The 45,713-nt window shown below is 64.2% G+C and carries 44 protein-coding genes and 2 pseudogenes; 24 read left to right on the forward strand and 22 right to left on the reverse strand.

The features are described from left to right. On the forward strand, positions 1 to 235 hold a 235-nt coding region (locus AC4D1W_RS16060; RefSeq protein ID WP_490899413.1), incomplete at its 5' end, for a hypothetical protein. Between the two features lie 52 nt (positions 236 to 287). Here the strand turns inward: AC4D1W_RS16060 and AC4D1W_RS16065 are convergent. Then, on the reverse strand, positions 288 to 785 hold the full coding sequence (locus tag AC4D1W_RS16065) for a DUF6326 family protein (RefSeq protein WP_490892733.1): 498 nt from the start codon (positions 783 to 785) through the stop codon (positions 288 to 290). A gap of 96 nt (positions 786 to 881) precedes the next feature. Next, positions 882 to 1,922 carry an NAD(P)-dependent alcohol dehydrogenase gene (locus tag AC4D1W_RS16070; protein ID WP_490899414.1) on the reverse strand — a complete coding sequence of 347 codons (1,041 nt, stop codon included), beginning with the start codon at positions 1,920 to 1,922 and terminating at the stop codon, positions 882 to 884. Positions 1,923 to 2,021: 99 nt separating this feature from the next. On the opposite strand from AC4D1W_RS16070, the gene AC4D1W_RS16075 reads away from it, so the two are divergent. From AC4D1W_RS16075 to AC4D1W_RS16100, 6 genes are all read left to right on the forward strand, one after another. Continuing rightward, on the forward strand, positions 2,022 to 2,726 hold the full coding sequence (locus tag AC4D1W_RS16075; protein ID WP_490899415.1) for a TetR/AcrR family transcriptional regulator: 705 nt from the start codon (positions 2,022 to 2,024) through the stop codon (positions 2,724 to 2,726). A gap of 125 nt (positions 2,727 to 2,851) precedes the next feature. Continuing rightward, the gene (locus AC4D1W_RS16080) at positions 2,852 to 3,967 is read left to right on the forward strand and encodes an AI-2E family transporter (RefSeq protein WP_490892730.1); all 1,116 of its coding nucleotides are present in this window, start codon (positions 2,852 to 2,854) and stop codon (positions 3,965 to 3,967) included. 51 nt (positions 3,968 to 4,018) lie between these two features. Beyond that, the gene (locus AC4D1W_RS16085; RefSeq protein WP_490892729.1) at positions 4,019 to 4,768 is read left to right on the forward strand and encodes a hypothetical protein; all 750 of its coding nucleotides are present in this window, start codon (positions 4,019 to 4,021) and stop codon (positions 4,766 to 4,768) included. Beyond that, positions 4,765 to 6,396 carry a RecQ family ATP-dependent DNA helicase gene (locus AC4D1W_RS16090; protein WP_490899416.1) on the forward strand — a complete coding sequence of 544 codons (1,632 nt, stop codon included), beginning with the start codon at positions 4,765 to 4,767 and terminating at the stop codon, positions 6,394 to 6,396. Before AC4D1W_RS16085 ends, AC4D1W_RS16090 begins: the two co-directional genes overlap by 4 nt. Then, the gene (locus AC4D1W_RS16095) at positions 6,393 to 7,085 is read left to right on the forward strand and encodes a hypothetical protein (RefSeq protein ID WP_490892727.1); all 693 of its coding nucleotides are present in this window, start codon (positions 6,393 to 6,395) and stop codon (positions 7,083 to 7,085) included. The genes AC4D1W_RS16090 and AC4D1W_RS16095 overlap by 4 nt, the downstream gene beginning before the upstream one ends. A 15-nt stretch (positions 7,086 to 7,100) precedes the next feature. Next, a complete protein-coding gene (locus AC4D1W_RS16100) occupies positions 7,101 to 7,304 on the forward strand; it encodes a hypothetical protein (protein WP_490892726.1) in 204 nt (67 codons plus the stop codon). Positions 7,305 to 7,314: 10 nt separating this feature from the next. On the opposite strand, the gene AC4D1W_RS16105 is transcribed toward AC4D1W_RS16100, so the two are convergent. Then, positions 7,315 to 8,385, reverse strand: a complete 1,071-nt coding sequence (locus AC4D1W_RS16105; RefSeq protein ID WP_490892725.1) for a winged helix DNA-binding domain-containing protein — start codon at positions 8,383 to 8,385, stop codon at positions 7,315 to 7,317. Between the two features lie 49 nt (positions 8,386 to 8,434). On the opposite strand from AC4D1W_RS16105, the gene AC4D1W_RS16110 reads away from it, so the two are divergent. The 3 genes from AC4D1W_RS16110 to AC4D1W_RS16120 all read left to right on the forward strand — a co-directional run bounded on the left by AC4D1W_RS16110 (position 8,435) and on the right by AC4D1W_RS16120 (position 10,183). Beyond that, positions 8,435 to 9,097, forward strand: a complete 663-nt coding sequence (locus AC4D1W_RS16110) for an alpha/beta hydrolase family protein (RefSeq protein WP_490899437.1) — start codon at positions 8,435 to 8,437, stop codon at positions 9,095 to 9,097. Between the two features lie 29 nt (positions 9,098 to 9,126). Next, complete coding sequence (locus AC4D1W_RS16115) at positions 9,127 to 9,870, forward strand: alpha/beta hydrolase (protein ID WP_490899417.1); 744 nt, start codon at positions 9,127 to 9,129, stop codon at positions 9,868 to 9,870. A gap of 127 nt (positions 9,871 to 9,997) precedes the next feature. Further along, the gene (locus AC4D1W_RS16120) at positions 9,998 to 10,183 is read left to right on the forward strand and encodes a YegP family protein (RefSeq protein WP_490892723.1); all 186 of its coding nucleotides are present in this window, start codon (positions 9,998 to 10,000) and stop codon (positions 10,181 to 10,183) included. A gap of 18 nt (positions 10,184 to 10,201) precedes the next feature. On the opposite strand, the gene AC4D1W_RS16125 is transcribed toward AC4D1W_RS16120, so the two are convergent. The 3 genes from AC4D1W_RS16125 to AC4D1W_RS16135 all read right to left on the reverse strand — a co-directional run bounded on the left by AC4D1W_RS16125 (position 10,202) and on the right by AC4D1W_RS16135 (position 11,541). After that, a complete protein-coding gene (locus AC4D1W_RS16125) occupies positions 10,202 to 10,600 on the reverse strand; it encodes an ArsR/SmtB family transcription factor (protein ID WP_490892722.1) in 399 nt (132 codons plus the stop codon). Positions 10,601 to 10,857: 257 nt separating this feature from the next. Continuing rightward, on the reverse strand, positions 10,858 to 11,073 hold the full coding sequence (locus AC4D1W_RS16130) for an Rv3202a family protein (RefSeq protein ID WP_490892721.1): 216 nt from the start codon (positions 11,071 to 11,073) through the stop codon (positions 10,858 to 10,860). 54 nt (positions 11,074 to 11,127) lie between these two features. Continuing rightward, on the reverse strand, positions 11,128 to 11,541 hold the full coding sequence (locus tag AC4D1W_RS16135; protein WP_490899418.1) for a CBS domain-containing protein: 414 nt from the start codon (positions 11,539 to 11,541) through the stop codon (positions 11,128 to 11,130). 173 nt (positions 11,542 to 11,714) lie between these two features. On the opposite strand from AC4D1W_RS16135, the gene AC4D1W_RS16140 reads away from it, so the two are divergent. From AC4D1W_RS16140 to AC4D1W_RS16150, 3 genes are read left to right on the forward strand one after another with little or no spacing between them, the layout of a single operon-like run. Further along, complete coding sequence (locus AC4D1W_RS16140) at positions 11,715 to 12,260, forward strand: GNAT family N-acetyltransferase (RefSeq protein WP_490892719.1); 546 nt, start codon at positions 11,715 to 11,717, stop codon at positions 12,258 to 12,260. Positions 12,261 to 12,319: 59 nt separating this feature from the next. Then, positions 12,320 to 13,591 carry a 6-phospho-beta-glucosidase gene (locus AC4D1W_RS16145; RefSeq protein ID WP_490899419.1) on the forward strand — a complete coding sequence of 424 codons (1,272 nt, stop codon included), beginning with the start codon at positions 12,320 to 12,322 and terminating at the stop codon, positions 13,589 to 13,591. Next, a complete protein-coding gene (locus tag AC4D1W_RS16150; RefSeq protein ID WP_490892717.1) occupies positions 13,588 to 14,610 on the forward strand; it encodes an N-acetylglucosamine kinase in 1,023 nt (340 codons plus the stop codon). The genes AC4D1W_RS16145 and AC4D1W_RS16150 overlap by 4 nt, the downstream gene beginning before the upstream one ends. Before the next feature lie 7 nt (positions 14,611 to 14,617). Here AC4D1W_RS16150 and AC4D1W_RS16155 read toward each other — a convergent pair whose 3' ends face one another. The 8 genes from AC4D1W_RS16155 to AC4D1W_RS16190 all read right to left on the reverse strand — a co-directional run bounded on the left by AC4D1W_RS16155 (position 14,618) and on the right by AC4D1W_RS16190 (position 24,975). Beyond that, on the reverse strand, positions 14,618 to 15,694 hold the full coding sequence (locus AC4D1W_RS16155) for a Gfo/Idh/MocA family protein (protein ID WP_490899420.1): 1,077 nt from the start codon (positions 15,692 to 15,694) through the stop codon (positions 14,618 to 14,620). 16 nt (positions 15,695 to 15,710) lie between these two features. Continuing rightward, a complete protein-coding gene (locus tag AC4D1W_RS16160; protein ID WP_490892715.1) occupies positions 15,711 to 16,730 on the reverse strand; it encodes a LacI family DNA-binding transcriptional regulator in 1,020 nt (339 codons plus the stop codon). A gap of 50 nt (positions 16,731 to 16,780) precedes the next feature. Next, on the reverse strand, positions 16,781 to 18,268 hold the full coding sequence (locus AC4D1W_RS16165) for a GH1 family beta-glucosidase (RefSeq protein WP_490899421.1): 1,488 nt from the start codon (positions 18,266 to 18,268) through the stop codon (positions 16,781 to 16,783). Then, positions 18,268 to 19,170, reverse strand: a complete 903-nt coding sequence (locus tag AC4D1W_RS16170) for a carbohydrate ABC transporter permease (protein ID WP_490899422.1) — start codon at positions 19,168 to 19,170, stop codon at positions 18,268 to 18,270. Before AC4D1W_RS16170 ends, AC4D1W_RS16165 begins: the two co-directional genes overlap by 1 nt. Continuing rightward, positions 19,167 to 20,291, reverse strand: coding sequence for a carbohydrate ABC transporter permease (locus tag AC4D1W_RS16175; protein ID WP_490892712.1), 1,125 nt, complete (start codon positions 20,289 to 20,291; stop codon positions 19,167 to 19,169). Before AC4D1W_RS16175 ends, AC4D1W_RS16170 begins: the two co-directional genes overlap by 4 nt. A gap of 59 nt (positions 20,292 to 20,350) precedes the next feature. Continuing rightward, a complete protein-coding gene (locus AC4D1W_RS16180; protein ID WP_490899438.1) occupies positions 20,351 to 21,646 on the reverse strand; it encodes an ABC transporter substrate-binding protein in 1,296 nt (431 codons plus the stop codon). A gap of 289 nt (positions 21,647 to 21,935) precedes the next feature. Further along, on the reverse strand, positions 21,936 to 24,230 hold the full coding sequence (locus tag AC4D1W_RS16185) for a beta-galactosidase (protein WP_490899423.1): 2,295 nt from the start codon (positions 24,228 to 24,230) through the stop codon (positions 21,936 to 21,938). Between the two features lie 43 nt (positions 24,231 to 24,273). After that, a complete protein-coding gene (locus AC4D1W_RS16190) occupies positions 24,274 to 24,975 on the reverse strand; it encodes a FadR/GntR family transcriptional regulator (protein WP_490899424.1) in 702 nt (233 codons plus the stop codon). A 120-nt stretch (positions 24,976 to 25,095) separates the two neighbouring features. Between AC4D1W_RS16190 and AC4D1W_RS16195 the strand changes: the two genes are divergently transcribed. From AC4D1W_RS16195 to AC4D1W_RS16205, 3 genes are all read left to right on the forward strand, one after another. Next, the gene (locus AC4D1W_RS16195; protein ID WP_490899425.1) at positions 25,096 to 26,562 is read left to right on the forward strand and encodes a four-carbon acid sugar kinase family protein; all 1,467 of its coding nucleotides are present in this window, start codon (positions 25,096 to 25,098) and stop codon (positions 26,560 to 26,562) included. A 26-nt stretch (positions 26,563 to 26,588) separates the two neighbouring features. Beyond that, entirely contained in the window at positions 26,589 to 27,491 is a 903-nt protein-coding gene (locus AC4D1W_RS16200; RefSeq protein ID WP_490892708.1) for an NAD(P)-dependent oxidoreductase, read from the forward strand. Positions 27,492 to 27,584: 93 nt separating this feature from the next. Beyond that, entirely contained in the window at positions 27,585 to 29,009 is a 1,425-nt protein-coding gene (locus AC4D1W_RS16205) for a GntP family transporter (protein ID WP_490892707.1), read from the forward strand. A 101-nt stretch (positions 29,010 to 29,110) separates the two neighbouring features. Here AC4D1W_RS16205 and AC4D1W_RS16210 read toward each other — a convergent pair whose 3' ends face one another. Together AC4D1W_RS16210 and AC4D1W_RS16215 are read right to left on the reverse strand one after the other, a co-directional pair. Continuing rightward, entirely contained in the window at positions 29,111 to 29,617 is a 507-nt protein-coding gene (locus AC4D1W_RS16210; RefSeq protein ID WP_490899439.1) for a MarR family transcriptional regulator, read from the reverse strand. A gap of 105 nt (positions 29,618 to 29,722) precedes the next feature. Beyond that, on the reverse strand, positions 29,723 to 29,974 hold the full coding sequence (locus AC4D1W_RS16215) for a hypothetical protein (protein WP_490892705.1): 252 nt from the start codon (positions 29,972 to 29,974) through the stop codon (positions 29,723 to 29,725). Between the two features lie 429 nt (positions 29,975 to 30,403). Here AC4D1W_RS16215 and AC4D1W_RS16220 point away from each other — a divergent pair, with 429 nt between their 5' ends. The 3 genes and pseudogenes from AC4D1W_RS16220 to AC4D1W_RS16230 form a co-directional block, all read left to right on the forward strand. Further along, entirely contained in the window at positions 30,404 to 30,772 is a 369-nt protein-coding gene (locus tag AC4D1W_RS16220; protein ID WP_490899426.1) for a DUF2306 domain-containing protein, read from the forward strand. A gap of 62 nt (positions 30,773 to 30,834) precedes the next feature. Further along, positions 30,835 to 31,875 (forward strand): zinc-dependent alcohol dehydrogenase family protein, encoded by a 1,041-nt coding sequence (locus AC4D1W_RS16225; RefSeq protein WP_490899427.1) that lies wholly within the window; start codon positions 30,835 to 30,837, stop codon positions 31,873 to 31,875. Between the two features lie 331 nt (positions 31,876 to 32,206). Beyond that, a pseudogene (locus AC4D1W_RS16230) lies at positions 32,207 to 32,467 on the forward strand (aldehyde dehydrogenase family protein); the annotation flags it as partial. 25 nt (positions 32,468 to 32,492) lie between these two features. Here AC4D1W_RS16230 and AC4D1W_RS16235 read toward each other — a convergent pair. Continuing rightward, positions 32,493 to 33,356, reverse strand: coding sequence for a LysR family transcriptional regulator (locus AC4D1W_RS16235; protein WP_490892703.1), 864 nt, complete (start codon positions 33,354 to 33,356; stop codon positions 32,493 to 32,495). An 86-nt stretch (positions 33,357 to 33,442) separates the two neighbouring features. Between AC4D1W_RS16235 and AC4D1W_RS16240 the strand changes: the two genes are divergently transcribed. After that, entirely contained in the window at positions 33,443 to 34,402 is a 960-nt protein-coding gene (locus tag AC4D1W_RS16240) for an EamA family transporter (protein WP_490899428.1), read from the forward strand. 64 nt (positions 34,403 to 34,466) lie between these two features. On the opposite strand, the pseudogene AC4D1W_RS16245 reads toward AC4D1W_RS16240, so the two are convergent. The 5 genes and pseudogenes from AC4D1W_RS16245 to AC4D1W_RS16265 form a co-directional block, all read right to left on the reverse strand. Next, a pseudogene (locus tag AC4D1W_RS16245) lies at positions 34,467 to 35,720 on the reverse strand (ABC transporter ATP-binding protein); the annotation flags it as partial. After that, positions 35,717 to 36,607: an ABC transporter permease gene (locus AC4D1W_RS16250; RefSeq protein WP_490899429.1), complete on the reverse strand. Its 891-nt coding sequence runs from the start codon at positions 36,605 to 36,607 to the stop codon at positions 35,717 to 35,719. The pseudogene AC4D1W_RS16245 and the gene AC4D1W_RS16250, both read right to left, overlap by 4 nt. Further along, positions 36,604 to 37,620 carry an ABC transporter permease gene (locus tag AC4D1W_RS16255; protein WP_490899430.1) on the reverse strand — a complete coding sequence of 339 codons (1,017 nt, stop codon included), beginning with the start codon at positions 37,618 to 37,620 and terminating at the stop codon, positions 36,604 to 36,606. The genes AC4D1W_RS16250 and AC4D1W_RS16255 overlap by 4 nt, the downstream gene beginning before the upstream one ends. Before the next feature lie 2 nt (positions 37,621 to 37,622). Further along, positions 37,623 to 39,203 carry an ABC transporter substrate-binding protein gene (locus tag AC4D1W_RS16260; RefSeq protein ID WP_490899431.1) on the reverse strand — a complete coding sequence of 527 codons (1,581 nt, stop codon included), beginning with the start codon at positions 39,201 to 39,203 and terminating at the stop codon, positions 37,623 to 37,625. Positions 39,204 to 39,408: 205 nt separating this feature from the next. Then, complete coding sequence (locus tag AC4D1W_RS16265; RefSeq protein WP_490899432.1) at positions 39,409 to 41,316, reverse strand: FAD-binding monooxygenase; 1,908 nt, start codon at positions 41,314 to 41,316, stop codon at positions 39,409 to 39,411. Positions 41,317 to 41,561: 245 nt separating this feature from the next. Here AC4D1W_RS16265 and AC4D1W_RS16270 point away from each other — a divergent pair, with 245 nt between their 5' ends. From AC4D1W_RS16270 to AC4D1W_RS16285, 4 genes are all read left to right on the forward strand, one after another. After that, on the forward strand, positions 41,562 to 43,058 hold the full coding sequence (locus AC4D1W_RS16270; protein ID WP_490899433.1) for a fumarylacetoacetate hydrolase family protein: 1,497 nt from the start codon (positions 41,562 to 41,564) through the stop codon (positions 43,056 to 43,058). Then, positions 43,051 to 43,758: a GntR family transcriptional regulator gene (locus AC4D1W_RS16275; protein WP_490892696.1), complete on the forward strand. Its 708-nt coding sequence runs from the start codon at positions 43,051 to 43,053 to the stop codon at positions 43,756 to 43,758. Before AC4D1W_RS16270 ends, AC4D1W_RS16275 begins: the two co-directional genes overlap by 8 nt. 25 nt (positions 43,759 to 43,783) lie before the next feature. After that, positions 43,784 to 45,322 (forward strand): 5-carboxymethyl-2-hydroxymuconate semialdehyde dehydrogenase, encoded by a 1,539-nt coding sequence (gene hpaE / locus AC4D1W_RS16280; RefSeq protein ID WP_490899434.1) that lies wholly within the window; start codon positions 43,784 to 43,786, stop codon positions 45,320 to 45,322. Positions 45,323 to 45,354: 32 nt separating this feature from the next. Further along, on the forward strand, positions 45,355 to 45,713 hold a 359-nt coding region (locus AC4D1W_RS16285), incomplete at its 3' end, for a VOC family protein (RefSeq protein ID WP_490899436.1).

Here is a 45,713-nt window from a genome sequence, read left to right on the forward strand (position 1 = left end):
TCTGGCCCTGGCGGCCGTTGCCGGAACGTCATGGGTGCCCGTTGGGATCCGGCGCCGCTTCATGTATGGGACCAGCGCCCTGATGGTCATCGGAGCGGCATTGAACATCGCGTCCCCGTCGCTTACCGAACGCATCATCTGGGTCCCGGCAACCATCCTGCTGGTGATAACACTCTGGCGTGCGGCCAAGCTCGATGCGATCCAAGTCCTCCGTAAATCAGCAGCACCGGCATAACATTGACCTTCTGTTTTCACGTCGATCAGGCAAATCCCTGCCGCGCTTAGGTTCACGCTTGCTGCTGGGCGCGAACGGCTTCACGGTCCGGGCTGGTCGGCATGGTTGCCGACGGCGCGGTGCGGGGCCAGGTCCAGGCGGAGCGCAGGATGAAGGCCAGGATCAGCAGCTCGACTCCAATAGTGAGGCCGTAGTAAAAGGCCCAGTCCCAGGTCGCCCCTGCCGCGTTGAAGATGGAGAGGGGGATGAAAAGCAAGGCAACGACGAGGTTCGTGGCGCGGTTCGCCCGGGCGGGCAGCGTCATCGAGAGCAGCACCATCAGGCTCGGGATCGCTATGATCACGAAGAAGATCGAAATCAATGTCCCAGTGATGTCGAAGACAAAGATCTCGCCACCCCGGATTTCGTCAATTTCGCCGGGCTGGTAGAGGTGGAAGTAGTCGATGTAGATGACGAGGAACATGAAGCTGGTCCAGGCGGCCGCGAGCTTGGCCTGCACGGGGATCGGCGGGTTGTCGAGCAGGTTCGGGGTTTTTGTTCGGATGGGCATTGGTTTTTCTTTCGATTGGAGTGGTCCGTCCGCCGGAGTGGCGGCAGGTCTGGGCGTGCATTCGCACGGGTTGGGTCGTTCTCGTCGGTCCGGTCGTCAGACGGTGATCACGACCTTCCCTCGGGTGTGGCCTGCTCCGACGTAGCGGAGGGCGTCGGCTGCTTCGTCGAGGGTGTGGGTGCGGTCGATGACGGGCGTGATCCGCCCGGTCGTGAGCAGATCGGCAAGGGTGAGCAGGTCCTGGCGCTTCCCGACCGACATGAAGGGCTTCAACTGCTGACGGGTGAATCCGGACAGCACACGCGCTTTGACGATCCGACCGAGGGGGCCGAACCAGCGGCCGCCGCGTCCGCTGTTGGGGATCAGGGTGCCGGTGGGCGTCAGCGCTTGGCGGGCAGCCGCCAGGGGCTGGGCTTCCACGTTGTCGAGGATGACGTCGTAGCGCTTACCGGTGCGGGTGAAGTCGGTCCTCGTGTAGTCAATGACGTGGTCGGCACCGAGTGACCGGACCAGGTCGACGTTGCGGGTGCTGCACACACCCGTCACCTCGGCACCAAGCGCCTTGGCGATCTGTACGGCGAAGGAGCCCACGCCGCCTGACGCGCCCGTGACCAGCACCGTCTGGCCCGGTCGAACGTTCGCGATCTTGCGCAATGCCTGCAACGCCGTCATGGCCGAGGTGGGCACCGCTGACGCGTCCACGACCGACAGGTTGGCAGGCACGGACACGAGGTTGTCCGCCGGGACGCATGCGTACTCCGCGAGTGCTCCAGCAGTGCTCCAGCCGAACACCTCGTCGCCGGGGCGGAGAGCGCTGACGTCCTTCCCGACCGCTGCCACCACGCCGGCGAGGTCCATGCCAGGGATGCCGTGGCGCGGCCGGCGGATCCCGTACACCAGGCGCACCATGTACGGCTCGCCGGTCATGACGAAGTAGTCGCCAGGGTGTACCGAGGCCGCGCCCACCTGGACGAGCACCTCGCCTGGGCCGGGTAGCGGTAGCCCGACATCGGACGACTCGAGCACCGAGGGCGGGCCGTAACGGTGCTGGAAGGCGGCACGCATCGTCGCCGCCCCGCCCAGACTCGCCCCCGGCATCAGGGGTGCTCCGGCATTGGATCGCTGCTCGTTTTCCACAGAAGTCTCCTTGCGTCCGAGTAGCGACTCGCGCTGGCTCGTGAACCGTACAGCGTACGACGTACGTTGTACGGTAAAGTGTGAGCGTACACTGTACTAATGTCAAGCCTTCGAGAGAGCGAGGAATCCGTGTCCGCTAGGGAACAACGCCAGGTTGCGTCAGACGCGGGGCTGAGCAAGCAGCGGATGGTGGTCGAGGCGGTCCGGCTCGCCGACAGCGAGGGGGTCGACGGGCTGAGCATGCGCCGGCTGGCTGGTGCGCTCGGCGCGGGCGCGATGTCGCTCTACCACTACGTGGCGAGCAAGGAGGAGTTGCTGGACGCCATGATCGACATCGTGTTCGAGGAGATCGAGCTCCCGCCCGAAGACACCGACTGGCAGTCGGCGATGCGACGGCGGGCGGTATCCGCCCGACAGGTTCTCGCACGCCACCCGTGGGCGATCGGCCTGATGGAGTCGCGGACATCCCCGGGGCCTGCCAATCTCCGCCACCACGAAGCGGTCACCGCCTGCCTGCGGAGGGCTGGCTTCTCGGTCTTGATGGCGACGCACGCCAATTGGTTGCTCGACAGCCTTGTCTACGGTTACGCCCTGCAGGAAGCCAGCCTGCCGTTCGACACCGCCGATGAGTTCGCGGACATGGGCGAGGACGTCTACCTGCCCCAGCTTCCTCCTGACGAGTTCCCCTACCTCAACGAGTCCGCCGCGGCGCTCGTCGCTGCCGGCTACGACCCGGCGGACGAGTTCATCTTCGCCCTCGACCTCGTCCTAGCCGCCCTCGAGCCCCTGAGAGCCTCCGCATAGCGACGCTCACGGACCGCCCGGCAGGCATCCCCCGCACACCCACTCCCACCCCCGAAAAAAATACACAGTATGCTTAGCATTTATTGCCAGCGCATACCGATTACCCCACGGGGAAGGGAAAACACATGGCCGGATCCCACCTGCACAGCGTTCGATCGAGTCCCTGGTCAGACGGCCTCGGCCGGACCGGCTCCCGGGCCGGGCAGATCCTGCTGATACTCACTCTTGCGGTCGTGGCCATCTACGGCCTACTCCAGATCCGTCTGCTCGTCATCCCCATCATCATCGCGTTGATCCTCGCGGCGGCCATCGGGCCGTTCGTGAACCTGCTGCGTCGGCGCGGAGTTCCCGGCGCTCTCGCCACAGCCATCGCCTTCCTTGCCCTGCTGATCGCGCTCTCCGCCGTCATCACCATCATCGTGGTATCGGTCCGAAGCCAGGCCGATGAGCTGATCACTTCCGCCAGCGAGGGCCTCGATGAGTTGCAGGCATTCCTCACCAGCGGACCATTCCCGATCGCGCCGGAGCAGCTCGACCAGGCGCGGACAGCCATCATCGACTTTGCGACGAGCCCGCAGTTCCGGTCGGGTGCAATTTCGGGCGCCTCCGTGGTGGCCGAGTTCCTCACCGGCGCCACCCTGACAGCCGTCATCCTCTTCTTCTTCCTGAAGGACGGCAAGAAGATCTGGGAGTTCTTCCTTCGACCCTTCAAGGGCGAGCGCGACCAGAAGCTGCGCCGCGCCGGCACCCGCACCCTCGAGGTCCTCGGCGGCTACGTCCGCGGTACGGCGATTGTCGCCCTGGTGGATACCGTGGCGATCGGCGCCGCGCTGCTCATTCTCGGTGTACCGCTCGCTTTGCCGCTTGCCATGATCGTCTTCATCGGCGCATTCATTCCCCTGGTGGGCGCCACCATCGCCGGTATCCTCGCCGCACTCGTTGCACTCGTCGCCAACGGGCCGATCGTCGCGCTCATCGTGGTTGGCGTCGTCGTCGCGGTCAACCAGCTCGAAGGTGACCTTCTGCAGCCGGTCGTGATGGGCAAATCACTGAGCCTCCACGCACTGGTGATTCTGCTGGCTCTGACCGCCGGAACCATCCTCGCGGGCATCATCGGCGCCGTACTGTCGGTTCCCATTGCCGCGGTGACCTGGGCGATCCTGCAGGTGTGGACCGACGAGGACCCGCGGATGGAACCGCTGAATCCGGACCTGCCGCCCGCGGGATCCGAGCCAACCTGAGCACAGCGGGGCGTGGAACAAATGGCACCGCAACCGGAAGAGAGGTAGCCCGTGAGCATGGCACTGATCGGTTCACTCGTCATTGCGCTGGTATTGGCGGCACTGCACCTCGCCGCTCCACACATCCGCAAATTGCCGCTTGTCCCGGAAAACGTGACGGGGTCATTTGCGGGAGGACTCGCGGTTGCCTACGTCTTCCTTCACCTGCTCCCGGAAATCGCTGAGGGCAACGAGGCGATCGGAGAACTCCTCGAGGACACCATTGAGGTCACTCCGCTTTTCGATCTCGGCATTTTCGTTGTAGCCCTCACCGGTTTCACCATCTTCTATGGACTGGACCGTTTGGCCACCTCCCGGCGCTCGCGCAAGCGCCCCGATTCGGCAGCAGCCTACTGGGTGCACCTCGGAGCGTTTGCGTTCTACAACACGCTCATCACCTACACGATGGCCCTGCGCGTTGAAACGGGTTACCTGTTCGCAGTCCTCTTCGCCATCGCCATGGGTCTGCACTTCGTGCTCACGGACCGGCATCTGGAGGAACATTACCCACGACGTTTCGACTCCAGCGGACGGGTGGTCCTCGCCGGCGCGCTCCTCCTCGGCTGGTTCCTGTCGTTCGTGTTCGCGCCGACCAGCACGGTTGTCGTCGCCATACTCACCGCGCTGCTGGGTGGCGCCGTCCTGCTGAACGTCTTCAGGGAAGAGCTTCCGTCAGACCGCGGGTCCAGTTTCCCCTGGTTTCTTGCCGGCATGGTGTTGTACTCCATCCTGCTTGCCCTCCTCACGGCGACCGCTGAATGAACCCGAAACCCGAAGCCCCCGCACGGGAGCTCTTCGGCTGGGACTCCCTGCTCCCGGGGCAGCGCAAGGCTCTGAAAGCGGCCGACGACGGCAGGAACCTTCTCTGCGTCCTCCCCACCGGTTACGGGAAGTCAGCCATCTACCAGGTGGCGGCCATGACCGTCCCTGGCGTCGCCGTCGTGGTTTCACCACTTATTGCCCTCCAGCGTGACCAGGTGGAGGGCATCAACGAGGCGCTCGGCGAGGTCCGCGCCTATGTCCTGAATTCCACTGCCACCGACGCTGAAATCGACGAGGCCTGGGTGGCCGCAGGAGACGTCGACGAAGAACGCCGGGCCAAGTTCCTCTTTCTCGCGCCCGAACAGGTGGCGCGGGCGGAAGTAGCCGAACGGCTCAAGGCCCTCGACGTGTCCTTTCTCGTGATCGACGAGGCGCACTGTGTGTCGGCATGGGGCCACGATTTCCGCCCTGACTACCTCCAGCTTGGCTCGCTCGTGAAGCGGCTGAAGCGCCCGGTGATCGCACTGACGGCAACGGCCTCTCCCCCGGTGCGGCAGGAAATCATCGAGCGGCTGAAACTGAGGGACGCCGTCGTCGTCGCCGAAGGCTTCGACCGGCCGAACCTGCACCTCAGCGTCCAGCAGCACGAGTCCGAGCGGGACAAGAAGCGCGCCGTTCTTGAACAGGTAACTTCCCTACCAGGGCAGGGACTGCTGTACACCGCCACCCGCAACCAGACGGACGAGTACGCGCAGGAGTTGCGGAAGGCGGGATTGCGCGCTGACGCCTACCACTCGGGCCGCAGGAAATCAGAGCGGACCGCCCTGCACGAGGATTTCCACGCCGGTGAGCTGGATGTCGTGGTGGCCACCACGGCGTTCGGAATGGGCATCGACAAGCCTGACGTGCGGTTCGTGATACACGCGGACATCCCCGACTCGCTCGACAGCTACTACCAGGAGGTTGGGCGCGCGGGCCGGGACGGTGAGCCTGCCGACGTGGTGCTGCACTATCGCACCGAAGACCTTGGGATCCGCCGGTTCTTCGCGGGCAAGAGTGTGCAGGAGGACAGCCTCCGCGAGTTGCTTGCCGCCCTGCGGTCAGCCGACGGTGCGCTCGACGCGGCGGGCATTCGGGAGGAGACCGGGCTGACACAGCGCAAACTCTCCGGACTCCTGAACCAGCTCCTTGAGGTGGGAGCGGTCCGCGAGCGCGGCGGAAAATACCGCGCCGCAGCCGCCGATGCTGATCAGGTGGTGGCCGACGTCGTCGAGCACCGGAAGCAGCGGCAGGAAATGGACCGTTCCCGCCTGGATATGGCTCGGCAGTACGCCGAACACCGGGGGTGCCGGCGGAGGTTCCTGCTCGGCTACTTCGGTGAGGAGCGGGAAGGCCTCTGTGATGCCTGCGACAACTGCGATTCCGGCCGGTCGGCCGAAAACAACGACAACGGCAAGAACCACCCCTTCGCCCTGCAGAGCACAGTGCGGCACGGCGAATGGGGTCGGGGCGTTGTGATGGGTTACGAGAACGACGTCGTCACCATCCTGTTCGAGGAGCACGGATACAAGTCGCTGTCCGTTCCACTGGTTGAGGCGAAGAATCTGTTGAAGGAGGTGGGATTGTGAACCTGGTGTCCTCGCTGGCGCGCGCCGGCGGCCAGGGGCTGAAGGCCGTGTTCGCCGCCCTGTCGGTTTTTCGTCCGGGACGGCCCATTCACTGTAACGGCGTGATGTTGGAGGGGACCCTTACCCACACCCGGGGCCTCAGCAGCGAAGAATGGCTGGACAGCCCGGGTGACGTCCAGGTGCTCGCGCGGATATCGCGCTCGGCGGGCTTGCCGGATACCGTGCCCGACGTCATCGGCCTGGCTCTACGCGTCGGCGACGCGGACGTGCTGCTCTCCACGACCGGGCGCGGGGTACCTGGTCGATTTCTGATCCTGCCGCGGCGGTCGGTCGTGGACGGACCTTTCACCACGCTTATGCCGTTCAAGGGGACCGGAGGTCCCGTGCTGCTGGCCGTACGCCGCGAGGGACCCGGCCCTGAGCTGAGGACACTGTCCGAGCTTCGCCGGTACGGGAAGGAGCTTCAGTGGGGCCTGTTTTACAGCCGGCTGCGCGGGCCGTGGACGCGTGTCGGCGCCCTGCGGTTGATGGTCAGCAGCAACCAGGATCAAGCGACACGGTTCGACCCCGTGGGACGTCCTCCTGCCGGTCTGGCCACGTATGGATGGACACGGGCGCTGCGGGTTCCGTCGTACGCTCTCGCACAAAAATCCAGAGGATGGATACACTTCGGGAGAGAAGTCCGATGAGCCCGAAAGTGACCCATGGAAACGAACCACAAGCTTTCTCCGGAAGAACCCTTCCCGGAAGACCTGACCGTCCTTGAGGACGTCGAGGTGGAAGTACTCAACAGCCGCATTCACCGGGAGCTTGAAGCTGAGTATGCGGAAGGGCTTCCGGAGCCGGAAACTGAGGCACGCCTCGAGGAGGTCAACCTGGAGTTGAACCGACGCGAGCAGGAGGGCTGAGGATGAACGCCTACGAAGCGAGGAACCGTTCGTAAGCCGTGACGGCGCCGTCGAAAGCATGAGTGTCACTGATGCTCGATTCCGGAAACGGCGTGACTGTTACTGAACGTTCGCGCGGGCTCCTCCGCCACGTTCCCACAGCCCGGCCGTCCAGCACGAGCGAGGGCTTGAAGACCCCGTTTTTGGCGAGCATGATGCGCGATGCGTATTCGCCGGGGAGCATCAATGACCGGTCCTGGTAGCCAAGGATGTATTCGTCGTATCCGGGCAGGAGCAGTCCTTCAGCAGCCACCGATCTTTGGTCAGCTGCCGCAGAGAGCGCCCAGTAACCTACCCCGTCATGGACATACTCCGTAAGCTCACTGCGGGCGAGCGCCAACCCAATCTTGGCGTCAGTGACCGTGAGCTTCGACCACCAAACGAAGTCCTGCAGGGTTGCCGGGCCATGTCCCGCGAAATACCCGAGAACGAACCGTCTCAGAGCCTCTTCCCGATCGAGATCGGGCTCCCCCGGCGCCCATTCATCAAGCAGCACAAGAGCCTGCTGGGCACCGTCCGGCGGCCCCCAGCACACCAGTTCCACCTGCGCGAGGTACCAGATGATGTGGTATCCCCGCTGGCCAAGGGTGGAGACGCCGGCACGGTTCAGCGCCTCCAGAAACTCGTCGCGGCTCAGTGCCATGCCACCCGCCAGCGCCTCCCCTGCCGCGTCCCGGGCCCGATCGAGTGTCCGCTGATCCAGGCCCAGCTCGTTCAGGCGCCGGGCTGCAGATTTGATCATCCGACCCGCGGTCAATCCCAGCATCCAGCGGAGGTCGGACGGACGCACGAAATGCAACGTGCCGCGGATCGGATAGGAGCGCACTACCTCGGCGCTGTCCAGGACGGCAAGGATGTCATCCCGGGTTGTTCCCGGGGCCCGCAAGCCGAGCGCCCACAGCGCCTGACCAAACTCCTGCGCCTGGACTGCCAGCATCCTGCGGACGACATTCACTCCGCCGCCGGGTCCGTCGTCGTTCTCCGGGAAGTGAGCGGCAAGCCGGCGCTCCAACATGTGATCACGGGTGATGGGTGTTCCCATGGCTACAGTATGCGTCGAGCCGGAGGGGAACCTACGGCATGATGGGCAGATGGCTTTCTCCGAGCGTTTCACCCTGCACGCTGACGACGCCAGTTTCACCTGCGCGTACAGTTGCCCGGATGACCCTGCGGCGACGTTTGTCATTGCCCACGGAGCCGGTGCGGGGATGGACCACCCCTTCCTTGTCGGTTTCAGCGATGCGCTGAACGAGTCGGGCTTCGCAACGCTCAGGTTCAACTTCCCCTACATGGACCAGGGCAAACGTTTCCCGGACCGTCCTCCGAAGGCCATCGCGGTCTGGCGCCGGGTCATGGAAGAGGCGCAGGACCGTTCCGGCGGCAAAACCGTGTGGGCATGTGGAAAATCGTTCGGTGGGCGCATGGCGTCCATCGCTGTCGCGGAGGGGATGAAGGCCGCCGGCCTCGTCTTCCTCGGTTACCCCCTGCACCCGCCGGGCAAGCCGGAAAAAATCCGCGACGCGCACCTGGACGCCGTCGACGCTCCGATGCTGTTCCTCCAGGGGAGTAACGACCCCTTCGCCCAAAAGCACCTCCTGGACGCAGTTGTCGCAAAACTCGGAACGCGGGCAACCCTCCAGCCAGTGCCCGACGCCGATCACTCCTTCGCGATCAAAGGCACCAAGCGGAGTTCACAGGAAATCGGCGCATCCCTCGCCCCTGCCGTGGCGTCGTATGTTGCACGCAATGGTTAGGCAAGGCGGCGAATGGGTACGGTGAAGGTATGCCGAGCCCCGTTCCCACAAACCTGACTGTCATCCCCGCCGCCGACGGCGCCAACACGCCACGACCGGCCGTGCTGGTTCTGCCCGGAGGAGGATACGGCAAGACGTCGCCCCACGAAGCCGAACCGGTCGCAGAGTGGCTCGCGGGCCTCGGACTGCACGCATTTGTGCTCCGGTACCGGGTTGCCCCGCACCAGCACCCGGCACCGCTGAGCGATGCCAAGGAGGCAATGCTCTGGATCCGGGGCGGCGACCACGGCGTCGCTGTAGATACCGGGCGGGTGGGAGTACTCGGATTCTCCGCCGGCGGGCATCTCGCCGCCACCCTTTCCACCGCCACATCCTGTGATGACCCGAAGCTGGACGTCGCCGCTGCCATCCCGGCCCTATCCATTCTGTGCTACCCGGTGGTCTCGTTTACGGACGCCGTCCACCAGGGAAGCATCGATAACCTGCTCGGCCAGTCGCCGTCGTCGGCCCTGCTTCGAAGAATGTCACCGGAATTGAACGTCACCGACGCAACGCCACCGGCGTTCCTCTGGCACACAGCCGACGATGATGCCGTGCCCGTGCAGAACACGTTTGCCTATGCGGGCGCCCTGGTTCAGCACGGGGTGCCCACGGAGGTTCACGTGTTTCCGCACGGCCCGCACGGGCTTGGACTGGCCGACGGTGAGACCGGGCCGGATGAGTGGACCGCCCTCTGTGCGAAGTGGTTGACCAGGCAGGGCTGGACCAGCTGAGGCCTCGGAGCCTTCGTACTGCGCAGTCGAACGTAGGCTGGCGTCACAATCTTCCCTGCGCGACCAATTGATGAAAACCTAAAGTCCTCAGGCGCAATGTGGCGCCGGCATTTTGTGGGGAGAACATATGCCCGGGAACTTCGAGATTTTCAGAGGCGCCGATGCGCTGTATCGCTTCCGTCTCATGGATGAGCACGGCGGGGTCCTCGTGACCTCTGCCGGGTACCGCCGAAAGGTAGAGGCAGTCACGGCCATCACCGCCGTACGCGAGAACGCCGCCACCGGCCACATCAATGACCAGTGTTACGGGTGAGCAACCTGGGGTTGAACATTACGGCCCAGGTGCCGGTCGCGTGTCCGGAGAAGCTTCGGACCCATCCGGCGCGGCCCATTCGGAGGTGAGCAACTGCTGTTGCGTCGACTCGAGAACTTCGCCCAGGAGCATCTTGGCGGAAGCAAGCAGCTCGGCGACGCGTGGGTACGCGAGGCTGTAAAAGACCTGGCTGCCGCGCCGCTCTGACACCACGAGGTGATGGGTCCGCAGGACGGAGAGGTGCTGCGACAGGCGGGAGGCTTCGACGTTCATGTCCGAGATGAGATCGGTCACCGAGACATCGGGCGAAGCGGAGAGGATCTCGAGAACCCGAACACGCACCGGATGCGCCATGCCCTTGAAGAGATTCGCCTTGACCTCGTACAGAGGTTTGTGCGCTCCAGGAAAAATCTCCAACGGGTCACCCTTCGCGTGCATGGAACGGCCGAACAAGCGAATGAGAACCGGTTCCTGAAAAGGCCTGCGGCGGTCGCCGGGGCAGTTGAGCACTTCATCATACCGTCACGGTTACTCACGGGTAGGTATTGCGGGGAGCTTCTTTTTCACCGCTCGGTGCTGACGGTATGCCATCGGCCCCAGCGGACGCGCGTCGGCCCGCCCTTCAGACCGCCCGTCCGCGGGCGGAACCAACAGGCGGGCCGAGGCAGCCGCGATTAAACGGGCTCTTCGTCGATAGGGCCGCGGGGGTAATCGTCGTCGCCGTAGACCGGACGTGCCTGCTCGACGACGTCGGCTTCATTTGCTTCCCGCGTTTCCGCGTTCACCGGCTCCTCCAGCTCGTCCCCAGCGGGTTCCTCGCTGACCTCTGCCTGTTGCTCCAGCCGGTCAGCGTCATTCGCGGTAAAAAGGTCATTCCCCTCTGTGCTCATTACTACCCTCCTCGTCTTTCAGTTCCTCCTCGGACCGTGCAGGAGAAAAGCGGATCAGTAGGAGATCAGTTCAACGAGCTCACCGACCCTGTCTTCGGGGCAGTTGCGGGCAATATCTGCCTGGCTCAGCATGCCGATCAGATCGTGTCCGTCAATCACCGGAAGCCGGCGGACCTGGTGGTCGGCCATGGTCTTGATGGCCTCCTCGACGCTGTCATCGGCACCGATGGTCACGGGTTTTCCCTGCCCGAGCTCACCGGCCTTCATCTGGCGTGGATCGGACCCTTCAGCAAGGCACTTGACCACTATGTCGCGGTCCGTGACCATGCCTTTGAGCCGGTTATCCTCCCCGCAGATGGGAAGCGAGCCCACATCCAGGTCCTTCATCTTTCGCGCCGCTTCTTCCAGGGTTTCGTTCTCGCCGACGCATTCTGCGCCGCCGGTCATGATGTCGCGAGCGGTTGTCATGATCAGTCCCCTTTCCTGCGTGATTGATGTAGGGATGAAACAGGTCCTGCAGGATGAGCTGGACCTGTGACTACGATCATAAGCAAGCTTGCTATCTTTGTGAAGAGGCGTCTGGCGTCTGGCGGACGCGCCGCGACCAGGCCGGAAAGGCCCCACGCAAGGAGTGCCGAAACGTGCAGAATACCGACGCTGCAGTCCTCCGCCGGTGGACGCCGGACGATGCCGAAGCCCTCCGTCGCGCAGAGGCCGACAGCGAGGACCTGCGCATCCAGTTCGGACAGCAGAACCTCACCACCCTCGAAGCGTGCAGGCAGTACATCGAGAACCAGCTGGGAGCGGAAAGCGCTTCGGCACGCCACTTTGCCGTGGCCGTCGACGGAGTTGCTGTCGGCGACATCGGCATCAGCTCGATGGAGTTCAATCACGGCACGGCCTCGGTGTCCTACTGGATGGGCGCCGGGTTCCGCGGCCGTGGGCTCATTACGAGGGGACTCGCGGCGGCGTCGGAATGGGCTTTTTCCGAAGGTCTCTTCCGACTGGAGCTCGGCCACCGGGTCAACAATCCGGCCTCGTGCAAAGTCGCGCTGAGGGCGGGCTTCCAGGCGGAGGGAATTGAGCGCGGAAAGCTCCGATACGGCACTGACCGCTATGACGTCGAGACCCACGCGCGTCTGGCCACGGATCCGCGGCCGGAGGGAATCACCCCTCTACCTTGCTGACCGCGATGCGAGGATGGGATCCGGGCTCTCGCGCAGTACCCAAGGTAGAAGGGACAAGTATGAAAGTAGCTGTCGTAGGTGGCGGATCTACCTACACGCCGGAACTGGTGGACGGATTCGCCCGCCTCGGGAAGATGCTGCCCATCGAAGAGCTGTGGCTCGTCGACCCCGATGCCTCCAGGCTGGAACTGGTTTCCGGCCTGTCCCGGCGAATCTTCTCCAGGGCGGGCCACCCCGGCAGGATCATGACCACGTCCAGCGTCGAGCAGGGAGTCAGCGACGCCGACGTCGTCCTCCTGCAGTTGCGCGTTGGCGGGCAGGCTGCGCGCCACGGTGACGAAACCTTTCCCCATGAGGTGTGCTGTGTCGGACAAGAGACGACCGGCCCTGGAGGCTTCGCGAAAGCGCTGCGAACTGTGCCGGTGGTGCTGGACATCGCTGAGGTCATCCGACGCAAGGCGAAGCCGAACGCCTGGATCATCGACTTCACGAACCCTGTCGGAATTGTCACCCGCGCTCTCCTTCAAGCGGACCACCGGGCGGTCGGTCTGTGCAACGTAGCCATCGGTTTCCAGCGCAGGTTCGCTGCGCTCATCGGTGCTGACCATAACGATATTTCCCTGGACCACGTGGGCCTCAACCACCTCACCTGGGAGCTCGGGGTAAACGTGAAGACGGACGAGGGCTCCGTGGACCTCCTCCCCCGGATCCTTGCGGACCATCTCGAGGAAGTGGCCCGGGAAGTACAGCTCCCGCCGTCGCTGTTAGCGATGCAGCGTGCCGTGCCGTCCTACTACCTTCGCTACTTCTACGCGCACGACGTGGTGCTTGAATCTCAACGGGAACAGCCCTCCCGCGCGCAGTCCGTCATGGAAGTCGAAGCTGCATTGCTCAGAAAGTACGCCGATCAGACCCTGGACGCCAAGCCCGAAGAACTGTCCCAGCGCGGTGGTGCGTTCTACTCCGAAGCTGCCGTTGACCTGATGTCCTCCCTCACATCGGGGCTCGGGGACAAACAGGTCGTCAATGTCCGCAACGACGGCACTCTCCCGTTCCTGCCTGATGACCACGTGATCGAAGTTCCCGCGGTCATCGGAGCCGACCGGTTGACGGTGCCCCCGATCGGAGCACTGCCTGAGGAGATGGTGGGGTTGATCAGCCACGTCGCCTCCTACGAGCGGCTTGCCCTCGACGCCGCACTGCACGGGGGTCGGGACCGTGTCCTCAAAGCAATGCTCGCCCACCCGCTGGTGGGCCAGTTCGACAGGGCGGAGAAGCTGACGGATGCCTTGCTCGCCGCCAACCGGGACCATCTGGCGTGGGCCGGATGAACGAGCAGCGTACCCCCGTTGTTATCGGCATCGACGGAGGCGGATCAAAGACAGACTTCGTGGTCCTCTCGCTGGAGGGCGAGGTGCTCTTCCGTTCGCGGGGCACTGGAGCGAACCCACAGCTCGTTGGCCTCGACAGGTCGGTGACAGTGATCCGCGGGCTCGCCGCCGAAGCGCTGGACGCTATCGGCGGCCGACCCCTGCTACAGACCAGCGTGTACCTTGCCGGAATGGACCTTCCCGTTGAGATCGAGGAGTTCTCCTCCGCTATTTCCGACGACGCGTGGGCAGTGGGAGTAAACGGAGGGCAGGCGCTCGTCGACAATGACCTCTTCGCTCTCCTCAGGGCAGGAACAAACAGGCCCGATGCTGTAGCCGTAGTCTGTGGGACCGGAATCAACGCTGTCGGCATGCGGGCCGACGGCCGAACCGCACGGTTCCCCGCCCTCGGCATGATCTCGGGAGACTGGGGCGGTGGGAGTGACCTCGGCGCACACGCGCTGTGGCATGCAGCCAGGTCGGAGGACGGACGGGGACCCACAACGTTGCTGGCGAGAATGGTCCCGGAGGCCTACGGCCTAACCACCGTGCGGGACGTCATTGAGGGCATCCACCTCAAGCGCCTACCTCTGCGCTCGATTACCGACCTGGCTCCGGTGCTCTTCGAAGCCTCAGCGGCCGGGGACGAAGTCGCCGCATCATTGATTGACCGCCAGGCCGACGAAATCGTGGTGCTGGCTGCCACCGCGCTGGAGCGCCTCGACCTGCTGCACGCCGATGTCCCCGTGGTCCTGGGCGGCGGAATACTGGCATCGAATGACACCCGGCTCCTCTCCCGGATCCGCTCGGGCCTGAGGCAACGAGCACCTCAGGCGCACATCCATCTGGTGACTGCGCCCCCCATTGTGGGAGCGGGGCTGCTGGCTCTGGAAGCAGCGGGAGCGAATGCCCCGGCGCTGACACGTGCGAGGGAGGAGCTGGAACGCCGGCCAGTCAATCAAGAACACCGCCTCAGCTAAGCGCTCGCTAAACCGTCAACTGGTCGCTCACGTACCGGATACCAACCTGTCTCCGGATGTCATCGAGAAGGGCCATAGTCGCAATCGAGTCCGCCCACGGCATAGTAGGGCTTTCAATCAGTCCCTCCTGGATGCAACGTGTAACTTCACGAAGCTGGTAAACGTAATTGCTTCCGATCTGACCAAAGGCCTCAACCCGGGAACCGCCGTCGTTCGTTGTGATGGTGAGTTCTGACGGGTTGCACTGCGGGGTGGACGCCGTCAGCCATCCCGCATTGCCGCTTACCGTTGCAGTACCCGGGCAAGCGGCCACGATCGACGTGATCAGCTGGGCGTGCGCTCCGTTTTCGTAGGTAAGCGTCAAAGCATTGCGCATATCGACGCCCTCGTCAGTCAGCGTGGCCTGTGCCACCACGTCGGCAGGGAAACCAAGCGCGCCAAAGGCCCACGTCAGGGGATAGACCGCAAGATCCAGCAGGGCGCCACCGCCCGCCGCCGGGTCCCACAGGCGGGAGCGCGGATCATAGGCGGCAACGAAACCCAGATCCGCCTGGACCCACTGGATCTCTCCCAGCTCCCCCGAGGCGATGATGTCCCACGCCCGGTTGATGCTCGGAAGGAAACGGGTCCAGACTGCTTCCATCAGGAAGACACCATTGGCTTGCGCAACCTCAGCCAACGCCCGGGCTTCTGCAGCGTTCACAGTGAACGGCTTCTCGCACAACACGTGCTTGCCCGCGGTGAGGGCTGCTTCCGCTACCTCCCGGTGCCGGCTGTGGGGCGTCGCGATATAAACCACGTCCACCTCCGGGTCGGCGAACAGCCGCTCGTACCCGGTCAGGCCGTGCGCGTCATGGTAGCTGGACACGAAACCGAACTCATCGGCAAAGGCCGCAGCGTTCGCTTCACTGCGCGAACTCACCGCCTGGAGCACGGAATCCTCGAGCAGCGCGAGGTCGGCGGTGACCCGGCGGGCTATTTGCCCCGGGGCTACGACGCCCCAGCGCAGGTTCTTCCCGGTCGGGGCCAGAGGGTCAGCTCCGGGTTCGGCGCACGGCGGTACAGGCAGTAGGTGTTGGCGCATGGTCTTCCTTCAAGGCTCAGGCGGAACCGCGGACCACCAGAGAGGTGGGCAGCAGGGTTGCTTGCTCGGCCGGACCGCCCTCGATCAGTGAGAGGAGAATCTCGGCCATTCGGTGTCCCATCTCAACGATGGGGTGGTGAATAGTAGTCAGTTCAGGAGTCAGCGAGGTGGCAAACGAGTCGTCATCGAAGCCGACGACGGCGATATCGGCCGGGATGCTGACGTTGCGTTCAGCCAGCACTTCATAGGCTCCGGCGGCCATCTGGTCATTGGCAGCGAACAGCCCATCAATCTTCTGGCCGCGGTCAAGCAGCCTGCGCATCGCCTCCTTGCCCGATGCCTGCGTGAAGTCGCCGACTTCCACGAGTGAGGTGTCGAGCCGGGCCGACCGCAACGCCGCTTCCCAGCCACGCAACCGGTCGATACCCGCATACATGTCCTGCGGACCGGCGATGGTGGCAATCGACGTCCGTCCGGCTCCGATCAGGTGCTGTGTGGCCCGGGATGCAGCGGCAAGGTTGTCGACCTCAACAAAGTAGCTTTCGCGTTCCCCCTGAAAGGGGCGTCCAGCGAAGACCACCGGAAGGGAATCGCTGATCCTGGTCCAGGAGTGGTCCCCGCTGTGGTGGGAGACCACCAGCGCACCGTCAACGTTTCCTCCGAGAAGGTAACTCCTGGTCTTTTCGGGCCTGGCCTCGGAGGAAACGATCAGGTTGAGCGTGTATTTCGTCTCCACCAGTGTTTGCGCGATGCTTTCCACGAGGGTGGCGAAGAACGGGTCGGCGAACACCTTCGACGTGGACTCCGGTACAACTACGGCCACTGAATTGGTGCGCCTGCTCGCAAGTGAGCGCGCGGCGCGGTTCGGTATGTAGTTGAGGGTCGAGATGGCGCTTTGCACGGCTTTCACAATGTCCGGATCCACGTTCGGCGCATCGTTGACCACCCTGGACACTGTAGATCGTGAGACGCCGGCCAGCGCTGCCACCATTTCCAGGGTTGGCGCGGGCCGCGACCGGCTGGCGTCTGTCTTCACAATTTTCTCCGTGCATGGTGCTGGAACGAGTGTGTCCAGTCTAGGTCGGCTCAGGCCCCGGCCGCCGTCAGTATCTGCTCGCCGGTTGGTTCCACCTCCCCGTTTGCCCTGGCCTGGCTGATGAGCTGCCGGTACGCGTGTCCACTGTCCTTGATGGTTCGCTCGAAGGAGTCGTAATCCACTCGGACAATCCCGAAACGCTTGCCGTAGCCCCAGGACCACTCGAAGTTGTCGAGCAACGACCACACGAAGTAGCCGCGCACGTCGGCGCCGGCGTCGATAGCTTCGCCAACCGCGGCGATGTGGTTGAGCACAAAGGCAGTTCGCTCACTGTCGTGGACCGCTCCGTCGGAGCTGACGACGTCGTCGTACGCTGCGCCGTTCTCCGTAACGTAGAGCGGTGGCAGTGCGGGGTACTCCTGTCCGAGGCGGACCAGCAGCTTCCGGAGCCCGTCCGGGTTCACTTCCCAGTTCATCGCGGTCCGCGGCAGTCCGCGGCTCGGGAAGGCAATGTCCTCCGACCCGATCCAGCACGAGGAGGTCTTGCGGGTTGTTCCACCGGAGTGGCCGTCACCGCCCTCGTGGTCCGGGTGACCGCTGATGAGGTCGTCATGGTAGTGGTTGACGCCGAGGAAATCGATCGGCGTGCCGATGATTTCGAGGTCACCGAACTGGATGACTTCCCGGATGCCGAACTGCTCGAGGTCAGCCAGGGTGTCTTCCGGATAGGAGCCGCGCAGGATCGGGTCGAGGAAGATGCGGTTCTGAAGTGAATCGAATCTGCGTGCGGCGTCGAGGTCGATCGGGTCTGCGGGGTCCCGTGGTATCGAGTTGCTGAGGTTGAGCGTGATGCCGATGTGCTCCGCACCCCGGGACCGGAGTGCGTTGACTGCCAGGCCGTGGGCGAGGTGCTGATGGTGGATCGCGGCAACCGCTGCGCGGGGCTCCTGCCGGCCGGGGGCATGCACTCCGGCAGCGTAGCCAAGCAACGAGGAGCAGAACGGTTCGTTGAAGGTCGTCCAGTGGTGCACCCGGTCGCCGAGCGCCGAGTAGACGTCATTGGTGTAGTCCACGAACCGGTAGGCAGTGTCCCGGTTTGCCCAGCCGCCCTTCTCCTCGAGTGCCTGCGGCAGGTCCCAGTGGTACAGGGTCAACCAGGGGAGGATGCCGGCGTCGAGAAGCTCATCGACCAGCCGCGAGTAGAAGTCCAGTCCTTCCCGGTTGGGTGCGCGGTCTCCCGGCCGAACCCGCGCCCAGCTCGTGGAGAAGCGGTACGAGCCAAGTCCGAGCTCCTTCATGATCCGCACGTCCTCCGGCATGCGATCGTAGTGCTGGACAGCGTCCTTAAGGGTGTCGCCGTTGGCGATGGCTCCCGGCACCCGGGCGAAAGCGTCCCAGACGGAATCCTCCTTGCCGCCTTCATGACTGGCTCCCTCGACCTGGGCAGCCGCGGTGGCTGAGCCCCAGAGGAAGCCCTTCGGCCAGGTTCTGGTCGGGTTCCCGGCCGTTATTTCACGATGTACTGCGTCGAGTGGCATTAGCCCTTCACTGCTCCTTGCATGATTCCTGAAATGAGTTGTTTGCCTGCGACGGCGAAGAGCACCAGCAGGGGAAGTGTTGCGAGTATTGCTCCCGTGAGCACGATCGAGTAGTCGACGTAGCGGGCAGCCTGCAGTTGGCTCAGAGCCGTCTGCAGGGTCGGGTTGCCTGCGTCGAGCACCAACAGGGGCCAGAGGAAATCGGTCCATGCCGTCATGAACGTGAACAAGCCCAGGATCGCCATGGCCGGCCGTGCAGCGGGAAGCGCCACATGCCAGAAGGTCGAGATCATGGAGGCGCCGTCCATGCGGGCGGATTCAATCAGCTCGTCGGGGATGACGTCCACGAGGTACTGACGCATGAAGAACACACCGAAGGCAGTCACCAGCGTAGGAACGACGACGGCGCCGATCTCACCGGTCCAGCCCAGCGTCCGCATCATCATGAACAGCGGGATGATGCCCAGCTGGGTGGGAATTGCCATGGTGGCGATCACCGCGACCATCAGTCCGTTCCGCCCCTTGAAGCGAAGCTTCGCGAAGGAGTAGCCGGCAAGCGTTGAGAAGGTCACGACGGACACCGTGATGATGCCGGAAATCAAGACACTGTTTCCCAGTGCCAGCCAGAACGGGATGGTATCCAGCACTTCCCCGGCGTTGGTCCAGAAATTCCCACCGGGAAGCAGCGGCGGCCAGGTTCCGGCGAGCGCCGAATTGGACCGGCTGCCGATGATGACTGACCACCAGAGGGGGTACGCCGAGGCAAGGAAGAAGGCACACAGCAGCCCGTAGGTCAGGAACCCGGGACGGTGCCCGTTGCCGAACAGCTTCCGCCGCAGGACGGGCGGGCGCGCGCTCCCATCGCGGGTGGTGGACTGCGTCCTGGCGTCGATGACAGTCATTGCCCTCTCCTCGTGGTCGTGTCTTCTGCGGCGGCTGGGTTCCCGGCCGTTGATTCCCCCGAAGGTGCCGGCGGCTGGGTTCCAGTGGCGGGAAGTACGACGGCGGGAACCGGGGACTTCTTCCTGCGCCGGCTTCCTGCACCTCGCCTGGGTGTACGTGCGTCACCGGTGGTCGCGATGCGTCGCGAGATCAGCCAGTTCACGATGCCGAAGAGAACGATGAGAAGGAACAGTAGCCACGCGATGGTCGCAGCCTTCCCGAAGTTCTGGCGCTGGAACGCCATCTCCCACAGGTAGAGGACGGTGGTCTGGAACTGGCGTGCGGTTCCACCGGCTGTCCTGGGGTCGTAGAGCTTCGGTTCCGTGAAGATCTGCAGGCCGCCGATGGTGGCGGTGATCACCACGAAGATCATGGTGGGGCGGATGCTCGGCAGGGTGATGCTGAAGAAGCGGCGCAAGGGGCCGGCGCCGTCAATTGCGGCGGATTCATAAATGTCCCGCGGCACGGCCTGCATGGCCGCCAGGAGGATCAGTGCGTTGTATCCGGTCCATCGCCAGTTCACCATCGTGGCGATCGCGATGTGGCTGGGCAGGGTTTCGTTCATCCACATGATGCGGTCGATGCCTGCGCTGGCCAGGATGTTGTTGATGAGCCCGTACTGCTCTCCGAACATGTTCGTAAAGATCATGGCAACGGCAACCGGGGTGACGATGTACGGGAGCAGAATGCTCATGCGCCAGAACGTCCTGGCACGCAGGTTCTGGTCGAGGACCGCCGCGATGGCTGTTGCGACAACCAGCTGCGGGATGGTGGAGAGCAGGAAGATGCTCACCGTGTTGAACAGCGAGTTCCAGAAGAACCTGTCCTGGAGTACCTCGCTGAAGTTCCGGAGACCCACGAACTCGCCCTGCCCCTTCAGCAGGTGCCAGTCGAAGAGGGAGACAACGAAGGTGTAGCCGAGCGGGAAGAGTCCCACGAGGCCGAACAGGAGGAAGAACGGGGCTATGTAGAGGTACGGAGACGCCTTCACATCGAGGACGTTCAGGCGCTGGCGGAAGGTCGGTGCAGGTTTGCTGGCAGCTGGGCTGCCGGCTGCCGGGCGATTCAGTGTCGTGGTCATTGACGGTTCCAGTCCATGAGGGGGCCTCCGGTACTCCCGGAGGCCCCACGGCCGGTGTGCTAGTTGTTGACGACGAGCTCGTTGAGGAGCTTGACGGCTTCGTTCCAGGCCTCGTCGGCCGTTCCGGTACCGGTGTCGAGCATCTTCAGTGCGGGCGCGAAGACGTTCTCCTGAATCACCGAGTCATGCGGACCCTTGAACTGTGCGACGACGCCCTCGGCCCGGGAGGAGAAGATGGCACCGTAAGGAGCGTCATTGAAGAGCTCGTTGGGCACTGCATCCTCCACAATCTTCTGCTGGGCCTCAATGGTGCTCGGGAAATTGTTCGCGGCGGCAGACTGCTTGACCTGCTGCTCGGGGGCTGTCAGCCAGGCTGCCAGCTTCGCTGCCTCGGCGGGGTGCTCTGAGCTCTCCGGGACGGAAAGGAAGGCTCCACCCCAGTTCGAGGCACCGCCCGGGAAGACGTCGGCGACGTCCCAACCGCTCTCCGGTCCGCCGCCGGCGGATTCCAGCTGTTCCTGGATGGTTCCGAGCATCCAGGCGGGGCACACATGGACAGCGAAGGAGCCGTCCACGAACGCCTTGCCCTTGCCCCAGTCGAACTGCTTCTGGTTGGCGGACAGTCCGTCGGCTGTGCCGGCAGCCAGGAGATCAAACTTTGCGCGCATGGCTTCGTTGCCCTCGACGTTCAGCTCGCCGTCGGCGGTGTAGTAGCCCTCCTCCATCTGGTTCACCATGGAGTTCCAGACGAATGACGACTGGTCGTACCAGGCTTTGCCCGTGGCCTCGTTGTACTGGCGACCGAGGTCAAAGTAGGTTTCCCAGGTGGCGTCATCGCCGCCGAAGAGTTCAGCAACTTCCTCGCGGTCGGTGGGAAAGCCTGCTGCTTCGAAGAGTTCCCGATTGAAGCACAGCGCCTGCGGGCCGATGTCGGTGCCATAGCCGATGACACGGCCGTTGGGGTCCGTTCCCTGCTCAAACTTCCAGTCCACCCAGTTGTCCTTGATGTCCTGCGCGCCGTACTCGTTGAGGTCCACGAACTGGTCGGAAACTTCCATGATGGAGCCTAGCCAGCCCTCTTCGACCGCAACGACGTCGCTCAGGCCTGACCCGGCTGCGAGCTTGGTGAATGCGTCCGTTCGGGCATTGGCGCTGCCGTCGATGTTGGTCGCCTCGATGGTTACGCCGGGGTTTGCTTCTTCGTACTCGGCGTACAGGTCGTCATAACCGAAGTTGCCGAAGGTGGTGACGGTCAGTTCAACAGGGTTCTCGGCGCTGGCGGGTTCGGCGCTATTGCTGCCGCAGCCGGTGGCTGCGAATGCCAGTGCAACAGTGCCGGTGAGGGCGGTAATCATTCTGGTGCGTCGTGAAAGGATCACGGTCACTCCTTTGTGTGCGTGCTTGATCGGAAAGGGGCATGGGGATTCGCACCGTATGACCTTCGCGAGAGGGCGTTGTCAACGAGCGGAACGGCTTGGTGCGGAAGAATTGATGGAGCGCTCCATCAGCGGTTCAGCCAATCTACAGATGATGTACGTCACATGTCAATAGAGCGCTCCATGAGAAGTTTCACAGGCAGGACCATGAAGCCTGTGGACCCGTCGTGGACCCGGCACCAGGGGAACCCCATGAAGAACCGCTAGGTCAGGAGCGCTCCGCGAGCTGGACGGTTTCGAAGGCGGCGACCGAGGCACGGATGATTTCCGCCGTCGGCTTCCTCAAAAACGACTTGACGCCCTCCGCAGCCTCCGGAAGCCAGACGGGCGTGTCAGCGCTTAGCGGGTAGATGAGCACCTCCACCTCCCGGCGGCTGGTGTCCCCGCTCGGCGTGACGTCGATGTCCCAGCTCGATCCGTTCCAGAACACGTCCTCCGTCCGCCCCTCAAAGAACGACGACGCCACGTCGCCTACCAGCTCCAACCTCAGCAGCGAGCGGACACCCGCCGCCGCTTCCCCATCAACCGTGATTCGGAAGCGCGCGGCATGGCGGCTGAACTGCTCGGCCGACGGCGCGGACGCGCGGCCGGGTACGCCGATGGCCGCAGGCGGTGGCGGGGAACAGGGCGAGATTTTCTCGATTGCCACGCGGATCTCCTGCTCCGGCGGGCGAACAGCGTGCCGGGAGAAGCCGCCGTCGTTCCGGTCACCGAGCGGAGGGAAGATGGACGCCTCGACCGGCTCCGATGCAATCACGGCCAGACCGCCGTCCTTCTCGATGACGTCACTCACTGAGAGCACCAGCCTCCGGGGTCCCCCGACCACGGGCGTCCATGCTTCCAGCGCCTGCGCAGCCGAAAGGACCAGCAAGCGCAGCCGTGCACTGTCTTTGCTGATGAGGGTAAGGAGGCCCGGTCGAAGATCCTCCAGGACCAGCTCCCCGTCCCTCTCCACGCAGGGATGTCCTTCCACCTGGTAACCGGCCGGCACGGCGAGGTGGGCGTCGACGCCGTCGTTGGTTGTGAGCACCAGGACGGGAGGTTCGCTCTCCGGCTCAAGAAGCGTCAGGGCGTTCAAAGTCGCCCAGCGCACGACGACGCCGCCCACCTCCAGCTTCACGGGCCACGACATGAACTCACCCGGCGGGATCGTCACCGGCCGGTGCGGGAAGCGGACCACCTCGTCAGCGAGAGTGATCTCGAACTGGGTGTCTGCGTGAGCGGGCAAAGGTTCGAAGGGCCGGTGATTGTTGATGAACACGAATCCGCTTCTGCCGTCGCTGCGCAGTGACCAGCGCAGGCCGCCGTCGTCGTCGTTTTCCGGAATGGTGGCATTCATCGCCGCGAGGCGCGGGCCGAAAGCCTCCAGGAATGAGTGTTGGTTCCGCAGGCGGTGGAAGCTCTCGCGGGTTTGGAGGTGCGCACCGACGGGCGCGCCGAAGTCGTAGTTGAGCTCGGGCAGATCGTTCGGGTAGCCCGTCGCGTGCGACTCCTGCATCCCGCCGCGCGGGTTCGTCCCGCCGACATACATGTAGTAACCCTGCCAGGTGGACCCGCTCCCCAGCTTGCAGAGTGCGACGGCAGCGATATCCCGGGCGGTCGGCGACGGACGGCGGTGGTAGGCGGTGGCCATCCCGCCGCCGAGTTCGCAGGTGGCGGCCGGGAAGTCGGGGTGCTTGGCGCCGACGAAGCCGGTCCAGCTCTCCCCCGCGAGATCCTTGCCGATCCCCGGGTCGTCCCACTGGTGCGAGAAGGTGAAGTGGGCCTGGAAACTCTCGTCCCAGCCCTGGTCTGTGTCCACCCAGAAGCCGTCCGAGTACCCGCCGTAGAGCGGGAAGACCTGACCGACCGGAATGTCCGCGCTCCCCCAGGCCGTCGCCGTCCACAGCGGCGCGTGGAGCCCGGCATCACGAGCGAGGTCCTTGAGCGCGAGGATGTGGTCAGGCTGGTCGTACAGTTCGTTCTCGAGCTGGATGCCGATCACCGGACCGTTGCTCCCGCACAGCCCAGCGACCTCGCGGCCGATGAAGCCGAACCAGGTCCGGACTGCCTCGAGATAGCGGGGATCGTTGGTGCGTTCGGTGTAATCGGCATCAACCACCCAGTCCGGATGGCCGCCGTTCCGAACCTCGCCATGGCACCACGGGCCGAGCCGAAGTATGACTTCCAGCCCTATCTTCGCGCAGAGCTCCACGAAGGCGGCCAGGTCCAGGTTCCCCTCGAAGTTCGGCTCTTCCTCGGTCGGCTGGTGATGGATCCAGAAGATGTACGACGCAACGACGTTGATACCGCCGGCCTTCATGAGCCGCAGCGCCTCGGCCCAGCGTTCGCGCGGCTGGCGGCTGTAGTGCATTTCGCCGGTCACCGGGATCCACGGTTGGCCGTTTCGCAGAATGCTGCGGTTCGTGAGGCCGAGTCCGGGCCGAGGGTCGACGTCATTGGCCATCCGGGGGCGGGTCTCGGGAGCATCCCAGCCGCGGTGGCTGATCTTCAGAGGAGGCATGACCTCGACGGTAAGCGTCTTCCCGGGACGGGGCAAGGACCGCCTAGGGTTCCAGGACGTAGGTCAACAGGTCACCCAGCGTCTGCTCCATGTGCCGGTCCATCGCCAGCCTTGAGCGCTCGGGATCCTGCGAGCGCATCGCGTCCATGATGTTGGCGTGCTCGGCGATGGCGTTGATCTGTATCTGAACCACTTTTGAAGTCTGCGCCCGCCGGGAGGCGAGGATCCGGGTCAGCGGCTCAAAGAGCACCGCGACAAACACGTTCCCGGACGCGTGCAGGATGAGGTCATGGAAGGCGAGGTCGGCAGCGACGAAGCGGTCGACGTCGTTCGCTTCGTGGGCGGCGCGCATCTGCGCAAGCTGCTGGTCCATCTCGTCGAGTTCCTCGACGGTGATGCGACGCGCGGCCAGTTCCGCAGCGCCGGTTTCGAGCATGCGCCGCAGCTCGATCAGCTGGACGGCCACGGCTGCGTCATCCTGGCCCTCCGAGGCGGCTCGCAGCACCGCTTCAAGAGATGACCACTGGTTCAACGGGTTCACAAACGTCCCGCGACCGCGCTCCACCCGCAGGATCCGGCGAGCCACCAGCGTCTTCATCGCCTCGCGGACAGTCATGCGGCTCACCTCGTGCCGCGCGCTCAGCTCCAGCTCCCCGGGCACGCCTGATCCGGGCGGGAACTCACCGGCAACAATGCGGTCGAGCAATTCATCAGCAACGACATCGACGAGCGATTTGCGTGCCATGCTCCCCCTCTTCCGCTGATCAGCCAAGTTTACTTGCGCGTCCGAATGTCCTCTGTCACACTATTTCAAATGCAAGATGTCTGACATCTTACATTCAGTCGAAAAGCAACTTTTCACACGATGGAGTGCGCAGTGCCCACAGAGACATCCCTCCTCGCCGGTTACCCCGCCGAGCTTGCCGTCCCAGCCGAAGCAGTGGCTGAAACACTCGAGAACCGCATGTTCGTAGTGCTCGACGACGATCCCACCGGAACACAGTCCCTTGCGGACCTGCCGGTGCTGACCCGCTGGGAAACCGAGGACTTCACCTGGGCCTACGGTGAGGGCAAGCCCGCCGTGTACGTACTCACGAACACCCGCAGCCTCGATCCGGCTGAGGCCGCTTCCCGCAACGAGGAAGTGGTGCGCAACGCGCTCGACGCCGCCGCCCGGTTCGGATCGGACCTGCGCGTCAGCTTCGTCAGCCGCAGCGACTCCACCCTCCGCGGGCACTACCCGCTGGAGCCCGACGTCATCGCTGCCACGGTTGCCGACACCTCCGGCGAGACCACTGACGGCGTCGTCATCATCCCCGCCTTCCCCGATGCCGGCCGCATCACGATCGGCGGCGTCCATTACATGCGCGGGGGCGAGGACGAACTCATCCCGGTCGCCGAGACAGAGTTCGCCAAGGATGCCACCTTCGGCTTCAGCAACTCGGAACTGCCGAAGTATGTGGAGGAGAAGTCGGGCGGACGGTTCTCCGCCGGTGACGTCATCGTTCTCGACCTCAACGTCATCCGTGCGGGCAGCGAGACCAAGAACCCCGCACTCTCCGCCACGTCCATCGCCGACGCGATCGACGGCGCCACGGACTCGACGCCGATCGTCGCCGACATTGTCACCGAAAACGACCTGCGCGCCCTCTCCCTCGGTCTTGCAGAGGCCGAACGCCGCGGCAAGCGCCTGCTGTACCGCGTCGGCCCCCCGTTCATGCGCGGCCGCATCGGCCAGGACGTCCGGGAGCCGCTGACCGGTGAGGAAGCCTTCGCCGGGACCACCCCGAACACAGCGGGCGGCCTGATCGTTGTCGGCTCGCATGTCGGCGTGACCACACGCCAGCTGAATGTCCTGACCAACGAGCACAGCGCGGCGCGCATCGTGGAGATCGATGTCGAACGCCTGCTCACCGACGATGCGGACCGCTACCTGGACGAAGTGGTCGACGACGTCACCACAGCCCTGGACGGCGCGGACGTCATCGTGCACACAAGCCGCCTCCTGGTGCGCACCAATGACCCGGTGGAAAGCCTGCGCATCGCGCGGACTGTCTCAGCCGCCGTCGTCGACGTCGTCAACCGGACGCTGAAGGCGTTCCCGCCACGGTTTGTCATCGCCAAGGGCGGAATCACTTCGTCCGATGTCGCGGCTCACGGCCTGGAGATTCGCCACGCGATCGTGCGTGGACCCATGCTGCCGGGCATCGTCAGCCTCTGGGCACCCGTGGACGGTCCTGCCAAGGGCATTCCCTACATCGTCTTCGCGGGCAACGTCGGCGATGACCGTTCCCTCGCGGATGTAACCCGCAAACTCAGCACCACCTTCTAATTCAGCACGTTTCAATGGAGATACAGATGAGCAGCACCGATTACCAAGTCACCGTCCTCGGCCTCGGCGCGATGGGCCTGCCGATGGCTTCGCGCCTCGCGACCAAACTGACCGTCCACGGCTTCGACATCGCCGAGGAGCGGCTGAAGCTGGCGAACGACGCCGGTGTGCGCACCTTCACCTCCGGCCGCGACGCGACCCATGGCGCCGACGCCCTGCTGTTGGCAGTCCGAAACGGCGAGCAGCTTACTGACGTTCTGTTCGGAGAGAACGGCGTGGCCGCCGCGCTGAAGCCCGGCGCCGTCGTCATCCTCACCAGCACCGTCGGCACCGAAGCGATCGCCGGCACCGTTGCACGGCTCGCGGAGTACGGTGTGACCCTGGTCGACGCCCCGCTGTCCGGCGGTCCGAAGCGCGCCGGTGAGGGCGACCTGCTCATCGTCGTCGGTGCCGAGCCTTCCGCCGTGGAGGCTGCCCGCCCGGTGCTCGAGCTGCTGGCCTCCACGCTGAGCATCGTCGGCGACAAGCCCGGTGACGGCCAGGCGCTCAAGACGGTGAACCAGTTGCTGTGCGGAGTCCACATCGCGGCCGCCGCCGAAGCGATGGCGCTGGCCGATGCGCTCGGCCTCGACCAGAAGAAGACCCTCGCCGCCCTTGAGGCCGGAGCCGCCGGTTCCTTCATGCTTTCCAACCGCGGGCCGCGCATCCTCGAGGCGTACAGCGAAGACGGCGCCGAAGTTCTCAGCCGGCTCGACATCTTCGTCAAGGACATGGGGATCGTCGGCAAGGCCACCCGGGACGCCGGACTTGCCACGCCGGTCGCTGCAGCCGCCGAACAGCTGTACCTCCTCGGCCAGGCGCAGGGCCTTGCCGCTGCGGACGATTCCGCCGTCATCCGTGTCGTTGCCCCCACCAGGCGCAACGCCTGACTTTCCCGTTCGCAGGGTCAGGCGGCTCCCGCCGTCGTCGTTATTTTGTTGGCAGCCTCGACTCGAGGCTCCTTTGTCATAGGAGACACACCCATGAGCCCCCTCGCTCTTCTGGCCATCGCAGCAGCAGGCGTTGCCCTGCTGCTGGTGGCCGTCATCAAGTTCAAGATTCCAGCGTTCCTCGCCCTGCTCGTGGTGAGCGTGGGCGTTGCGCTGACCGCCGGCATTCCGCTCGGGGAGATCGTCAGTACCGTCACTGAAGGCATGGGCGGGACGCTCGGCAACGTCGCCATCCTCGTGGGCCTCGGCGCGATGCTCGGCAAGATGATCGAGATTTCCGGAGGCGCCCAGGCGCTGGCTGGCAAGTTCACCCAGGTGCTCGGCCCACGCCGCGTGGTCGCTGCCCTGACCTCGGCGGCGTTCCTGCTGGCGATCCCGGTCTTCTTCGACGTCGGATTCATCATCCTCGTCCCCATCATCTACGGATTCGCGAAGGCCGCCGGCGTCAACCCCGTCAAGGTAGGACTTCCGGTGGGCGCGATCATGCTCGCCATCCACGTGGTTGTTCCGCCGCACCCGGGCGTTGTGGGCGGAGCCGGAATCCTCGGCGCCGACATCGGATGGACCACCATCCTCGGCCTGCTGCTCTGCATCCCCGTCGGCATTCTGGGCTACTTCGTCGCGCAGAAGCTGAACCGCCGCGAATACGACATGCTCCCCGCCACCGCTGAGCAGTTCCGGCTCTTCGGTAGCGGCAAGTCCGACGTCGAGCGCGACGCCGGCGCTGGCGGCACCGGCGGCAGCACCGCCGTGGACACGAAGGTTCGCACCGCACCCAGCCCTGCGATGATCATCTCCCTGATCGTGCTCCCCATCCTGATGATCATGATCGGTACCGTCGGCGCCGTCATCCTGCCCGAGGAGACGTTCGGCCGCGACCTCGCCAGCTTTGTCGGTTCGCCCCTGATCGCGTTGCTCACCGCTCTTGGCCTCGCCTACTACTTCCTGGGTATCCGTCGCGGCTGGTCTTCCCAGCAGACCGGTGAAGTCATGGACTCCGCTTTGGCCCCCACCGCCATCGTCATCCTGGTCACCGGCGCAGGCGGCGTCTTCGGCAAGGTGCTCACCGTCTCCGGCATCGGAACCGCGCTGGCTGAGGGACTTGCCGCGATCGGCCTTCCGGTGATCGTCATGGCGTTCCTTCTCGCCGCGGTGCTGCGTGCCTCGCAGGGCTCCGCGACCGTAGCCATCATTACGACGGCGGGCCTCCTGGCCGCTTCGGTGGCCGCCGGTGGTTACTCCCCCGTGCAGACCGCGCTCATCCTCATCGCGATCGGTTTCGGCGCCTTCGGCCTCAGCCACGTGAATGACTCGGGCTTCTGGATTGTCACCCGCTTCCTCGGACTCTCCGTTGCGGACGGGCTGCGGACCTGGACGGTGCTGACCACCATCCTGGGTGTCGCCGGGTTCGTCCTGACTTTCCTTCTCTGGATTCTGGTAGGCGGACCGGCGGTCTAGTTCCGGGAGAGACCGCTCCCGCCAAGTAATAGCAGTTCGGCCATCCGATAGCGTTCCGCCGCTATCGGATGGCCGAAGCGCTATCCGAACACGAGGACCGGTCAGCCGGTCGCCGATGAGGAAGAAGCGTCACCGTCTTCGGGGCCGCCCCTGGGCACCAGTTTCAAGGACGGGCGTGCGCTCCCCGCTTCGCTGTCCAGACCGAGAGCCCTGATCCGGTTGATGAGTTCAGCGCGAAGCTGTTCATCCGATCCCAAAGTGCGCTCTTGTTCCTCTTCAAGTGCGTAGGCGCGGTCCAGCACTTTGCGCCCCTCCTGCGTGATTATCAACCGGACGTCACGTTCGCTGGCGGCGCTTCCGCTCTGGACGAGCAACGCACTTCTTCCAAGCCGGTCAATCACCTTGCCGAGGGTTTCCGGACGAACACGAAGCTTCCGTCCGAGCTCGGCCTGACTCATAGTGCGCCTTTGAGACAAGAGCCGAAGCACGGTGAACCCGGCCTGCGTGATACCCAGGCTGCGAAAGTTATCGCTTTCGGTATTTTCAGTCAGTCGTGCAGCGGTATTCAGAAGTCGGTTAGTTGGCCATTGGGCAAGATCCATAATCATCCCCACTGCCGCCCCTTGAGCGGCGCCGCTATTTGTCTGGGCTGCTTCCCCCTGGCAACCATGATTCAAAGCCTTAGCAAACTGTTGCCAAGCGCTTTCTTGTGGTCAGCTTGCCTTCCGGACATCTGCCCGCCGGTTCCACTCGATGCGGGAAGGCTCCCCGTTTTCGCGGCGATCCAGTTCTACCCGAACCTCGTCAAGGCGCACCTCGGTCTCGGATGGAAACCACCCTGCGGAGTATTCCGCGTCCATCTGGCGCCGCAGCCTGCTGTGCAGAACGTGCAGGGCCTCGTCTCCCAAGCCCTCCAGATCCTCTGGGAACTGGTCGCTCGGCGTCAATCTGAATTTGCTATTCATCACAACTCCTCCAAAGGCACGGACCGCTTCAAGGAATTTGTAGCTTACCGAAAATGAGAAGTAATGCAATCTTGCAATTACAATCACATTCCAATAACATGAACCAGCTGCCGGTATCCCGACTACAGGGTCCGACAGCTAAACTGGAGCGGTGGGCGCGTCCTTGGGTCGGATCGCAGTCTGGTCCCTAATGGCTTTTCTGATAGCGATCGTGTTGGTGTTCGCGGGAATCCGCGTTGCCACCGATCTGCCCATGATTGTGCTCGGCCGCCCGGCCCAATCAGGTTCCTTCGAAGAACGCTACGTGGGTCATCCGTGGTTGGCCTACCTGCACATCGTGCCGGGTGTGCTGTACCTCGTGGGCACCCCGTTCCAGCTTTCTCGCGGATTCCGCAACCGACATCTCCGTCTGCACCGGCGGATGGTCGGGTGGTCCTCACAGCGGGGGCGGTCAGCGGCGTCTTCGCCCTGGCCTTTGGGATTCCCTTCTCGTACGGAGGCTTCTGGCAGTCCGTGGCGACCGCGGTCTTCGGCACTTATTTCCTGATCGCCCTCGGCCTTGCCTACCGAGCCATCCGTAGTCGCAGGATCGAAGATCACCGCCGGTGGATGATCCGTGCCTTCGCTGTCGGTTTGGGAGTGGGCACCATCCGGGTGTGGATTGGGCTTTTCGTGGGCTTGGGCGGGATGACACTCCAGGACGCCTTCGTGCCGGCATTCTGGTTGGGATTGAGCCTCCACGCTCTGGCCGCGGAACTGTGGTTGCGGCGCCGTCAGCGCGTTCCCATCAACCACTGAATCTGCTTAGCACCAGACTCACGGACATGGTCCGTAGCTTCGCAACAGCTTAGACTCCAGCAATGCGCGCAGTAGTTCTGGATCAGGCTCAGGGAACGCCAGAGATCCGGGAAGTACCCCAACCGACGGCGGCGCCGGGCGGCGTCGTGGTCAAGGTTATGGCGACGGGTTTATGCCGCAGCGATTGGCACGCCTGGGCCGGGCACGACGACATCGCCTTCCCCCACATACCCGGCCACGAACTCGCCGGCGTCGTCACGGAGGTGGGAGCCGACGTCGTGCGCTGGCAGACCGGTGACCGGGTGACCGTGCCCTTCGTGTGCGGTTGCGGTGAGTGTGAATGGTGCCTGGCCGGAAATGCGCAGGTCTGCCCGAATCAGCAGCAGCCCGGTTTCACGCACTGGGGATCGTTTGCCGAGTACGTCGCCCTGCACGCTGCCGACACCAATCTGGTGGCTATTCCTGAGGCGGTCGACTTCGCGACGGCGGCCAGCCTGGGCTGCCGGTTCGCCACCGCCTACCGAGCGCTGATCGGCCGCGCACAAGTCGTTCAGGGCGAGTGGGTGACCGTTGTCGGCGCCGGGGGTGTAGGACTGAGCGCTGTGATGATCGCCCACGCCATGGGCGCCCGGGTCATAGCCGTGGACCGGAACTCGGAAGCGCTGGCAGCGGCGGCACGGCTCGGTGCGGAACACACGCTACCGGCCGACGGCGCCACGGACATTCCTGCTGCCGTCATGGACATTACCGACGGCGGCAGTCACGTCGCCGTCGACGCGGTCGGCAGCGAGCAGACGTCCGCCGACGCGCTACTGAGCCTTCGGCGCCGGGGGCGGCATCTGCAGATTGGGCTGCTGCCGCCGGTCGATGGCCATCCTCGGATGCCGATGGACCGGGTGATTGCGTGGGAACTCGATGTACTGGGCAGCCACGGCATGGCGGCAGCAGACTACCCGGGAATGATGGCGCTCATCGAGCAGGGGTCTCTGCTGCCCGATCTGCTGATCGAGCGCACAATTGGACTCGCGGAGGCGGCTTCCCTGTTGCCAGGGTTCGACAGGGCCAAACCCGCCGGCATGACGATGATCGACCCTTCGCGCTGACGGTCGTCGTTCGGGTGGGCAGGGTTATGGCGGTGTGGACCTGGATGAGGACCATGAATAGCAGGCCGCTTATAAAAGGTGCAAAGACCTTCGCGCTGTATAAACTTTATAAACGGTTGCTACCTGTATAAAACTTATAAAGGATGTCATGGACACCGAGCTACCAAGGAACCCCTTCCGCCCCGCGTTCGGAGCGTCCCCACCGTCCTGGCCGGACGAACTGATGTGATCGAGGAATTCCAGATCGCTCTGGACGAAGGGCCCGGATCCCCAGGTCGAACCATGCTCATCAGCGGTCCTCGAGGCATGGGCAAAACCGTCGTCCTGAACCATCAAGTACTCCAGCGTGGATGAGGCGGTCGCGATGGCGAACGGATTGGACGTCGGTCTCGGCGCTTCCGTCTGGTCCTCGAACATAGAGTCGGCACTCAAGGTGGCTGCCCGCATTGAGGCCGGCACTGTCTGGACCAACAAGCACGGGACAGTTGACCCACGCGTCCCCTTCGGAGGAATGAAAACATCCGGTTACGGCCTTGAGTTCGGCGTCGAGGGCCTCAAGCACCTCGGAGCCCCCCAGGCAATCAGCTACTAGGTACGCGCCGTATGGCGTTGTGCCCTCATCCTTCGGGGTTGTACCCGTAGAGGGTTGCCATGAGAGCGACGATCTTCTCGCAGCCGGCAGGTGGATCCGACGCAACCCAGGCAGCGTAGACAAGCACCGGCGGCGCGTCCCTGATGGGTCGGTAGACGATACCCGGGCGGCGGTATTGATGTGTCGTGGATGCAGCCGTGACCCCGCGGGCGCTGCCGGATCCGATGGCTGTGAGCCAGTCGTCGACGTCGTCAGTTTGAATGATCTTCGGCTGGGCGTCCTGCGGCCACAACGATAACCGGGTGCTGCCGGTGCGCAGGTCCACAGCGAGCGGCAGCGTCGCCGCCTGAGCGAGCGTGACACTTTTCCGCCGGGCGAGCGGGTCGCCACTGACCATGGCGCAATACCGTGCCTCTTCACCGACGACTGCATAACGCAGTGCCTTCGAATCCGGGCAGTAACGCAGAATGCCGAGGTCCGTCTTTCCTTCGGCCAGACCGGCGGTGGGCGTGTTCGTCTTGACCAGTTGCAGTGTCATGTTCGGGAAGGACGCGGGCCATCTGTGCTGGAATTCGGCTGTGTGCTGGCCCAATGCGGACCAGGGATAACCGATTCGCACCACCCGGCTCCCCGTGAGAATTTCCTCCTGAAGGTCATCCACGGCGTCAAGCGCCCGGCGAGCATGCCTCACCGCAAGTTCTCCCGCAGCAGTGAGGTCTACCCATCTGGTGGTGCGCTGTAGAAGCCGGACCCCGAGAGCTGCCTCCAACGCTGCGACATTCCGCGTCACTGTTGTTTGTGAGATGCCAAGGTCGATCGCAGCGTCCGTAAAGCTGCCGGCTTCAATCACAGCCAGGAAGGATCGCAACTGGCGCAGCTCGATGTTCATGACAGCAGTCTATTGATGCAGTTCACGCATCAATAGAGCGTGAAGTGAATTGTGAGCATAGCCGGAGGGTGGCCCACGATTTCTCCATGAACATGCAGTCCGGCAAGGGCAGAGCCGCAGGGATCACCACGCTCGCGGGCAGCGCCGCATCGAACCAACTCGGTGCCGCCACCGGATCGCTAGCATTCCCCGTCCTCGGATCTGTCGGCGTTGTCGCTATACGCCAGCTCATTGCGGCCGCCGTTCTGCTCCCGCTTGTCCGGCCCCGCATCCGGGAACTCACCCGGGCACAATGGTGGCCGATCATCCTCCTCGCCATTGTCTTTGGAACGATGAATCTTGGGCTCTACTCGGCCGTGGAACGTATCGGCTTGGGACTCGCCGTGACGCTGGAGTTTCTGGGCCCCCTTGCAGTCGCGATCTTCACGCGCCGCAGCAGGAGGAGTGCGGCCTGCGGCGCTATCGCTGCGGCCGGCGTCGTCGCGATCGCCCAACCGGAAGCGACTTCCGATTACGTCGGCATCGGCTATGCACTGCTCGCGGCGTTGTCGTGGGCTGCTTACATCCTGCTCAACCGGACGGTGGGAACGCGTGTGCCCGGCGTCGAAGGAACAGCCGTCGCCGCCGGGCTGTCTGCGCTGGCCTTTGCTCCCATCGCCTGCCTCATCATTCTGGAGGCCCGGCCCAGTGCCACCGTTCTGCTCTATGCGGTTGCCGCCGGAATCCTTTCCTCGGTCGTTCCCTATGTTGCGGATCTCCTGGCACTCCGGCGTATCCCCGCAAACCTCTTCGGGATTCTTATGAGCATTAACCCCGTATTCGCGGCAATCATCGGAGTAGTCGCCCTGAAGCAGCTGCTGAACCCCACTGAGGTGTTGGGAATTGCGCTCATAGTCATCGCGAACCTCGCCGCCGTCAGCGAACGCTCGCCGGCACGACCGAGGCGGCGTCACCGGCGTTCCCCAGCGACAGACGGCGGTCCGTCACCGCGGTGGCGAGACCGACGTCGTGTGTCACCAGAACAAGCGCCGAGTCCTGCTCAGTGACCTGATCCATGAGACAGTCCATTGTTTCCTGCTGGGTGAGCAGATCGAGACGTGAGGTGGGTTCGTCCGCAAAGATCACCTTCGGCTCCAGGAGCATGGCGCGGATGATCGCGAGCCGTTGAAGCTCCCCGCCGGACACCTCACCCGGACGTCGGTCCAGCAACGAGGATTCCAGCCGCAGGCGATCCATCAGCACACTGACCCGGTTCGGTCCGACCCGATGACGATGGATTACATCGCGAAGACCCGCCCGGATCGGCACGCGAGCAGGGAAGGCAACAGTCGGATCCTGGTAGAGCTTCTGCAACTGGCCATTGGTCAGACCGTCATGGTGGCGCACTTCTCCGGCGTCAGGGCGCACAAGTTTCAGAAGGATCCCGCCCAGCGTGGTCTTGCCGCAGCCACTCGGACCGGTGAGCGACAGCCGCTCCCCCGAGCCGATGCTCACGTTCAATCCAGTGAAGAGTTGACTGCCCCCGTACGCCTTGCTCAGTCCACTGGCTTCGATGAGCGGTGTTACGCGCGCACTATTCGTGTCCGGTGTGCGCCACGACGGATCCCATCGGCTCGGCTCCGCAGCAAGCAACCGTCGCGTCCACGGGTGCGTGGGGGCAGCAAGCACGCGCTCGGCGGGGCCCTGTTCGACGATGCTTGCCCGCTGCATGACCAGCAGATCTCCACCCAAAGCCCTCGCCAGGTCCAGGTCATGTGTGATCGTCAGAAGCGATCCACCCTGTTCGACATGCTGCGCGAGCAACCTCGCCAGGGAGTCCCGCGCAACCGGGTCCAACCCTTTTGACGGCTCGTCCGCGATGAGAACCTGCGCCCCGCCGATCGTTGCTGCCGCGAATGCCACCCGTTGCGCCATTCCTCCGGAAAGCGTGTGCGGGTAGGTATGGTGCACTCCGTGAAGGCCCAGTCCAGCAAGGTGACCGCTCGCCTGTTGCAACGCGTTCAGGCATCCCCGCCGCCCTCGGAAGAAGCTTGGATGGCCTTCTGCTACCTGCTGGGCAACTCGCATGGTGGGATCCAGAGCCAGCACAGGCTCCTGCGGAAGCAAGGCCAGCCGGTGACCCCAACGTTTGCGCCTGGCACCGGCGTCGGACAGGGAAGAACGGTCCGCGCCAAACAGGATCTCTCCCTCGGCCCGCAGGCTCCGGGGAAGGCTACCCATCAGTGCATGGGCAAGGAGGGACTTGCCGCTCCCGCTTTCGCCGACGATCGTCACCGCCCGGCCGGGTTCAAGGTTGAGTCGGGGCACATCGACGAGGGTGCGGCCTTCATGCGTAACCCGGACGTCGAGCAGTTCGATGGTCATCGGTGACCCTCCTGGGAGCGCAGCCCGAGCAGTCCTACGAGCAGTAGGAGCAGCACCGCGACGGGCGCCATCACCATCCAGGGTGCCTCGTAGTAGTAGGGCAGGGATTCGGTGATAAGGAGTCCCAGCTCAGCGGTGGGGGGCTTGAGCCCTACCCCGACGTAGCTGAGAGTGGACATGGCGAGCACTGCCGAGGCCATGCCGAGCGAGCCCATGGTCAGCAGCACCGGCGCCAACTCCGGCCACAGGTGACGCCGCAGCACGTGCAGCGGACCCAACCGCAACAGGTTCGCCGCTTCGACCGCGGAGCTGGTCAGCACGCTGACCGACCGGGCGCGGACAACCCTGAAATATTCCACCCACTGAGCAAGCGCGATCCCGACATAGATCGTCCACATCTCCCCGGAAACAAGAGCTGCGAAAATCAGAACAATCAGCAGGGCGGGTATGGCAAGGAAGACCTCGGAGACTCCGAGCAGCGCCTGATCCACCCACCCGCGGCGCCAGGCGGCCAGCAAGCCGAGAGCGACGCCGGAAGCAGCGGCGGTGACCACACAAAGTATGGCCAGGCCGAGCGACAGGCGAGTGGCGTGGGCCAGTCGTGCGATGACGCTGCGCCCGAGGTGATCATGGCCGAACGGCTCTGTCAGCGAAGGAGGCTGGAGGAATTGGCTCAGGTCCTGGCCTGCGTATTGGCGCCAGACGAGCGGGCCAATGAGAGCGAAAAGCACAAGGGCGGCCAGCAGGCCTGCGGATGCAAGGCGTGCCCAGGTGGTGCGCCTGGCCGCTCGTCCGGTCATTCCCCACAACTGCGTTGGCCGGGAACCCGCAATCGCTACCGGGCTCTCCGCGTTCGCGCTATCGATGTTCGGAGGTGTGGCGCTCATGAGGCTTCCCTGGTACGCGGGTCAAGTGCAAGAACGGCCAGGTCCACTATGGTCGAAACGACGACGACGATCAGGGCAAGCGCCAGGACGGTAGCCTGCATGGCCGGGATGTCACGCCAGAACACCGCATGCACGAGGGCGTGACCGAGCCCCGGCCAGGCGAATAGGCTTTCTACCACCACCACTCCCTCGACGAGGATCAGTACCTGGACGCCGATGTAGGCCACCAGCGTTACACCGGCGTTGCGCAACACATGGCGGACCAGCACAACGTGGCCCGCGAGCCCTTTGGTCCGCGCGAAATGCACGTGTTCGGACTCCAGGATTTGCGCCACGGTGTCCCTGGTTACGCGTGCGAACAACCCGGAAAGACCGACTGCCAGGGTCAGCGCGGGAAGCACGATGTTTCCCCGCTCCCCGTGCCCGGCCGCCGGCACCCAACCAAGCTGGACGGAGAAGACAATGATCAGGACAAGTCCCAACACGAACGGCGGCAGGGCCCTGACCAGCGCTACCCAAGCGTCGGTGAGTCGATCGATCACACCGCCGCGGCTCCGGGCGGCCAGCAGGCCGATGGTCGTCCCGAGGGTAATCGAGAGTATGAGCGCTACCGCGGCCAATTGCAGGGTTGCGGATAAGTGGTGGGTCAGCTCCTCAGTGACTGAGGCGCCGGTGACCAGGGAGGTGCCGAAGTCCAGGCGAAGAGCGTCGAGGATCCACCCGCCGAGCTGCTGCCAGGCCGGGGCATCAAGACCGACGTCGGCGCGGACTTCCGCGGCGGCTGCGGCATCCACCTTGTCGTATCCGTAGCGGCCGGCGGCAATGCGAAAGGCAATGTCGCCGGGCAAGTGCTGGACGATGACAAAGCAGGTGAGAGTCACTGCGAGCGCGACGCCGAGTGCCTGGGCGGCGCGGCGGACAAGGATCCTGCCAACGGCTCCTGCCAGGCTGTGTTCGCGGTCAGTCCGCCCGGGCGGAACATGTTTCACCGAAGGGGCTGAAAGGGTGCTCATGGCTAGTCCTGGATGGAGGCGTCGGCCAGGTTCCAGTTGCGCTCGAGTGGATCGAGGACGAAACCTTCAACGGCTTCGTTGACGATCACGCTCTGGCGGTACCAGGACACAGGTATAACCGGCAGCTGTTTCTGCAGGGTATTCGCAATCTGCTTTCGGGCGCCATCAGCCTCAGAGCCTGTTTGCTCTGCGTCTGTAACCAACTGGTCCAGGGCCTTGAGCATGTCTGGATCGCTCCAGTTCATTGAACCCCAGTCGCCGCCTTCAGCCGGGTAGTCCTTCAGGAGCGTGACAATCGGATCCGGGACCAGGGCGAAGTTGCGGGTGAAGAGCGCCATTTCGAGAGTGTTGTTGGCGTGGCCGGCTGGAATCTCGCTCGAATTGTCTACCCGCACCCCAACGTCAACGCCCACCTCCAGCAGTGCTGCCTGAATAGCGGCTGCCATTGTCGGCAGCTCCGGACGGTCGGGGAACGTCAGCAGTTCCACCCGCAACGGCTGCCCGTCCTTCTCGCGCACGCCGCCGGCGCCCATCACCCAGCCGGACTCGTCGAGTAGCGCGGCTGCCCGCTCAGGGTCATACGTCAACGGGTCCAGCCCCTCGTTGTGCCACGACGCAAGGGCAGGAGGGAACATCTGGGTGGCGCTGATCTCGGGATCCCGCAGTACGGCTGTAGCCACCGCCGAGCGGTCCAGAGCCATCGACAGGGCCTGCCGCACGCGCTGATCTGAAAGGGCTGGGTGCTCGGCGTTGAGCTTGAGCACTATGGTGCGCGGAAGCAGCGCAGACTCCACGTGCAACCCCGACTTACCTTCGACCCGCTGCAGGCTGGTCGGATCCATCCCGAAGGTAAGGTCGGCCTGTCCGCTCTCGGCCATCAGGGCGCGGTTTTCTGCCCGTCCGACGGTCTCGTAAATCACGCGGTCCACCGCCGGAGCTTGCCCGTCATAGTCCTCGAAGGCTTCCAGCTCAATTCTCGACGGTGGTGCCACCTCGACCACCTGGTACGGCCCGGAACCAACGACTTCGGAAACCGTTCCGTCCTCGGCGTAGGAAGAGGAAGCCAAAATCTGTGTGCTTGTCGCTGCCAGAACCACCGGCAGCGGCACGAACGGTTCGGACAGTGCAATGACGACGGCGCCCTCCTGCGCGCGTACCCCGGTTATCGGAGCAACGGCGATGGTGTTCGCCTCGGAGGTACGTGCTGCCTCCAGAGCGGCGACTACGGCTTCGGCGTCTACTGGTGTGCTGTCATGGAATACAGCGCCCTCACGCAGGGTGAATATCCACTCCAGCCCGTCCTCGGATGCACTCCACTCAGACGCAAGTCCGGGCCGCAACTGCCCAGATTCATCCGCATCCACGAGCGTTTCGGCGACCTGCAGGCGCGTGAAGATTCCCTCGGCGGTGGTGGGGTCGAGGCCGTGGACCTCATATGGGCCGATCACGTCGAGCACCCCGTCTCCAGCTCCGGCATCGGGGGCGCTGACTGACGCCGGGTTACTGCTGGCACAACCGGCGAGCGTAGCCGCGACGATGGCCGCCACAGCGGTAGTGGAGAGCATGAAAGGGCGTAGGGGCATGGGGCAGTCCTTGAATCAGGGGAAGTGTTTGGCCGTAAGGGCACCAGAAAGACTATAGGTAATGATAATCGTTTTCAATTAGACAACAGGAGACGATTCAGTGAAGTTACCGGTCCCGGCATACGGCCCTCGAGAGGCCTGCAGCGTCCCAAGAAAACGAAAAAGTGGCCGGGGAACCCTCGTTCCCCGGCCACCTGGTGAACCGCTATGCCTGGTTGCTGACCAGCCCGTGCCCTGTCCGCATCCCCGCGAAGAAGGCGCCGAGTTCTGACGTGGCCGTCAGCGGCAGCACGTTGGCCACGTACTGGTCCGGACGGACTACGACGACGACGCCTCCCCGGTCCAGACCACGAGCTTCGAAGATGTCCGCTTCCGGATCAGCGCCGAAGACCTTCTCCAGATAGTTGAGCCTGAACGGCCCAACTTCGGGCTTGAAGACCGCGGGCACGGCATTGATATCGATGGTGTGGTGATCCTGCTGGTAGATCACCTTGACGTCGAACCAGGCGTCGATATCCGCACCGTCGGGCGGTGCGGCCAGCGGTGACTCGGCCGAGTTCGTCAGCCACTCAGCGAAGTTGGTGACCTTCGACGGGTTGCCCGGCAGCGGCTCATCTGCAAAGACATAGATCCGCCAGCGTCCGTCCGCCGTCGCGTGGTGGCCGAGGTGAAGCGGGTTGGTGTCGCAGACCCGGACGACGGGCGCCGATTTGAAGCGCTTCCCAACCGGGAAACCGGTGGCAAGCTCCTGGTGCGTCGCCTCCCCCACGATCATTGACGGGGAGTACTGCGTCATGAACCCCGCGGGAAACTCCATGGTGCGGACGTAGAAGTTCTCGAGTTCCGTGGGGTCTTCGAACTCTTCGGGCTTCTTCGCCATGAGTGATGACCACTGCTTATCGAAATCGATCAGGTTCTTCGCAACCACCTGACGTTCAGCGGAGTACGTGGACAGCAGACTCTCCGGGCTGCGGCCCTCCAAAACATGGCCGAGCTTCCAGGCGATATTGAAACCGTCCTGCATGGAGACGTTCATCCCCTGGCCGGCCTTCGCACTGTGCGTATGGCACGCGTCACCGGTAATGAAGACGCGCGGGGTGCGGGTTCCCAACTCTTCCGGACGGACGTCGTCGAACCGGTCAGTGAGGCGGTGGCCAACCTCATACACGCTTTGCCATGCAACGTTGCGCACGTCAAGCGTGTACGGGGAAAGGATCGCGTTGGCCTTCTCGATGATCTCGTCGATGGTAGTGCTGCGGATATCACCCTTGGTGTGCGCCTCGACTTCACCGAGGTCCACGTACATGCGGAACAGGTGGCCGCCCTCGCGCGGGATGAGCAGGATGCTTCCGCCCTCGCCGGACTGGATGGCGCACTTCAGCCGGATATCGGGGAAGTCCGTGACAGCGAGGACATCCATGACCCCCCACGCATGGTTGGCCGCATCACCGGCCAGCGTGCACCCGATCGCCTTACGGACCTTGCTGCGGGCTCCGTCCCCGCCGATCACGTACTTGGCGCGAACCGTCCGTTCCTGCCCCTCGCGCGGCCCGGCCGTGTGGAGCAGCGTGACGCTGACGGGATACTCCCCCTCGTCGGAAACCTCGAGACTCTGGAATTCCAGCCCGTAATCCGGCTTCATCCGCGTAGGGGCATTCGCCATGAACTCGGCGAAGTAGTCAAGGACACGCGCCTGGTTCACGATGAGGTGCGGGAACTCGCTGATCCCGGTGGGGTCATCGAGCGGCCGGGCGGTCCGGATGATGCGGGATGGGTCAGCGGGATCCGGCTTCCAGAAGGCCATTTCTGTGATCCGGTATGCCTCGGCAATGATGCGCTCGGCGAACCCGAATGCCTGGAAGGTCTCAACGCTTCGCGCCTGGATGCCGTCCGCCTGACCGATGGCGAGCCGCTCAGGTCGGCGCTCCACGATGCGGGTGGTGATATTCGGAAATTGGGACAACTGCGCGGCGGCGAGCATGCCCGCAGGGCCGCTGCCCACAATCAGGACGTCGACCTCGTCGGGCAGCTCTTCGGGCCTGTCGATACCGACGCCGGCAGCAGCCTGGATTCGCGGGTCACCGGATACGTAGCCGTGATGGTGAAACTGCACGGGCTTTCCTCACTCACATCTTTGTGGAACTTTTCGGGGTCGACCACCTCTTCGGCTGTTCGTTATCTGAACAGGTGATTCAATAATCGAATGGCGGTGTCAAAACTGTACGACGGATATGATGCGCAACACAACACTTTCTGCTTTGCCAGAAAGGGGTTGACGTGCTTCGCGTCACAAGCCATACTCATCGTATACGATTTCGTACATCAGTAAAACGAGTTCATCGATGAGGAGAGAACCGCATGACCATGGAGTCCCAGACCCGGACAGCGAGTGCAGAATTGCTTGCCCGCACCCGCAAGGTCATCGCCGTCCACATCAACTACCCGAGCCGCGCCGCCCAGCGAGGCCGCACGCCGCAGCAGCCGTCCTACTTCCTGAAGCCGCCGTCGTCGCTCGCGTTGGGATCAGCTGACGCACCGGGCACCATCGAGCGTCCCCTCGGGTGTGAGCTGCTTGGGTATGAGGGCGAAATCGCGCTTATCATGGGCAAGCCTGCACGGCGGGTGAGCCTGGAAGACGCCTGGGGCCATGTCGCCTGGGTTACCGCCAGCAATGACCTCGGGATTTATGATCTGCGCTACGCGGACAAGGGCTCAAACGTCCGATCCAAGGGAGGGGACGGCTTCACGCCGGTCGGGCCGGAGCTGATCCCGGCCGGGGACGTCGATCCCGCGGCGATGCGGGTACAGACCTGGCACAACGGTGAACTCGTGCAGGACGACACCACTGAAGAACTCCTCTTCCCGTTTGCGCAGCTCGTCGCTGACCTGTCTCAGCTCCTCACCCTCGAGGAAGGCGACATGATCCTCACCGGCACGCCGGCGGGCGCGTCCGTGGCCAAGCCGGGCGACGTCGTCGAAATCGAAGTCACCGCCGGCAGTTACAGCAGCGGCAAGCTCACCACCCGCGTGTTGGAGGGAACGACGCCGTTCGCTGACTTCGGCGCGCAGCCCAAGACCGACGACTCCCAGCGCGAAGAAGCCTACGGATCCCGTGAGGCCGCCGGCCTGGAGCCCGCCACGCAGGCACTGTCACCGGAGCTGAAGAAGAAACTGGAGAGCGTCGCCACCGCCACCCTCTCCTCCCAACTGCGCAAGCGGGGGCTGAACAACGTCAGCATCGACGGCCTGCAGGCTACCCGCCCGGACCGCCGCGTGGTCGGCCTGGCACGCACCCTGCGTTACGTCCCCAATCGGGAAGACCTCTTCAAGACCCACGGCGGCGGATTCAACGCCCAGAAGCGCGCCATTGATTCAGTGAACGACGGCGAAATCCTCGTCATGGAGGCACGCGGCGAGAAGGGCACGGGAACAATAGGTGACATCCTCGCCATGCGCGCCCAGGTCCGGGGAGCGGCCGCGATCATCACCGACGGCGGTGTCCGCGACTACTCGGCCGTCGCTGACCTCGACATGCCCACCTACTTTGCCAACCCCCATCCCGCGGTGCTCGGCCGCCGCCACGTCCCGTGGGACACCGACATCACCATCGCGTGCGGTGGAACCACAGTGCAGCCCGGCGACATCATCGTGGCCGACTCCGACGGCATTCTGGTGATCCCGCCCGCCATCGCCGAGGAACTCGTGGAGGACTGCATCCAGCAGGAGAAGGAGGAGACCTTCATCTTCGAAATGGTCAAGCAGGGCAACAGCGTTGACGGGCTCTACCCGATGAACGCGGACTGGAAGGCGAAGTACCAGGAGTGGGCTTCGGCGGAAGGAGCAGCCGGTGAGTGAAACCGCCGTCGCACGTTCCGCCGTCGTGCAGGAAGCCGGCGAGACCAAGGCGGGCAGCAAGTCAGAGCAGGCCTATACCTCTATCAAAGCGCGCATTGTGGAGGGGACCTTCTCCCCCGGCTACCGTCTGGTGCTCGCGAAAATCGCCGAAGACCTCGGCTTCAGCGTGGTGCCCGTACGCGAAGCGATCCGGCGTCTGGAAGCCGAAGGGCTCGTGAAGTTCGAGCGCAACGTCGGCGCCACAGTCTCCGGGATCGACCCGACGGAGTACCTCTACACGATGCAAACGCTCAGCATCGTGGAGGGAGCGGCCACCGCACTGTCAGCACCGCTGATCGACTCCACGGCCATTGCCCGCGCCCGAGCCGTGAACGAGGAGATGCGGGACTGTCTCGAGCACTTCGACCCGGTCCGCTTCACCTCGCTCAACCAGGACTTCCACAACGTCCTCTTCGAACAGTGTCCCAATCCGCACATCCTCGATCTGGTCCACCGCGGCTGGAACCGGCTGGCTTCGCTGCGGTCCTCAACCTTCCGGTTTGTCCCCGGACGCGCCCATGAATCCGTGCGCGAACACGAAGCCCTGCTTCAGCTCATCGAATCCAATGCCGACGCCGACACCATCGAGCGCGCCGCCCGGCAGCACCGCGCCGCCACCCTCGACGCTTACCTCGCGCAAGCGCCCGCCACCACTGAATGAATCCCAGCAGTCAGGAAGAGAAACAATGACGTCCACCGTCCCTGAAACCAGCCACTACGTGCCCAAGGACCTGCCCACGCACATCCAGCACTACATCAACGGGAAGTTCGTCGACTCCGTCGGCGGCAAGACCTTCGATGTTCTGGACCCGGTGTCCAACAAGAACTACGCCACCGCGGCAGCAGGCCAGAAGGAAGACATCGATCTGGCAGTCACCGCCGCGCGTGAAGCTTTCGTCAACGGCCCATGGCCGAAGATGAAGCCCCGCGAGCGTGCCCGCGTCCTCAACAAGATCGCCGACGCCGTCGAGGCGCAGGAATCACGTCTCGCCGAACTCGAAACCTTCGACACCGGGCTGCCCATCACCCAGGCGAAGGGCCAGGCCCTGCGTGCGGCGGAGAACTTCCGCTTCTTCGCTGACCTCATCGTGGCCCAGTTCGACGACGCCATGAAGGTCCCCGGCTCCCAGATCAACTACGTCAACCGCAAGCCCATCGGTGTTGCCGGGCTGATCACGCCCTGGAACACACCGTTCATGCTTGAGTCCTGGAAGCTCGCGCCGGCACTGGCGACCGGCAACACGGTAGTCCTCAAGCCCGCCGAGTTCACGCCGCTCTCCGCTTCCCTGTGGGCGCAGATCTTCAAGGACGCAGGACTGCCGGACGGCGTCTTCAACCTGGTCAACGGCCTCGGTGAGGAAGCTGGCGACGCCCTGGTGAAGCACCCGGATGTTCCGCTGATCTCCTTCACCGGCGAGACCACCACCGGCCAGACGATCTTCCGCAATGCCGCCGCCAACCTCAAGGGCCTCTCGATGGAACTCGGCGGGAAGTCACCGTGCGTGGTGTTCGCCGATGCGGACCTCGACGCCGCGATTGACTCCGCGCTCTTCGGTGTCTTCTCCCTCAACGGCGAGCGCTGCACCGCGGGTTCTCGCATTCTCGTGGAGCGGGCCGTCTATGACGAGTTCTGCGAGAAGTACGCTGCCCGCGCGAAGACCATCGTCGTCGGCGATCCCCACGACCCGAAGACGCAGGTCGGCGCACTGGTCCACCCCGAGCACTACGAGAAGGTTGCCTCCTACGTGGAGATCGGCAAGTCCGAGGGCCGGCTCCTCGCCGGTGGCGGCCGCCCCGAACACCTCCCGGAGGGCAACTACATCGCGCCCACCGTTTTTGCCGACGTCGCGCCTGAGGCACGGATCTTCCAGGAGGAGATCTTCGGTCCCGTTGTCGCGATCACCCCGTTTGAGAACGACGACGAAGCCCTCGCCCTGGCGAACAACACCAGGTACGGCCTGGCGGCCTACATCTGGACGCAGAACCTGACCCGCGCCCACAACTTCTCCCAGAACGTCGAAGCCGGCATGGTGTGGCTCAACAGCCACAACGTCCGCGACCTCCGCACCCCGTTCGGTGGAGTGAAGGCCTCCGGCCTGGGCCATGAGGGCGGTTACCGCTCGATTGACTTCTACACCGACCAGCAGGCCGTGCATATCACCCTCGGCCCTGTTCACACCCCGAAGTTCGGCAGCGTCGAAGACTCCGCTGCCAACGAGGGCTAAGAACCCCTCCCGCTCAAAGAAGAGAGAACATCATGACCAACTTCGTTCCCACCCCCTCGCTCCCGGCTCCGGACATTGTCCGCTGCGCGTACATGGAGATCGTGGTCACCGACCTCGCCAGGTCGCGTGAGTTCTACGTCGACGTCCTCGGCCTGCACGTCACCGAGGAAGACGAGAACAACATCTACCTGCGCCCCCTTGAGGAGTTTATCCACCACAACCTGGTGCTGCGCAAGGGGCCGGTGGCCGCGGTCGCCGCCTTCTCCTACCGGGTGAAGTCCCCCGCCGAGGTGGACGCCGCCGAGGCCTACTACCAGGAACTCGGCTGCCGGACCGAGCGCCGTAAGGAAGGCTTCACCAAGGGCATCGGCGATTCCGTCCGTGTCGAGGA

It is taken from the genome of Arthrobacter sp. TJ-170, from assembly GCF_058269305.1.

Bases quoted from the DNA above. Each gene is read 5' to 3' on its own strand.
- AC4D1W_RS16120 (WP_490892723.1), top strand. From the start codon at position 9,998: ATGCCCGGGAACTTCGAGATTTTCAGAGGCGCCGATGCGCTGTATCGC.
- AC4D1W_RS16150 (WP_490892717.1), top strand. From the start codon at position 13,588: ATGAACGAGCAGCGTACCCCCGTTGTTATCGGCATCGACGGAGGCGGA.
- AC4D1W_RS16215 (WP_490892705.1), bottom strand. From the start codon at position 29,974: ATGAATAGCAAATTCAGATTGACGCCGAGCGACCAGTTCCCAGAGGAT.
- AC4D1W_RS16255 (WP_490899430.1), bottom strand. From the start codon at position 37,620: ATGAGCACCCTTTCAGCCCCTTCGGTGAAACATGTTCCGCCCGGGCGG.
- AC4D1W_RS16080 (WP_490892730.1), top strand. From the start codon at position 2,852: ATGGCCGGATCCCACCTGCACAGCGTTCGATCGAGTCCCTGGTCAGAC.
- hpaE (WP_490899434.1), top strand. From the start codon at position 43,784: ATGACGTCCACCGTCCCTGAAACCAGCCACTACGTGCCCAAGGACCTG.
- AC4D1W_RS16090 (WP_490899416.1), top strand. From the start codon at position 4,765: ATGAACCCGAAACCCGAAGCCCCCGCACGGGAGCTCTTCGGCTGGGAC.
- AC4D1W_RS16195 (WP_490899425.1), top strand. From the start codon at position 25,096: ATGGAGTGCGCAGTGCCCACAGAGACATCCCTCCTCGCCGGTTACCCC.
- AC4D1W_RS16225 (WP_490899427.1), top strand. From the start codon at position 30,835: ATGCGCGCAGTAGTTCTGGATCAGGCTCAGGGAACGCCAGAGATCCGG.
- AC4D1W_RS16190 (WP_490899424.1), bottom strand. From the start codon at position 24,975: ATGGCACGCAAATCGCTCGTCGATGTCGTTGCTGATGAATTGCTCGAC.
- AC4D1W_RS16180 (WP_490899438.1), bottom strand. From the start codon at position 21,646: ATGATTACCGCCCTCACCGGCACTGTTGCACTGGCATTCGCAGCCACC.
- AC4D1W_RS16170 (WP_490899422.1), bottom strand. From the start codon at position 19,170: ATGACTGTCATCGACGCCAGGACGCAGTCCACCACCCGCGATGGGAGC.
- AC4D1W_RS16155 (WP_490899420.1), bottom strand. From the start codon at position 15,694: ATGCGCCAACACCTACTGCCTGTACCGCCGTGCGCCGAACCCGGAGCT.
- AC4D1W_RS16135 (WP_490899418.1), bottom strand. From the start codon at position 11,541: ATGACAACCGCTCGCGACATCATGACCGGCGGCGCAGAATGCGTCGGC.
- AC4D1W_RS16250 (WP_490899429.1), bottom strand. From the start codon at position 36,607: ATGAGCGCCACACCTCCGAACATCGATAGCGCGAACGCGGAGAGCCCG.
- AC4D1W_RS16100 (WP_490892726.1), top strand. From the start codon at position 7,101: ATGGAAACGAACCACAAGCTTTCTCCGGAAGAACCCTTCCCGGAAGAC.
- AC4D1W_RS16145 (WP_490899419.1), top strand. From the start codon at position 12,320: ATGAAAGTAGCTGTCGTAGGTGGCGGATCTACCTACACGCCGGAACTG.
- AC4D1W_RS16130 (WP_490892721.1), bottom strand. From the start codon at position 11,073: ATGAGCACAGAGGGGAATGACCTTTTTACCGCGAATGACGCTGACCGG.
- AC4D1W_RS16240 (WP_490899428.1), top strand. From the start codon at position 33,443: ATGAACATGCAGTCCGGCAAGGGCAGAGCCGCAGGGATCACCACGCTC.
- AC4D1W_RS16175 (WP_490892712.1), bottom strand. From the start codon at position 20,291: ATGACCACGACACTGAATCGCCCGGCAGCCGGCAGCCCAGCTGCCAGC.
- AC4D1W_RS16115 (WP_490899417.1), top strand. From the start codon at position 9,127: ATGCCGAGCCCCGTTCCCACAAACCTGACTGTCATCCCCGCCGCCGAC.
- AC4D1W_RS16235 (WP_490892703.1), bottom strand. From the start codon at position 33,356: ATGAACATCGAGCTGCGCCAGTTGCGATCCTTCCTGGCTGTGATTGAA.
- AC4D1W_RS16270 (WP_490899433.1), top strand. From the start codon at position 41,562: ATGACCATGGAGTCCCAGACCCGGACAGCGAGTGCAGAATTGCTTGCC.
- AC4D1W_RS16110 (WP_490899437.1), top strand. From the start codon at position 8,435: ATGGCTTTCTCCGAGCGTTTCACCCTGCACGCTGACGACGCCAGTTTC.
- AC4D1W_RS16105 (WP_490892725.1), bottom strand. From the start codon at position 8,385: ATGGGAACACCCATCACCCGTGATCACATGTTGGAGCGCCGGCTTGCC.
- AC4D1W_RS16065 (WP_490892733.1), bottom strand. From the start codon at position 785: ATGCCCATCCGAACAAAAACCCCGAACCTGCTCGACAACCCGCCGATC.
- AC4D1W_RS16200 (WP_490892708.1), top strand. From the start codon at position 26,589: ATGAGCAGCACCGATTACCAAGTCACCGTCCTCGGCCTCGGCGCGATG.
- AC4D1W_RS16075 (WP_490899415.1), top strand. From the start codon at position 2,022: ATGTCAAGCCTTCGAGAGAGCGAGGAATCCGTGTCCGCTAGGGAACAA.
- AC4D1W_RS16205 (WP_490892707.1), top strand. From the start codon at position 27,585: ATGAGCCCCCTCGCTCTTCTGGCCATCGCAGCAGCAGGCGTTGCCCTG.
- AC4D1W_RS16210 (WP_490899439.1), bottom strand. From the start codon at position 29,617: ATGATTATGGATCTTGCCCAATGGCCAACTAACCGACTTCTGAATACC.
- AC4D1W_RS16260 (WP_490899431.1), bottom strand. From the start codon at position 39,203: ATGCCCCTACGCCCTTTCATGCTCTCCACTACCGCTGTGGCGGCCATC.
- AC4D1W_RS16165 (WP_490899421.1), bottom strand. From the start codon at position 18,268: ATGCCACTCGACGCAGTACATCGTGAAATAACGGCCGGGAACCCGACC.
- AC4D1W_RS16185 (WP_490899423.1), bottom strand. From the start codon at position 24,230: ATGCCTCCTCTGAAGATCAGCCACCGCGGCTGGGATGCTCCCGAGACC.